This window comes from Serratia sp. Z4, from assembly GCF_009900725.1.
GTDB classification, from domain to species: domain Bacteria; phylum Pseudomonadota; class Gammaproteobacteria; order Enterobacterales; family Enterobacteriaceae; genus Serratia; species Serratia nematodiphila.
The window spans coordinates 114,179-171,849 of record NZ_JAAABD010000005.1; the positions used below are offsets into that span (position 1 = coordinate 114,179).

The 57,671-nt window shown below is 61.0% G+C and carries 46 protein-coding genes, 1 tRNA gene and 2 other RNA genes (2 of these 49 running past the window's edge); 11 read left to right on the plus strand and 38 right to left on the minus strand.

The window, feature by feature from the left end:
• On the minus strand, positions 1-418 hold the 5' end (the start) of the coding sequence (gene rho, locus GT753_RS18255) for a transcription termination factor Rho (RefSeq protein ID WP_004934188.1). Its footprint begins 842 nt before the window's first position; only the first 418 of its 1,260 coding nucleotides appear in the window; its start codon is at positions 416-418; its stop codon lies off the left edge, out of view.
• Positions 419-818: 400 nt separating this feature from the next.
• On the minus strand, positions 819-1,145 hold the full coding sequence (gene trxA, locus GT753_RS18260) for a thioredoxin TrxA (RefSeq protein WP_004934187.1): 327 nt from the start codon (positions 1,143-1,145) through the stop codon (positions 819-821).
• A 131-nt stretch (positions 1,146-1,276) separates the two neighbouring features.
• On the opposite strand from trxA, the gene rhlB reads away from it, so the two are divergent.
• Both rhlB and ppx read left to right on the plus strand, forming a co-directional pair.
• Positions 1,277-2,563, plus strand: a complete 1,287-nt coding sequence (gene rhlB / locus GT753_RS18265; protein ID WP_015376249.1) for an ATP-dependent RNA helicase RhlB — start codon at positions 1,277-1,279, stop codon at positions 2,561-2,563.
• Positions 2,564-2,568: 5 nt separating this feature from the next.
• Positions 2,569-4,065: an exopolyphosphatase gene (gene ppx / locus GT753_RS18270; RefSeq protein ID WP_004934179.1), complete on the plus strand. Its 1,497-nt coding sequence runs from the start codon at positions 2,569-2,571 to the stop codon at positions 4,063-4,065.
• A gap of 32 nt (positions 4,066-4,097) precedes the next feature.
• On the opposite strand, the gene rep is transcribed toward ppx, so the two are convergent.
• Entirely contained in the window at positions 4,098-6,122 is a 2,025-nt protein-coding gene (gene rep, locus GT753_RS18275; protein WP_004934177.1) for a DNA helicase Rep, read from the minus strand.
• Positions 6,123-6,231: 109 nt separating this feature from the next.
• Between rep and ppiC the strand changes: the two genes are divergently transcribed.
• Positions 6,232-6,513, plus strand: coding sequence for a peptidylprolyl isomerase PpiC (gene ppiC / locus GT753_RS18280; RefSeq protein ID WP_004934175.1), 282 nt, complete (start codon positions 6,232-6,234; stop codon positions 6,511-6,513).
• 24 nt (positions 6,514-6,537) lie between these two features.
• On the opposite strand, the gene GT753_RS18285 is transcribed toward ppiC, so the two are convergent.
• The 9 genes from GT753_RS18285 to bcsR form a co-directional block, all read right to left on the minus strand.
• Positions 6,538-8,040: a pitrilysin family protein gene (locus tag GT753_RS18285; protein WP_015376247.1), complete on the minus strand. Its 1,503-nt coding sequence runs from the start codon at positions 8,038-8,040 to the stop codon at positions 6,538-6,540.
• A gap of 260 nt (positions 8,041-8,300) precedes the next feature.
• Positions 8,301-9,587, minus strand: a complete 1,287-nt coding sequence (locus tag GT753_RS18290; RefSeq protein ID WP_015376246.1) for a dicarboxylate/amino acid:cation symporter — start codon at positions 9,585-9,587, stop codon at positions 8,301-8,303.
• 273 nt (positions 9,588-9,860) lie between these two features.
• Complete coding sequence (gene hmsP / locus GT753_RS18295) at positions 9,861-11,867, minus strand: biofilm formation regulator HmsP (protein ID WP_015376245.1); 2,007 nt, start codon at positions 11,865-11,867, stop codon at positions 9,861-9,863.
• A 227-nt stretch (positions 11,868-12,094) separates the two neighbouring features.
• Complete coding sequence (bcsC, locus tag GT753_RS18300) at positions 12,095-15,568, minus strand: cellulose synthase complex outer membrane protein BcsC (RefSeq protein WP_160125824.1); 3,474 nt, start codon at positions 15,566-15,568, stop codon at positions 12,095-12,097.
• Entirely contained in the window at positions 15,550-16,662 is a 1,113-nt protein-coding gene (bcsZ, locus tag GT753_RS18305) for a cellulose synthase complex periplasmic endoglucanase BcsZ (protein ID WP_080062489.1), read from the minus strand. Before bcsZ ends, bcsC begins: the two co-directional genes overlap by 19 nt.
• Positions 16,663-16,667: 5 nt before the next feature.
• Complete coding sequence (gene bcsB, locus GT753_RS18310) at positions 16,668-18,956, minus strand: cellulose biosynthesis cyclic di-GMP-binding regulatory protein BcsB (RefSeq protein WP_160125825.1); 2,289 nt, start codon at positions 18,954-18,956, stop codon at positions 16,668-16,670.
• Between the two features lie 62 nt (positions 18,957-19,018).
• Positions 19,019-21,622, minus strand: a complete 2,604-nt coding sequence (gene bcsA / locus GT753_RS18315) for a UDP-forming cellulose synthase catalytic subunit (protein WP_044030241.1) — start codon at positions 21,620-21,622, stop codon at positions 19,019-19,021.
• Complete coding sequence (gene bcsQ / locus GT753_RS18320) at positions 21,619-22,359, minus strand: cellulose biosynthesis protein BcsQ (RefSeq protein WP_015376240.1); 741 nt, start codon at positions 22,357-22,359, stop codon at positions 21,619-21,621. Before bcsQ ends, bcsA begins: the two co-directional genes overlap by 4 nt.
• Positions 22,360-22,362: 3 nt before the next feature.
• Positions 22,363-22,554 carry a cellulose biosynthesis protein BcsR gene (bcsR, locus tag GT753_RS18325; protein WP_004934148.1) on the minus strand — a complete coding sequence of 64 codons (192 nt, stop codon included), beginning with the start codon at positions 22,552-22,554 and terminating at the stop codon, positions 22,363-22,365.
• A 189-nt stretch (positions 22,555-22,743) separates the two neighbouring features.
• On the opposite strand from bcsR, the gene bcsE reads away from it, so the two are divergent.
• Genes bcsE through bcsG form a run of 3 tightly spaced genes read left to right on the plus strand, consistent with a single transcriptional unit; the run spans position 22,744 to position 26,154 of the window.
• On the plus strand, positions 22,744-24,312 hold the full coding sequence (bcsE, locus tag GT753_RS18330) for a cellulose biosynthesis protein BcsE (protein WP_015376239.1): 1,569 nt from the start codon (positions 22,744-22,746) through the stop codon (positions 24,310-24,312).
• Positions 24,299-24,502, plus strand: a complete 204-nt coding sequence (bcsF, locus tag GT753_RS18335) for a cellulose biosynthesis protein BcsF (protein WP_004934139.1) — start codon at positions 24,299-24,301, stop codon at positions 24,500-24,502. The genes bcsE and bcsF overlap by 14 nt, the downstream gene beginning before the upstream one ends.
• The gene (gene bcsG, locus GT753_RS18340; protein ID WP_015376238.1) at positions 24,499-26,154 is read left to right on the plus strand and encodes a cellulose biosynthesis protein BcsG; all 1,656 of its coding nucleotides are present in this window, start codon (positions 24,499-24,501) and stop codon (positions 26,152-26,154) included. The genes bcsF and bcsG overlap by 4 nt, the downstream gene beginning before the upstream one ends.
• Before the next feature lie 295 nt (positions 26,155-26,449).
• On the opposite strand, the gene dppF is transcribed toward bcsG, so the two are convergent.
• The 6 genes from dppF to GT753_RS18370 form a co-directional block, all read right to left on the minus strand.
• Positions 26,450-27,439: a dipeptide ABC transporter ATP-binding subunit DppF gene (gene dppF, locus GT753_RS18345; RefSeq protein WP_015376237.1), complete on the minus strand. Its 990-nt coding sequence runs from the start codon at positions 27,437-27,439 to the stop codon at positions 26,450-26,452.
• On the minus strand, positions 27,436-28,416 hold the full coding sequence (gene dppD / locus GT753_RS18350) for a dipeptide ABC transporter ATP-binding protein (RefSeq protein WP_004934132.1): 981 nt from the start codon (positions 28,414-28,416) through the stop codon (positions 27,436-27,438). Before dppD ends, dppF begins: the two co-directional genes overlap by 4 nt.
• Positions 28,417-28,431: 15 nt before the next feature.
• A complete protein-coding gene (gene dppC, locus GT753_RS18355) occupies positions 28,432-29,334 on the minus strand; it encodes a dipeptide ABC transporter permease DppC (protein WP_004934130.1) in 903 nt (300 codons plus the stop codon).
• An 11-nt stretch (positions 29,335-29,345) separates the two neighbouring features.
• The gene (dppB, locus tag GT753_RS18360) at positions 29,346-30,365 is read right to left on the minus strand and encodes a dipeptide ABC transporter permease DppB (RefSeq protein ID WP_015376236.1); all 1,020 of its coding nucleotides are present in this window, start codon (positions 30,363-30,365) and stop codon (positions 29,346-29,348) included.
• A 170-nt stretch (positions 30,366-30,535) separates the two neighbouring features.
• A complete protein-coding gene (gene dppA, locus GT753_RS18365) occupies positions 30,536-32,143 on the minus strand; it encodes a dipeptide ABC transporter periplasmic-binding protein DppA (RefSeq protein WP_004934126.1) in 1,608 nt (535 codons plus the stop codon).
• Between the two features lie 601 nt (positions 32,144-32,744).
• Positions 32,745-34,436 (minus strand): glycosyl hydrolase family 18 protein, encoded by a 1,692-nt coding sequence (locus tag GT753_RS18370; RefSeq protein ID WP_021504113.1) that lies wholly within the window; start codon positions 34,434-34,436, stop codon positions 32,745-32,747.
• Positions 34,437-34,833: 397 nt separating this feature from the next.
• Here GT753_RS18370 and GT753_RS18375 point away from each other — a divergent pair, with 397 nt between their 5' ends.
• Entirely contained in the window at positions 34,834-35,121 is a 288-nt protein-coding gene (locus GT753_RS18375) for a DUF6516 family protein (RefSeq protein WP_015376234.1), read from the plus strand.
• On the plus strand, positions 35,121-35,468 hold the full coding sequence (locus GT753_RS18380; protein WP_015376233.1) for a hypothetical protein: 348 nt from the start codon (positions 35,121-35,123) through the stop codon (positions 35,466-35,468). The genes GT753_RS18375 and GT753_RS18380 overlap by 1 nt, the downstream gene beginning before the upstream one ends.
• A 48-nt stretch (positions 35,469-35,516) precedes the next feature.
• On the opposite strand, the gene GT753_RS18385 is transcribed toward GT753_RS18380, so the two are convergent.
• From GT753_RS18385 to GT753_RS18425, 9 genes are all read right to left on the minus strand, one after another.
• A non-coding RNA gene (locus tag GT753_RS18385) (RtT sRNA) lies at positions 35,517-35,645 on the minus strand.
• Between the two features lie 35 nt (positions 35,646-35,680).
• A non-coding RNA gene (locus tag GT753_RS18390) (RtT sRNA) lies at positions 35,681-35,809 on the minus strand.
• Between the two features lie 35 nt (positions 35,810-35,844).
• Positions 35,845-35,921: transfer RNA gene (locus tag GT753_RS18395), tRNA-Pro, on the minus strand.
• A gap of 120 nt (positions 35,922-36,041) precedes the next feature.
• Positions 36,042-37,373, minus strand: coding sequence for an MFS transporter (locus GT753_RS18400; protein WP_015376232.1), 1,332 nt, complete (start codon positions 37,371-37,373; stop codon positions 36,042-36,044).
• Positions 37,374-37,469: 96 nt separating this feature from the next.
• On the minus strand, positions 37,470-39,014 hold the full coding sequence (gene uhpB, locus GT753_RS18405) for a signal transduction histidine-protein kinase/phosphatase UhpB (RefSeq protein ID WP_004934119.1): 1,545 nt from the start codon (positions 39,012-39,014) through the stop codon (positions 37,470-37,472).
• Positions 39,011-39,601 carry a transcriptional regulator UhpA gene (gene uhpA, locus GT753_RS18410; protein ID WP_004934117.1) on the minus strand — a complete coding sequence of 197 codons (591 nt, stop codon included), beginning with the start codon at positions 39,599-39,601 and terminating at the stop codon, positions 39,011-39,013. Before uhpA ends, uhpB begins: the two co-directional genes overlap by 4 nt.
• Before the next feature lie 123 nt (positions 39,602-39,724).
• Positions 39,725-41,419, minus strand: coding sequence for a kdo(2)-lipid A phosphoethanolamine 7''-transferase (eptB, locus tag GT753_RS18415; protein WP_015376231.1), 1,695 nt, complete (start codon positions 41,417-41,419; stop codon positions 39,725-39,727).
• A 225-nt stretch (positions 41,420-41,644) separates the two neighbouring features.
• Positions 41,645-42,070 carry an organic hydroperoxide resistance protein gene (locus tag GT753_RS18420; protein WP_004934114.1) on the minus strand — a complete coding sequence of 142 codons (426 nt, stop codon included), beginning with the start codon at positions 42,068-42,070 and terminating at the stop codon, positions 41,645-41,647.
• Positions 42,071-42,230: 160 nt separating this feature from the next.
• Complete coding sequence (locus GT753_RS18425) at positions 42,231-42,695, minus strand: MarR family winged helix-turn-helix transcriptional regulator (RefSeq protein ID WP_004934111.1); 465 nt, start codon at positions 42,693-42,695, stop codon at positions 42,231-42,233.
• A 97-nt stretch (positions 42,696-42,792) separates the two neighbouring features.
• On the opposite strand from GT753_RS18425, the gene GT753_RS18430 reads away from it, so the two are divergent.
• Positions 42,793-43,392, plus strand: a complete 600-nt coding sequence (locus GT753_RS18430; protein ID WP_015376230.1) for an HD domain-containing protein — start codon at positions 42,793-42,795, stop codon at positions 43,390-43,392.
• On the opposite strand, the gene GT753_RS18435 is transcribed toward GT753_RS18430, so the two are convergent.
• The 3 genes from GT753_RS18435 to bglF form a co-directional block, all read right to left on the minus strand.
• Positions 43,393-44,763, minus strand: a complete 1,371-nt coding sequence (locus GT753_RS18435) for a carbohydrate porin (protein ID WP_369803993.1) — start codon at positions 44,761-44,763, stop codon at positions 43,393-43,395.
• 151 nt (positions 44,764-44,914) lie between these two features.
• Positions 44,915-46,318 carry a glycoside hydrolase family 1 protein gene (locus tag GT753_RS18440; protein WP_160125826.1) on the minus strand — a complete coding sequence of 468 codons (1,404 nt, stop codon included), beginning with the start codon at positions 46,316-46,318 and terminating at the stop codon, positions 44,915-44,917.
• Between the two features lie 14 nt (positions 46,319-46,332).
• Entirely contained in the window at positions 46,333-48,195 is a 1,863-nt protein-coding gene (gene bglF, locus GT753_RS18445; protein WP_131165288.1) for a PTS beta-glucoside transporter subunit IIABC, read from the minus strand.
• A gap of 660 nt (positions 48,196-48,855) precedes the next feature.
• Here bglF and GT753_RS18450 point away from each other — a divergent pair.
• On the plus strand, positions 48,856-49,605 hold the full coding sequence (locus tag GT753_RS18450) for an NAD(P)-dependent oxidoreductase (protein ID WP_015376227.1): 750 nt from the start codon (positions 48,856-48,858) through the stop codon (positions 49,603-49,605).
• A 33-nt stretch (positions 49,606-49,638) separates the two neighbouring features.
• Here the strand turns inward: GT753_RS18450 and GT753_RS18455 are convergent, their stop codons facing one another.
• Complete coding sequence (locus GT753_RS18455; protein WP_004934092.1) at positions 49,639-50,805, minus strand: MFS transporter; 1,167 nt, start codon at positions 50,803-50,805, stop codon at positions 49,639-49,641.
• Between the two features lie 364 nt (positions 50,806-51,169).
• Between GT753_RS18455 and GT753_RS18460 the strand changes: the two genes are divergently transcribed.
• A complete protein-coding gene (locus tag GT753_RS18460; protein WP_004934091.1) occupies positions 51,170-52,270 on the plus strand; it encodes an alkene reductase in 1,101 nt (366 codons plus the stop codon).
• 20 nt (positions 52,271-52,290) lie between these two features.
• On the opposite strand, the gene GT753_RS18465 is transcribed toward GT753_RS18460, so the two are convergent.
• The 7 genes from GT753_RS18465 to GT753_RS18495 all read right to left on the minus strand — a co-directional run.
• On the minus strand, positions 52,291-53,046 hold the full coding sequence (locus GT753_RS18465; RefSeq protein WP_166444727.1) for a nucleotidyltransferase domain-containing protein: 756 nt from the start codon (positions 53,044-53,046) through the stop codon (positions 52,291-52,293).
• A 1-nt stretch (position 53,047) separates the two neighbouring features.
• Positions 53,048-53,560, minus strand: a complete 513-nt coding sequence (locus GT753_RS18470) for a DUF962 domain-containing protein (protein WP_015376225.1) — start codon at positions 53,558-53,560, stop codon at positions 53,048-53,050.
• A 71-nt stretch (positions 53,561-53,631) separates the two neighbouring features.
• On the minus strand, positions 53,632-54,075 hold the full coding sequence (locus GT753_RS18475) for a universal stress protein (protein ID WP_015376224.1): 444 nt from the start codon (positions 54,073-54,075) through the stop codon (positions 53,632-53,634).
• 21 nt (positions 54,076-54,096) lie between these two features.
• Positions 54,097-54,870 (minus strand): siderophore-interacting protein, encoded by a 774-nt coding sequence (locus GT753_RS18480; RefSeq protein ID WP_015376223.1) that lies wholly within the window; start codon positions 54,868-54,870, stop codon positions 54,097-54,099.
• Positions 54,851-56,296 (minus strand): efflux transporter outer membrane subunit, encoded by a 1,446-nt coding sequence (locus GT753_RS18485; protein WP_160125827.1) that lies wholly within the window; start codon positions 56,294-56,296, stop codon positions 54,851-54,853. The genes GT753_RS18480 and GT753_RS18485 overlap by 20 nt, the downstream gene beginning before the upstream one ends.
• A complete protein-coding gene (locus GT753_RS18490) occupies positions 56,293-57,336 on the minus strand; it encodes an HlyD family secretion protein (protein ID WP_004934076.1) in 1,044 nt (347 codons plus the stop codon). The genes GT753_RS18485 and GT753_RS18490 overlap by 4 nt, the downstream gene beginning before the upstream one ends.
• Before the next feature lie 41 nt (positions 57,337-57,377).
• Positions 57,378-57,671: the 3' end of an MFS transporter gene (locus tag GT753_RS18495; protein WP_004934074.1), read on the minus strand. It continues 1,242 nt past the right edge of the window; the window shows 294 of its 1,536 coding nt (coding positions 1,243-1,536); its start codon lies beyond the right edge, outside the window — the gene reads right to left on this strand; its stop codon occupies positions 57,378-57,380.

Here is a 57,671-nt window from a genome sequence, read left to right on the forward strand (position 1 = left end):
GCAGCGGCGTCAAGTTCTCGAACAGGATCTTGCTGCGGGCGTTTTCCGGCTTGTCGTAGTTGACTTCGTTGACTTTCAACAGGGCAAAATAGCGCTCGCCTTCTTTTGGCGGACGAATCTTACCGGAAATGGTGTCACCAGTGCGGAGGTTGAAGCGGCGGATTTGGCTAGGGGATACGTAGATGTCGTCGGGACCGGCGAGGTAGGAACTGTCTCCAGAGCGGAGGAAACCGAATCCATCCTGCAATATCTCGAGCACGCCGTCGCCGAAGATATCTTCTCCGCTTTTCGCATGTTGCTTCAGAATGGAGAAGATAATGTCCTGCTTGCGCATACGGGCAAGGTTTTCCAGCCCCATATTTTCGCCGAGAGTAATCAGCTCAGAAACCGGCGTATTCTTTAATTCGGTAAGATTCATAGTGGTGGGTTCTTAAACTCGGGGTATGTCTCGAACTTGTATCGTGAATGGTATGGCAGCGAAATGCGTGCCTGTTTACTGGACGTTCGATCACCGGGCGCAGAGCCGTCGCGGTAAGAAATGGCTTACATCGGGCGCACGCATTGACGGTTGAAGATCGAAGGTACCTTAAAAATGATTTTTGCAAAACCGTTTGATTGCCAAAACACGGGCTGAGTTCAGTTTACTTTCAACGCCAGTGATTCGACACAGAGTATAGCTTTAGATTCAAACTCTTTAGATTTAAAACTTCGGGCAAGTTCTATATGCAGTGTGGTTAAACTTAACACGCTTCTTGGCAGGCGTCTAGCGGTGAATTGAACATCACCGCCAGGCGCCTGATACTGGGCTTCCCGCCCGATTACAGATTCGCGTTCAGGAAATCTTTGAGCTGACCTTTGGACAACGCGCCAACCTTGGTCGCGGCCACTTCACCGTTCTTGAACAGCAACAGCGTAGGGATGCCACGGATACCGTACTTAGGCGCGGTAGCCGGGTTCTGATCGATATTCAGCTTGGTGATGGTCAGTTTGCCTTCGAACTCTTCGGCAATCTCATCCAGAATCGGAGCAATCATCTTGCACGGCCCACACCATTCAGCCCAGAAATCGACCAGGATCGGCCCTTCCGCTTTCAGCACGTCAGCTTCGAAGCTGCTGTCAGTCAGGTGAATAATTTTATCGCTCATGTTCTACTCCACAGGATTATGTCTACCTTGTTGGTGTAGCATTAACCAACTCAAGGTGATTTTATTGCACCGCGTTTATTTCAACGGATGTGCTTTCGTAAAGCAATAGTTAGCTGATATTCTACCACACTATGAGCAAAACACACTTGACCGAACAGAAGTTTTCCGACTTCGCCCTGCACCCGTTAGTCCTTGAAGCCCTTGAGAAAAAAGGGTTTCACAATTGCACGCCCATCCAGGCGTTAGCATTGCCGCTCACGCTCTCCGGGCGTGACGTTGCAGGTCAGGCGCAAACCGGTACCGGAAAGACGCTGGCGTTTTTGGCGTCTACTTTTCACTATTTGCTGACTCACCCGGCGAAACAGGATCGCCAGACCAATCAGCCGCGCGCCTTGATCATGGCGCCTACGCGTGAACTGGCGGTGCAAATCCACTCCGATGCGGAAGCGCTCTCCCAGAGCACCGGCCTGAAACTGGGCCTGGCCTACGGCGGCGACGGCTACGACAAACAGCTGAAAGTGCTGGAAAGCGGCGTGGACATTCTGATTGGCACCACCGGCCGTTTAATCGATTACACCAAACAGAACTATGTCGATCTCGGCGCGATGCAGGTCGTCGTGCTGGATGAAGCCGATCGCATGTACGATCTTGGCTTTATCAAAGACATCCGTTGGCTGTTCCGCCGCATGCCTGCGGCCGATCAACGCCTGAACATGCTGTTCTCCGCTACCCTGTCCTATCGCGTACGCGAACTGGCCTTCGAGCAGATGAACAACGCCGAATATGTTGAAGTGGAACCGGAACAGAAAACCGGCCACCGCATTAAAGAAGAGCTGTTCTACCCGTCCAACGAAGAAAAAATGCGTCTGCTGCAGACACTGATCGAAGAAGAGTGGCCGGATCGCGCCATCATCTTCGCCAACACCAAGCACCGCTGCGAAGACATCTGGGGCCACCTGGCCGCCGACGGTCACCGCGTCGGCCTGCTGACCGGTGACGTGGCGCAGAAAAAACGCCTGCGCATCCTCGACGACTTCACCAAAGGCAATCTCGATATTCTGGTCGCCACCGACGTCGCCGCGCGCGGTCTGCACATCCCTTCCGTCACGCACGTCTTCAACTACGATCTGCCTGACGACTGCGAAGACTACGTGCACCGCATCGGCCGTACCGGCCGAGCAGGCGCCAGCGGCCACTCCATCAGCCTGGCGTGTGAAGAGTACGCGCTCAACCTGCCGGCGATCGAGACCTATATCGACCACAGCATTCCGGTGAGCAAGTACAACAGCGATGCGCTGCTGACCGATTTGCCGGCGCCGAAGCGCCTGTCGCGTCCGCGCGGCGGCAACGGCCCACGTCGCAACTCCGCGCCACGTCGCGGCGGCGCGCCGCGCAACAACCGTAAACGTTCGAGCTGATCGCCATGCTCAGCTCCAGCACGCTTTATGCTGCCATCGATCTCGGCTCCAACAGCTTCCACATGTTGGTAGTGCGCGAGGTGGCCGGCAGCATTCAGACTCTGGCGCGGATCAAGCGCAAAGTGCGCCTGGCGGCCGGGCTGGATCAGAACAATCACCTGTCGCATGAGGCCATGCAACGCGGCTGGCAGTGCCTGCGGCTGTTCTCCGAACGCCTGCAGGACATACCACGCGAGCAGATCCGCGTCGTCGCCACCGCCACGCTGCGTCTGGCGTCCAACGCCGATGAGTTCCTGCAGGCCGCCGAGCAAATCCTCGGCTGCCCGGTACAGGTGATCAGCGGCGAAGAAGAGGCACGGCTGATCTATCACGGCGTCGCGCACACCACCGGCGGGCCGGATCGTCGGCTGGTCGTCGACATCGGCGGCGGCAGCACCGAACTGGTCACCGGCACCGGCGCACAGGCAACGCAGCTGTATAGCCTGTCGATGGGCTGCGTCACCTGGCTGGAGCGCTACTTCAGCGATCGCAACCTTGGGCAAGAAAACTTCGAGCGCGCCGAACAGGCCGCGCGCGAAATGGTGCGGCCGATCGCACCGCAATTGCGCCAACAAGGTTGGCAGATCTGCGTCGGCGCTTCCGGCACCGTGCAAGCGCTGCAGGAGATCATGGTGGCGCAGGGCATGGATGAGCGCATCACCCTGCCCAAACTGCGCCAGCTGAAACAGCGCGCCATTCAGTGCGGCAAGCTGGAAGAGCTGGAGATCGAAGGGTTGACGCTGGAGCGCGCGCTGGTGTTCCCGAGCGGCCTGTCCATCCTGTTGGCCATCTTCCAGGAGCTGGGCATCGAGAGCATGATGCTGGCCGGCGGGGCGCTGCGTGAAGGTCTGGTTTACGGCATGCTGCATCTGCCGGTGGAGCAGGATATTCGCATCCGCACCATCCGCAACCTGCAGCGCCGCTACCTGATCGACACCGAGCAGGCCGAACGCGTCAGCCAGCTCGCCGCCAACTTCTCCCAGCAGGTCGCCAACGAGTGGCAGCTGGATGCGCGATGTCGCGAGCTGTTGCACAGCGCCAGCCTGATCCACGAACTCGGCCTCAGCGTCGATTTCAAGCAGGCGCCGCAACACGCCGCCTACCTGATCCGCCACCTGGACTTACCCGGCTTTACCCCGGCGCAGAAAAAACTGCTGGCCACCCTGCTGCAAAATCAGAGCAACACCCTCGACCTGTCGCTGTTGAACCAGCAAAACGCCCTGCCGCCGCGCACTGCGCAGCGCCTGTGCCGCATTTTGCGCCTGGCGATCATCTTCGCCAGCCGCCGCCGCGACGACACGCTGCCGGCGGTGCGGTTACGCGCCAATCAGGACGATGAACTGACGGTGATCTTGCCGCCGGGCTGGCTGGAACAGCATCCGCTGCGCGCCGAGGCGCTGGAGCAGGAAAGCCACTGGCAGAGCTACGTCCACTGGACGCTGCGGTTGGAAGAACAACGTTGACATGACCAGGGCGCGAATCGCGCCCTTTCTTTTTAATTCCCGCCTTTGGCCTTGGCCAGCTGGGCGCGGATATTGGCCAGATGGCTCTGCCCCTTCTGCATCCGCTCCTGCGGGCTCACCACTTTGCGTTCGGTTTCCCACGCCAAATCGTCCTGCGGCAGCTCCAGCAGGAACCGGCTCGGCTCCGGCCGCACCAGCTCGCCGTACTGACGGCGCTCGCGGCACAGGGTGAAAATCAGCTCTTTTTGCGCGCGGGTGATCCCTACATAGGCCAGACGCCGCTCTTCATCGACATTGTCTTCGTCGATGCTGCTCTGGTGCGGCAGCAGCCCCTCTTCCATGCCCACCAGGAACACGTAAGGGAACTCCAGCCCCTTTGAGGCGTGCAGCGTCATTAGCTGCACCTGATCCAGCTCCTCTTCACTTTCGCCGCGTTCCATCATGTCACGCAGGGTGAAGCGCGTCACGACCTGGGTCAGCGTCATCGGCTCGTCCAGATCGTTGCCTTCCAGCATTTCCGTCATCCAACCGAACAGCGTGTTGACGTTTTTCATCCGCATTTCGGCGGCCTTCGGGCTGGTCGAGGTTTCAAACAGCCAGCTCTCATAATCCACGCCGCGGATCAGATCGCGCACCGCCGCCACTGGCTCACGTTCCGCCTGCTGGGCGATGCCGCCCAGCCAATGGGTGAAGCGCTGCAGCGATTCCAGCCCGCGTCCGGTCAAGTGCTGGCTCAGCCCCAGATCGAAGCTGGCATGGAACAAACTTTTGTTGCGCTGGTTGGCCCACTCGCCAAGCTTCTGCAGCGTTGCCGGGCCGATCTCACGCTTGGGGGTATTGACGATGCGCAGAAAGGCGCTGTCGTCTTCCGGGTTGGTCAGCACGCGCAGGTAAGCCAGCAGATCCTTGATCTCGGGGCGCGAGAAGAACGAGGTGCCGCCGGAAATCTTGTACGGGATACGGTTCTGCATCAGCATCTTTTCAAACACCCGCGACTGGTGATTGCCGCGGTACAGGATCGCATAGTCGCCGTAATTGGTCTTTTTCACGAAGTGGTGGGCGATAAGCTCCCCTACCACCCGCTCGGCTTCGTGATCCTCATTGTTGGCGGTCACTACCTTCAGCTCTTCGCCATACCCCAGCTCAGAAAACAGCCGCTTTTCAAACACGTGTGGGTTATTGGCGATCAGAATGTTGGCCGCCTTCAAAATGCGCTCGCTGGAACGGTAGTTTTGCTCCAGCTTGATCACCTGCAGCGCCGGGAAATCTTCCTTCAGCAACACCAGGTTCTGCGGCCGCGCGCCGCGCCAGGAGTAGATCGACTGGTCGTCGTCGCCCACCACGGTAAAGCGCGCGCGGTTGCCCACCAGCAGCTTCACCAGCTCGTATTGGCTGGTGTTGGTATCCTGATACTCATCCACCAGCAGATAGCGGATGCGCTGCTGCCAGCGTTCGCGCACCTCTTCGTTGCGTTGCAACAGCAGCGTCGGCAGCAGGATCAGGTCATCGAAGTCCAGCACATTGCACGCCCGCATATGGGCGTGGTAAAGACCGTAGCAGTGGGCGAACAGCTTGTCGCGTTCCGAGCGCGCCAACTCTGCCGCCCGCTGGGGATCGATCAGGTCGTTTTTCCAGTTGGAGATGGTCGAAATCAGCTGCGCCACCAGCGTTTTGTCGCTTTCCAGCCACTTTTCGGTCAGCTCTTTCAATAGCGCCAGCTGATCCTGATCGTCGAACAGCGAGAAGTTGGACTTCATCCCCAACGCCACGTATTCCCGCTTGATGATCTCCAGCCCCAGGGTATGGAAGGTGGAAATCATCAGTCCGCGCGCCTCTTTGCGCCCCAGGGTTTGCGACACGCGCTCTTTCATCTCGCGTGCGGCCTTGTTGGTAAAGGTCACGGCGGCGATGTGCCGCGCCTGATAGCCGCAGTGGTGGATCAGGTGGGCTATCTTGTTGGTGATAACGCGCGTCTTGCCGGAACCGGCGCCGGCCAACACCAGGCAGGGCCCGGTAACGAATTCGACGGCTTGTTGTTGGCTGGGGTTTAATCGCATGGTGCTGGCTTGCTCAACTGTAAAACGTGGAAGGGAATTGTAGCAGAAAGCGCCGATGAGATTTAGCGGGTATAATCAGCGCAATTTTCGCATCGACAAAGGCAATACCATGGCAAAAACGGCGTGCGCCCTGCACATTCTGGTAGACAATGAAAAGCTGGCCAACGAGCTGCTGGCCAAGCTGAAGCGCGGTGTCAGCTTCGACACGCTGGCACGCAAATATTCGAGCTGCCCGTCAAAACGCAACGGCGGCTCGCTGGGCGAATTCAACAAGGGCGCGATGGTGCCGGCGTTCGATAAAGCGGTGTTCAGCATCCCGCTGCTCAAACCTTACGGCCCGGTCAAAACCCAGTTCGGTTACCACATCATCAAGGTGCTGTACCGTAACTAGGGGGCCTGCGCCCCCTGCTGCGAATTACTGCGCGCCGGCGTCCGTCACCGGCGCAGCCACCGCGGTGTCGGCCGGTTTGGCTTCTTCCGTCACCACCGCCGGCGCCGGCATCATGATGCCGTCATAGGTTTCCTGCAGCTGCTTCATGCTCATTTCCGGCTCACCTTTCGGCTGCATCAGCACCAGGGTCGCCTCCTGAGACAGCTGCAGCTTCAGCGCCTGATTCAGCGTCTCCAGCGTCAGGCTGGACAGGAATTCCTGGCGCAGTTTCTGATACAGCTCCGGCGCGATATCCACCACCCCGCTCTGCTGCGAACGCAGGCGCTGGCTCATCAGCACATCGGTGTCGGTGCGGGCGTAGGTGGCGAACAGCTTGCTCAGCTGATCGTTTTTCTGCGCCAGCAGCGCATCGAATTCCTCTTTCGACAGACCGTTATCACGCACGTTGGCCAGCTCGCGGGCGATAAAGCCCAGGCTGCCGTTCAGATTGTTGTTCGGCGTATCCAGATGGATGGCGCACTGCCCACGCTGGTACTGCACGCGGCAGTCAAAGCCCAGATGCAGGCTCTTCTGGTCGCTTTTTTCCAGCGTCTGCTGAAGATGCCAGAACAGCGCCTCGCGGGCGAGATCGCCACGCCAGTAACGGAGCAGGCTCTGCGAATCGCGAATCGGGTGCCACGGCGAATCCCACATGATCGACAGCGTATCCTGTTTCACCTGCTCGCTGATCAGGCTCACCGGCTGCTGCGGCAGCGGCGTCAGGGTCGGCATCGGGGCCGGGGTTTCACGTTTGCCCTGCAGCGGCGAGAACGCCTTGTTGATCTGCTCGCCCAGGCTGCGGCTGTCGACCTTGCCGACCACGAACAGCGTCATGGCGTCCGGGGTATACCACTGCTGATAGAATTTCTTCAGCTGCTCGAGGTTGACCGGCCGTTTCGCCGGCTGCGCCGGATCGTGCGCCAGCAGCGTCGAGCCTTTCAGGCGGTAACGCCACCAGGCATCTTGGGTATTGGGCGGGAAAGTGCCGACCGGATTGATGCTGGAATTCATCACCGCGTGCACCGTATGCTCGTCGATCGCCAGTTTGCCGGTGGTGTCCGCCAGCCAGGCCAGCGCTTCTTTCAGCAGGTCGGGCCGGTTGTTCGGCAGGCTGAGGTTATACATGGTGAAATCATACGAGATGATCGCCGGCGGCAGCGGCCGCTCGTTATCCACGCTCTGTTGCCACAGGGCTCGCAGCTGCGGCGCGGTAAAGCTTTCGCTGCGCGCCAACGCCAGCCGCGGCAGCAGATGGGCGAAACCGGTCTGCTGCGAAGACTCCACCAGAGAGCCGGTATTGACGATCAGCCGCAGTTCCACGCGGTCGCTTGGCCGCTGCGGCGTATCGAGAATCTGCCATGAAAACCCGTTGGCCAGCGCCCCCTGCTGCCAGGCAGGATCGGGTTGTAGTGCTTCAGCCTGCACGCTGCTACTGGCTGCCGCCAGTAGCAGCCCACCAACTATAAGATGAATTCTGGTGCCCTGCATGTGAACCCCTACTTAATGACTATCCAATTTCTTATGCAAATGCGTGTATTCCATTCAATGGAATCATAAAAATACGCCCTGAGTTTCACAGTGGGGCGGAAAGCAGAAAGTGTACCATCGTGTTAGACCGCGCGCCTTTGCGGATGTCACTCATTAGAGTGAAAAATAATAGATTGCGGGGTTTTTAATGCAAAAAATCGTTACGAGGCAGGGGAAGAAGCTCACCGGCCGCGGCTGCGGCCGGTGATTTACCGCCGAAATCAGGCGGAAGGCAGCGTTTTGTCCGCGCCGGTATTTTTGTTGTTCAGGGTGTCTTTCAGCTGTTTCTCATCCAGCTGATTACACCATTTGGCCACGACCACGGTCGCCACGCCATTGCCCACCAGGTTGGTCAGCGCGCGGGCTTCCGACATAAAGCGGTCGATGCCGAGGATCAGCGCCAGGCCGGCCAGCGGCAGGTGGCCTACGGCGGAGATGGTGGCGGCCAAAACGATAAAGCCGCTGCCGGTCACGCCCGCCGCCCCTTTGGAGGAGAGCAGCAACACCACCAGCAGGGTAATCTGATGCATGATATCCATGTGGGTGTTGGTCGCCTGAGCGATAAACACCGCAGCCATGGTCAGGTAGATAGAGGTGCCATCCAGGTTGAAGGAGTATCCGGTCGGGATCACCAGACCCACCACCGATTTCTTGCAGCCCAACTTCTCCATTTTATCCAGCATGCGCGGCAGCGCGGATTCGGACGACGAGGTTCCCAGCACGATCAGCAGCTCTTCTTTGATGTAGTTGACGAATTTGAAGATGCTGAAGCCGTTGGCGCGGGCGATGCTGCCCAACACCACCACCACGAACAGGATGCAGGTGATATAGAAGCACACGATCAGCTGGCCGAGTTGCACCAGCGTGCCGACGCCGTATTTACCGATGGTAAACGCCATGGCGCCGAAGGCCCCCAGCGGCGCCAGGCGCATGATCATGTTGATGATGCCGAAAATCACCCGCGAGAAGCTGTCGATCACGTTGTAGATCAGCTGCCCTTTGTCGCCCAGACGATGCAGGGCGAAGCCGAACAGTACCGCGAACAGCAGCACCTGAAGAATGTTGCCGCTGGCGAACGCGCCGATCACGCTGCCGGGGATGATATCCAGCAGGAACGGAATGATGCCCTGCTGCTGCGCCTGCTCGGCGTAGATCGCCACCGCTTTGGCGTCCAGCGTGCCGGGATCGACGTTCATGCCGGCGCCCGGTTGCACCAGGTTGACGATCACCAGGCCGATAATCAGCGCAATGGTGCTGACGATTTCAAAATACAGCAGCGCGATGGCGCCGGTGCGCCCCACCGCCTTCATGCTTTCCATGCCGGCGATGCCGGTCACCACGGTGCAGAAGATCACCGGCGCGATGATCATCTTGATCAGTTTGACGAAGCCATCGCCCAGAGGTTTCATCTCGGCGCCAAGGTCAGGGTAGAAATGGCCAAGCAGGATACCCAGCGTGATCGCCGTCAGCACCTGAAAATAGAGGCTCTTAAAGATCGTTGTTTTCATATGAACATCCTATGGGGGGAAGACACGCACCAGGCAGCAGTCTAAAAATCCAGCCTGTTCATCGCTTGCGCGGAAAATAACACCCACTTAACAACATGGAAATAATTTGTTGCACCCACCGTGTGGGGTTGATGTGAATTTAAGAGCTGAAACGCGTCAGTCGGGGTGCAAAGCTGAAAATTGCGTAAGCCTTTGTTTGCACTAACGCAAAAGAGGTAGATAAAGAATGGCGATTTTCGGACGAGGAAAAGTACCGGAAAGGTATCGCGACGCTCACGGCGCCGCGCGGCAAAACTCGGCTTCGAACGCTTCGCGCGGCAGCGGCCGAGCGAACAGGAATCCTTGCCCACTGCGAATGCCGTGCTGCAGCAGCCAGTCACGCTGTTCGGCGTTTTCCACGCCTTCGGCCATCACCGGCAACGCCAGCACTTCGGAGATCGAACTGACGATGCGCACCATCGCATCGTCGCCCGGCAGCCCCTGAATGAAACTGCGGTCGATCTTAATCAAATCGATCGGCAGGGATTTCAAGCGGTTGAGGTACTCCAGGCTGGAGTAGCCCATGCCGAAGTCGTCCAGCGCGATCGACAGCCCCAGGTCGTGCAACTCGCGCAGCAGCGCCAGGGCGCGATCGAGATCGTCGATGCGTACCGTCTCGGTGATCTCCAGCAGCAGCTTGCGCGGATCGATCCGATACTGCGCCAGCAGGTTTTTCAGATGCGGGACGAACGCTTCATCCTGCATCTGAATACCGGAAACGTTAACCGCCAGCGGCAGCGCAATGCCGCGTTGCTGCCAGTCCGCCAGGATACGGCAAGACTCTTCCAGCACCCAGTTGCCGAGAGGCACGATCACGCCCAGCTCTTCCGCGAGCGGGATAACGTCGGCCGGCAGGGTATAGCTGCCGTCATACTGTTGCCAACGCAGCAGCGCTTCGGCGCCGATCACCTCGTTGGACTGCATGTCGATCTGCGGCTGCAGGAACAGCGTGAAATGCCGCTGCTCGATGCCGTGCAGGATCTCACTCTCCTGCGTCAGCCGCTTCTGCGTGCGTTCCGTCAGGCTGGGTTCGAAGAACAGGATCTGATTTTTTCCTTCGCGGTGCGCGGACATCATTGCCGAGGTGGCGCTGCGCAGCAGCTGTTCCGCGCTCTCCCCCTGATTGAGGTAGTGCGCGATGCCGATGCTGGCGTTGGGCCGCAGCGCCAGACCTTCCAGCGTCAACGGCGCATTGATCTCCGCCATGATGCGCCGCGCCAGCTGCATGGCGTGGAACGGCCGCTCAATGCCCTTGGCCAGAATGGCGAATTCGGTATTGCTCAGCTGTGCCAGCACGCCGTTTTCGTCGATGCAGCCGCGCAGCTTCTTCGCCAGCGCCAGCAGCAGCGCTTCACGCATCGCCGGGCTCATCACGCCAGACGCTTCATGCAGCGTCTCGATGCCGATCACCAGCAGGTTAAAACGCTCAGGGCGCAGACTGGAGGCGATATGCTGTTCCAGCAACGCGTTCAGCAATGCAGGATTCGGCAGTTCGGTCACCGGGTGGCGGGTGCTCAGGCGGCTCATATCGGCATGCGCCTTGGCCAGCGTCTGTTGATTGCGGTTGTAATTGCGCACCAGCAGGCCGAGCTCGTCGTCCTGGTGCAGCGCCGGCAGCATCAGCTGGTGATAGGGCGCTTCGTCCTGCGAGATGTTCTCCAGCTCTTTGGCCATCGCGCGCAGCGGATGCACCATCAGCCGGTTCATGCACCAGGTGATGGCCACCGACAGGATCAGCGCCAGCAGCAGGTAGGTCGACAGCATGGTCGACAAAATGCTGAGGATAAACTGGTACATGCGGAACGAATCGGCCTGCAGCACCAGATAGGCCAGCGGCTGCTGGTTGGCGGGCACCCGCTCCAGCGAATAGAGCGGCACGGAAATTTGGATAGGCAGTTCAAACAGCCGGGCGATCAGCGTCGGCACCGGCCGCTCCGGCGGGAAATTGGCGTGCAGCGCCTGAAACTCGTTCGGCAACACGATATCCGCCCGGCTGAGAATGCCGACCGGCAACAGCGTGTTCAGCACCTTTTTGGCTTCCGGCACGTCCATGCGCAGCACCGCTTCCGCCAGCGGCTGGCGCACGGAATGAGCGATATTCTCCAGTTGCTGGGCGTAGTCATCCCTGCGCTGCTGCACAAAGTGGAATAACTGGATCACGATAAAAATGCAGATCGTGACCAGCGCCACGCCGGACACTGTCGCCATCTGCTTAATCGTTAACGAACGCCTGACCCGCAAACCTGCTCTCCGTGAAATCGGGCTGAAACAAAAAGGGGGCTGACTCTCACCCGCCCCCTCGAACCGGGCTGAGTATACTCGATCATCGGCTGTTTTTATCTGGCTATGCCGCAGGCAAAACCAAGAAAATCGCGGGTTTCAGTCTTTTCCTAAAGCGGACAAACGCGACCCGGACACAGGGTAACAAAACTCCCCGGTGTCCGACACTCCGAATCTTCCCCTCCCGGCTACTTGAAGTCGGCGTATGGCGTCAGCGGCTGCGGCGGCAAATCGAGATCCCCTTGCCAGCCGGCCAGGGAATAACGCAGATAAATCAACGCGTGGCTCGGCGTATAGTCCTTCGCCTGTTGGATATCGATGCCGGCGCCGAGCGTCCAGTGCGAACTGAGACGGCGTTCGACGATCGCCCGCAGGGTATAACCGACGCCGCTCGAAGAGCTGCCGTCCTCGACGGCGAACTTATCGGGCAACGAATCCGGGATCAGCCCCTGCAGCGGATAGCGGCGCTGGCTGTCGGTCTTCGAATGGGACAGCGAAACCGAACCGCCCAGCTCCCACGACCAGTTCTCGGTGCGCTGGCGGTAGTTGACCGGTAGCGACAGCGACAGATATTGCTGCGGGCTGTAATAGCCGCCCTGCCCCAGCGAATAGCCGCTCAAATCCTTCTGGTAGTGCCACAGCATGGTATTGAGCCCGACGCTCAGGCGGCGATTGTCTTCGTTGATCAGCTTGTAGTAGTAACCGGCCATCAACCGCTGCCGCTGGTTGTCCGCCACGTTCTTGCCGGTAATCTGGTGCGCGCTGAGATCGGCCCAGACGCCGTTCGCCTCGCCGCGATCGTAGCTGGCGCTCAGGCTGACGCCGGTAGCGCGCACGCCGCCCCAGGTGATGCCGGTATTCGGGTCTTTGGCGCCGCCGAACGCCAGCAGCGAGCTGGAGATCGGCCGTCGCGAGGCCGCCAGCGTCCAACCAATGTGGTTCCAGTCGCCGCTGTAGGCCAGGCCGCCGGTCCAGTCGACCACCTCAAAGCCCATCGGCGTCGTGCCGATGTCGGCGGCCCAGCGATCGTTTTTCCAGCCGGCCGCCACGCTGGTGCCGGTGGTTTTCTGATGTTCATCGCCGCGGCACCCTTGCGTGTGGCAGGTGCCGAAGGTTTCGTAGTATTTGCCGCTGCCGTCGGTCGAGAAGCGGCCGGCATCCAGCTGCACGGTGTCGGTGCGCAAGAAGGCACGCCCGTCATGCAGCGGCATGTCCACCTGCAGCATGGTGTCGTGCGCGTTGAAGTCGGAGATGCCGCCGGTGCCGCTCGAGCGCCAGTAATCGTGATCGAGCGTGACGTTCACGTCTTGCTGTCGATACAGATCCGCGGCGTCGGAGCTGATGCCGCGTTTCAGCCAGTCGTCGCTCGGATTATTGCGCGTCAAATAGGTGTAGCTGTCATTATCCTGCGGCAGCGTCGGCGTAATGCCGCTGGCCACCATCGCCTGGCGGTAATCCTGCTGCGCCCGCTCAGGCTGTTGCTGAGCCCGCTCCAGCCGGGCGGCGTCACGGTAAACCAGCGCCTTGGTCTGTCCGACGGGCTCCGAAGCCGCCGCCGTTTTCAGTCGGCCGAAGATAGCTTCGGCCTGCTGCGGATCGCCGACCGCCCCCCAGGCGTTGGCGACTCGCCGCTGGCTGTTGAGCGAAGCGTCTTGTGGCTGCGGTTCGGTTTTAAGCCGTTGACGCGCCGCGTCCAGATCCCCCTGCGCCACATAGGCTTCGATCTCGCCCAGCTGCGCATCCGGGTTGTTCGGCTCACGCCGTTTCACCCGCTGATAGTCGTCCAGCGCCGCCGCATACTCCCCGCGCGCCAGTGCCCAGTCGGCCAGCAGCAAATCGATGCGCGTGTCCGCCGGCTGCCGGCGCAGATAGGCTTCCGCCGCCGGTTCGTCACCGGCCGCCCGCAGCCGTTCGGCATGCTCGATTACCGCCTGCATTTTCAGCCGCTGCGCCAGCTCGCGCATGTTGTCGTTCCACTGTGCCGCAGGCAGCGTATTGAGTTGTGCCAGCGCCTGCCTGTCGCGATCGCTGCCGGAAAGATAGAGCGCATAGGCGTAGGTCAGCTGCGGATTGGCATGTTGGCGCTGCGCCAGCTGCCGGAACAGAGCGTCTGCCTGCTGCGGCTGCCCGGCCTGACGCAGCGCCTGCGCATAGCGATAGGTCAGCCAGACGTCGTCGGGATCCATCGGCTGAGCGCGGCGATAGATTTCTGCCGCCTGCCGCCACTGCTGCTGTGCCGCCAGCGTCTCCGCCTGCTGCTTCAACATATCGAGCCGCAGTCCGTCGAGGGTGCTGCGCAGCTTGGCCTGTTGGCTGCGCGGCAGGCCGTTGAGGTAGGCCAGCGCTTTTTCCGGCGACTGGCGCTGATAGATATTCACCAGGCCGCGCAGCGCGCTGCCGTTGCCGGGATCGCGTCGCAACGCCTGCTGATAAAACCCTTCCGCCGCGGCGTCATCCTTGCTCGCCACCGCCACATCGCCCAGGCCGATGAACGCATCGCCGTCGCTGTCGTCGAGCTGGCGCGCCTGCTGATATTTCTGCCGGGCCAGCGCGAGATTGCCGGCCTTCAGCGCCTTGTCGCCCTCGTCGATCGCCAGCCAGTAGCTGGTGCTTTTGATCAGGCTCTGCCACTTGCCGCTGTCGTAGCCGTTCTTGTCGGCCGCCAGCGCCTGGCGAAACAGCTTCAGCGCCTGCGGGCGGTTGCCGGCGCGCGAGTAGGCCTGGCCGAGCGCCCCCAGCACCTCGGCGTCGTTCGGCGCCGCCGCCAGCGCCTTTTGCAACTCAGGAATGGCTGCCCGGCTGCCGCCTTTATCCACCTGCGCCAGGCCGCGCACCCGCGCCTGATAGGCCGGATCGGCCAACAATTTCTGCTGTCTGGCCAGCTCTTCGCGGGCGCTGGTCGCCTGATCGCCAGTGTCGAACACGCCGAGGAAGCGGTTGAGCGCCGCCACGCTCTGCGCGCTGACCGGCATCGCTTTGACCTTGTCCAGCCACAGATCGGCGGCATCGCCGCGCCCGGCCGGATCGGCGGCGATCTTCTGCAGCAGTTCATAGGCCTGCGCGTCCTGGTTCTGACTGAACAGCATACGCGCCAGCGACATACGCAGCGCCACATTGCCTGAATATTGCTGATCCAGCGCCTGCAGCTGCTTTAACGCCTTCGCCTCCTGCCCCGGCAAACGCGCCACCAGCCGCCAGTATTCCACCGCCAGATCGAGCGTCGGCGGCTCGCCGTGAAACAGCGCATCGTACTGCGCCTTGGCTTCCGGCAACCGGCCGGCGGTCGCCATCAGACGCGCCTGCTGCAGCTTTTGCCGGGTTTCCGGCTGGGTCAGCAGCATGTTCATTTGCGCCTGGCGATAGGCGCTGGACTGTGGCGCGAGGGTTTTCAGCTTGTCCAGCTGCTGCTGCGCCAGCGCCAGGTTGCCCTGCCGCAGCGCCAAACGCATGCGCGCGGCGATCACGTCCGGGTTGTTCGGATCCATCAGCTCGAGCCGGTACAGCGACTGGCGCACCAGATCGTCCTTGTTGCCGGCCTCGCCAATGCGCACCTGTTCCAGCAGCCACTGTTCCGGGGCCACGGCCTCCGCAGCGCGCGCCTGCGGCAGCATCGCCAGGCTCAGCGGAATCAAATTCAGCCAGTTTATTTTGAAGTTGTGCATTGGCCGTCCCACGAGGGTTGCAATTCACCCTGACGATTAAAGCGATAACGTTGTTGATCCCACCCCTGACCGAACAGCGTCAGCGAAGCGCTGAAATAGGCGTCGTCACCCGGCGGGTGCTCGCTGATGCGCTGCCGCTGCACCGCCAGCGCTTCAGCCTGCGTCGCCAGCATCGGCAGCACAGAAGCGGAGAAACCGACCGGGCCGTCTCCGGTGGTTTTGCCGCTGGCGGTATCGGTTTTCTCCGGCGGAACGCCCTGTTTGGCAGTGAACTGCGCCATCGGCTGGAAGCGTTCAAGCAGTGCCGCCTTGTGTTCATCGTCGTCCGCCAGCATGCCGGCCCACAGATAAACCCGAATGGCGTCGTAGCTGCCGACGTTCGGCTTGACGGTGTCCGGCTGCCAACCGGCACCGACCCGCCACACCACCCAATCCGGTGAGAAACCGTGCGGCGCGGTGTCCAGCCACAGCCGTTGATTGACCTCGCGCATCGCGCGCCATGGGCCGTTCAGCGCCGCAAAACGCGCCAACAGCTGCGGCGGCAGGTAGCTGGGATTCAGCCGCCAGCGATCTTCCGCCACGAACCCGACTTTGCCCGGTAGCAGCATCAGGCCCAGGCCGGGAATGTCGGCCACTTCCTCGCGGCCGATGCGTTGCAGCAGCAGCGTCCCCAGGGTTTGATAACGCCGGCTTTTCCACAGGCGGCCGGCTTCGAGCAGGTTGTAGGCGATCCACAGATCGGCGTCCGACGCCGAGTTGGCGTCCAGCACCTTCCACTGCTTATCGTCGCTCTCGCCCCACAGCCAGGCGGGCAAACGGGCGCTGAGATCGCCCGCCGCCAGATTGTTCTCCGTCCAGGTCAACAGCTGGTCGAAGGTCGGCCGGTCATTGGCCACCAGGGCGAAGAACAGGCCGTAACTCTGGCCCTCAGAGGTGGTGATTTTGTTCGGGCTGCTCGGGTCGATCACCCGTCCCTGTGGGCTGATGTAGAACTGCTTGTACTGTTGCCAGCCCGGCCACTCGCAGGCCGCCGCCGCGCTGAAAGCGCACAGCAGCAGCATGCCGAGCGACAGGCGTTGCAGCATCGCGTTCACCGCCGTCAATCCCGATCTTCAGGCGCCAGACGCCGCCGGCTGAAGGCCTTCAGGCCGCGCCACAGCATCAGCCCCAGGATCACCACCAGCACCACCGCGAGCACCGCCAGCAGGACCGGATGGGTGGAGAGGGCATACCACAGCCGCTCCCACCAAGGCAGGTGGCCGACATAGTAAACATCGCCGACGCGCAGGCTGTTGACCCCCGATTCGCGGATCACCGCCACCGAGCCGAACACCGCGGCGCGCTTGCCGCTGTCCAGCAGGGCATTGTTCAGCAACTCATAGCCGCGCGGGCTGTCCGCCAGCAGCGCCACGATGCTGCGCTGATCGTTGAACGGCGATTGCACACCGATGATCGCCGACATTGCGCCCTCGGAGCTGACGGTGGTTTTGCTGTCCGGCTTGGCGTCCTCCGCCAGCAATTCCGCGCTCGGCAACGGCGGTTGGCGCGTCGGCTGCTTCACCCAGCTTTGAGTGGCGTCCACCAGCAGGCTGATTTTCTTGTCGTCGCGCAGCGCCGGCGGAATGGTGCCGATCATCAGGATATCGTCGTCACGATCCTTGGCCTGCGACCAGTCGTCGCTCAGCGTAAAGGCCAGCGCCGGGTAGCCGGTTTGCGCGCCGATCACGCCGAGCGCGTTCAGCAGCGCGCTGACCTGCGCCGGCTGCGGTTTCTGGTTCACCAACACCAGCGTTTGCGACAGATCCGCCAGGCGGCTGAACGGGAAGCCGGCGTTGGCGAAGGCGCGCAAATCCGGCATCGCCATAAAGTGGCGATAGCCGGAGAAATCGATGGTGGACGCGCCGTCGATCACCGCGTGGTTTTGCGTGAAGGAGTAGGTTTCGCAGCGCCCTTCCGCGCCGCTGGCCAGCAGCGTGGTGTAGTCAAAGTCAAAGCGCAGCTGGTTGGTGGCGCCCAGCCGCAACGCCGGGATGCTGACGTTCCTGTCAGAGTCGAGCAGCCCCTGCGTCAGCGGCAGTCGCAGCAGCTGCGCGCCCTGCTCGTGTTCCGGCACCAGCGAGTAAGCCTGCACGAACTGGTTGTTCAGGCTGACGCTCAGCCGCGAACCGTCCTGAATGCGCGGCGCGGTATAACGGTATTTCAGGTGCATGTCGATGCCGGTGCTGCGGATCAGGAACAGATCCGGCGGCAGGTTCATGGTCAGCGAAATCGGGCCGGGTTCGATGCCGCTGGTTTGCAGCTGTTCGGCATATTGCTGCAGCTCGGCGAAGGTCATCGGCCGATCGGTGCGCACCCAGTTCGGCGCGTCGTAAGGCTGGCGCGCCGCGAGCTGTTCCACCTTGTCCACCGTCACGTTCTGGCCGCGGAACAGGATGTTACCCTGCGCGATACCCTTCACCGCGGTGATCAAATCGTTGTCGTCACGCCCCTGAATCAACAGCAGTTTGACGTACGGATTGTCGGGGTGGCTGATCATCTCCACCGTCGGGCCGTTGACCGCCGGATAATCGCGCAGGAAATCCGGGCGCTGTGAGTTGGTGGCGAACACCACCGCGTGCTGCGCCGGCAGCGCATTGTACAGCGTCGGGAAGGATTGCCCGCGCCACTGCGCCTTGCTGCCGAACCAGGAGGCCAGAATGCCCGCCGCGCGCTGCTGGGCGAGATCAGGCTGGCCGGCGAATACCATCGGCAGCGTCAGCGGCCGATTGTCGCGGCTGTCGAAGAACGGCTCAGGGAAGTGCGACAGCTCGTTTTTCACCGGCAGCGTCTGGAAACGCAGCTTCAGCGCGCTGGATTGGCTGACGTCGAGCCACAACGAAGTGCTGGCCGGGTTTTCGCAGATGTTCTGATAATGGCCGACGAACACCAGCCGGACGCGGTTAAAATCGGTGATATAGCGCGGATCGATCGCCATCTGGATGCGATTGGGCTTGCCCAGCTGCTCTTTGGAGATCGTGGTCACGCCCATCAGTTCGTCGTTCAGATAGACCTTGACGTGCGACTCGACCGGGATCAGCGCCGGCGACGGCGTAAATTCCAGGTCGAGCATCGCCTGCGAGACCACCTCATCGCTGCGCACGCCGAACTCGATCTGCCCGTCCGGCCGGGTGCCGCGCAGAACAAAGGTGCCCGGCGGCGGCGCTATCTGCGCGAACGGCAGCGACACGTCGCGCACCGGCGCATTCGGATCCTGCTGCGCGGTCGCCGTATCGGCCGCCGCGGCGATCGGCGGCTGGGCCGCCACGGTCGGCGCGGTGGCGGTTTCGGCCTGCGACAGGGTGCTGATGCCTAAGGCCAGAGCAGTTAACCAGGTTATTTTTCTCGTCATCGTATCATCATCAATGTTGGAGCCTGTTCACCGGGCGAGTGAGCGGGCGGTTGAACTCGCAGCTAACCCACGGTTTCTTGTTGACCCAAGGTCGGATCCCTGCCGACGCCGCGCGGAATAAACGACACTACCCAGGCGGTCAGCGAAGTGACCCCGACCAGCAGGCCGCGCACCAGCGGCGGCGCGTAGTCCGCCATGCGCACATAGCCGCGGAAGCCCAACGCCAGCACGTCGCGCAGGCTTTCGATCGGCCGGTCTTCAGGGAACCCGTCCTGCCACAGCGCCCAGGTATCGGCGCGGGCGAAGGTGCACTGAATGAAATCGATGTGTTCACGGGTGGAGAGACTGACCAGACGCACCCCCACCTTGTTGCCGAAGGCGCGCGTCACCACACAGGGGAAGCTGTATTCCTGCTGGCCACGTTTGAGCAACAGCGAAACCTTGTCGCCGTCTTTCAACGCATTCTCCACCCGCATCTCAATGCCCACGCCGCCATCGGAGTAATCGCGCAGCGTGCAGGGGTAGAGGTGGCCATCAGCACGCGCGATCGCCGCCGGCATGGCGATCTCCACGCGGTGCGCCTGGCGCACCTGCTTGGCCTCCACCGCCACCGCCACCGCGCCGCCGAGAATGGTCATGTTGTACAGCACCCACACCAGGCTGATGATCACCGTCATCACCTCGTCCGTCGGGCCATAGGCCAACCGCCAGGCGCCGAACGCCAGCCCAGCCAGGTTAAGCACCACCAGGAACATGTAAGGCCGGGTGATCACCCAGTCGACGTGCTCCTCCTCCACCAGCCCGCCCTTGGCGGTCACGTTGAATTTGCCCTTGTGCGGATTGAACAGCGCCACCGTCGTCGGCCGCGCGATATACCAGGCCAGCACCGTTTCATAGATTTCGCTCCAGAACGAATGGCGGTATTTCCCCTGGATGCGCGAGTTGGTCAGGCTGGCGTGGATCATGTGAGGCAGCACATACAGCGCGATCGCCAGCGCCGGCGCGAAGATGATGTAGGCATGCAGCAGTAAAAACGCCAACGGCGCGGTGAGGAAGATCAGCCGCGGAATGCCCGACAGGAAGTGCAGCATGGCGTTGGCGTAGCACAGGCGCTGCGCCAGTTTCAGCCCCTTGCCCAGCAGCGGGTTGTCGAGCCGGAAGATCTGCACCATGCCGCGCGCCCAGCGAATGCGCTGGCCGATGTGCGCCGACAGGCTTTCGGTCGCCAGCCCGGCGGCCTGCGGAATGCGGATATAGGCCGAGGTGTGCCCGCGCCGGTGCAAACGCAGCGAGGTATGGGCGTCTTCGGTGACGGTTTCCACCGCGATGCCGCCGATCTCGTCCAGCGCGCTGCGGCGCAGAATGGCGCAAGAGCCGCAGAAGAAGGTGGCGTCCCACATGTCGTTGCCGTCCTGCACCAGCCCGTAGAACAAAGTGCCTTCGTTGGGCGTCTGGCGGAAGCGGCCGAGGTTGCGCTCGAACGGATCCGGCGAGAAGAAGTGGTGCGGGGTCTGCAGCATCGCCAGCTTTTTGTCTTTGAAGAACCAGCCCATGGTCAGCTGCAGGAAGGAGCGCGTCGGCACGTGGTCGCAGTCGAAAATCGCCACGAACTCGCCGGTGGCCTGCTTCAGCGCATTGTTGATGTTGCCGGCCTTGGCGTGTTCGTGGGTCGGCCTGGCGATGTATTTCACCCCCACTTCGGCGGCGAACGCCCGGAATTCGGGGCGATTGCCGTCGTCGAGGATATAGATGTTCACTTTCTCTTTCGGCCAGTCGATGCCCAACGCCGCATAGAGGGTGGGCTTCACCACCCCGAGGTCTTCGTTGTAGGTCGGCACCATCAGATCGATGGTCGGCCAGGTGGCGCTGTCTTCGGGCAACGGCACCGGCTGGCGGTTAAGCGGCCAGATGGTCTGGAAATAGCCCAGCACCAGCACCACCCAGGCGTAGGTTTCCGCCACCAGCAGCAACAGGCCGCACACCAGGCTGAGCGGATCGTCCCAGTTCAGCGTGGCGGTATAACGCCACCACAGGTAACGACAGGACACGGTCAGCGACAGCACGATCAGCATCAGCGCAGGCAAACGCCCCGGCACCCGGCGCACCACCATCGCGATCCCCCACAGCAGCACGACGAACACGAACTGCGCCGACAGATCGAACGGCTGCGAAATGCACAGTATGGCGAGGATCGCCGCCAGCACGCCGACCAGAATAAACAGCGCGCGTCGCATGCCGCGGTTCATGCGGCCGAGGCGCTCTACCGAACGCTGTTCCACGCCGGCGTTTTTCAGCCGTTGCGGCAGGCTCTGCAGCCAATCGGCGTAGCGCTGCTGCAGCCGCCGCCACCCGGCGAAATAGTCGCGCGGCACCGGCGCGCGACCGCTGCGAAACAGCAGCAGCCACAGGCCCTGCAGCAGATAGCGCAGCGCATCCGCCGGGCGCGGGCGTTCGGCGGACAGATGCGGGAACCAGTAAGCGCGGCCGACGCGCACGCGCTGCCAGGCCGGTGACTCGAAGCGCAGCAGCATCCACCCCAGCGCCACCAACAGCGTGGCGAAAAAGGCGGTCAGCGCCGACGCGCCGTTGCGGCGATAGCCGCGGTAGCGCGCCTGCACCGCCTGACGCACCGGCGGTACCAGCAGCAGGCTCAGCACCCGGCTCATGGGGCAACGCCCCGTTTGAGGTTGATCAGGCACCAGTTGGCCAGCGTCAGCACTTCATCCGCCGCCAGGCTCTCGGGGCGATACTCGCCCAACGGCTGTTTGACCGCCAGCGCTTCCGCCAACGCTTCGTCGCGGTGGATCACCACCGGCAGCAGGCCGCTCAGGGTTTGCAGCCACAGCTGATGCAGATCCTGCTGCAGCTGGCTGGCGGAGGAGTAGTGATTGACCAGGAAACGGCAGTCATTCGGCAGCGTCTGTTGATGGAGCCGCACCTGACAGTTGGCATCGGGGTTCAACAGCACGAACACGCTGTCGGCAAGCTGCAGCGCCTGCTGCGCCAGCACGCCGTCCCCGACCGGGACATCCAGCAGGATCCAGCGCTGCGGATCGCCGGCGATCAGTTGGCGCAGGTTGTCGCGCCAGCGTTCCGGCTGTTGCCGACACTGGTGCTGCACTTCCAGCCGTTCCGCCCCATTCAGGCGGCCAAAAGGCAGAAAGTCGAGGTTTTCACAATAACGCAGCGCGCCTTCCTGCCAAACGCCGCCATCCCGCTCCGCGCGGGCCCAGCCGCGCGCCAGCTCGAACGGGGTGTTGAAATGCAAGCGCAGCAGATTATCCGGCGTGAAGTCGATCGCCAGCACCGACTCGCCCAGCTGCTGCAACGCCCAGGCGAGCGCCGCCGTGACCGAGGTCGTCCCCATTCCACCCCGCAACCCTTGCAGCGCGAGCACCGGCATAGATCAGTGGCTCCCCGTGGTCTGCGCCAATTCGGCCAACAGTGGCCAGCGCGTCATCATTTGCGTTAACCGCTCCTGCCGCGAAATATCGACATAGCGTAATTTCGGCAATGAAAAAGCCTGGCTGAGCGCCTGCAGGTCATCCTGGCTCTCCCCAGGCGCCGCTGCACGAAAATGGGTGGGTGCGTTATTCATTCTTCCGCCTTGGCGAAAATAGGCTATGTTAATTAACTATAGCAACGATACAAAAAGAGAGAGGCAATAAGATGATTCTCAACAAATATTGTTGAAGAGCGTCGGAGATTTGTTATTGCCAGCGTAAAAATGGCTATCTTTAAATATAAACGCCTTTAGTCGGCTTTCAACGAAAGTAGAATACATCCTATGGCGCACTCTTTTTCTCTAGGCATTCGGCAGATTTGGGAAGAGCTGTCGGTGATGCAGGCCCCCGGGCTTTATTGGATCAATATCGACAGGCAAAGCGACGCCGCGCTGCTGTGTCGCCAGGTCATCGCCGCTCAACCGGCCACTCACAAAGTCGCCCTGATCTGCAGCGGCGACAAACCCGAGCGCCTGCTGGCCGAACTGGCTGCGCCCGCGTTGCAGAAGCTGCCGCTGTATCAATTACCGGAGAAAAAAGCCGCGCTGACACAGTTGAACGACGATCTGATGCGCGCCCTGCGGCCGCAAAATCGCTTACTTATCCTGCTGGCCCACGCCAGCCTGTGGCAAACCTTCACCACCGAAGAGCTGCGCGAGTGGACGCGCACCCTCGCCGCCTGGCTGCGGCGGCAGGGCTGTACGCTGTTGATCCTCAGCCACGGCGGCGGCATCAATAAGCTCAAAGGGCAGCTCAGCGCACAGCACCGCATCCTGAACGGCCTGTCCAGCCTGCAATGGCAGCAGGACAGCGCGCAATACCTGGTGAACTGGTGGAGCACCGAAAACGGCATCAACGCCAACCAGCTGCTGACCTTGTATGCGGCGGAAGGCGGCTGGCAGGGCGAGGATGAAAATAGCCAACCCTCCCCCACCGCCTTACGCAGCGACGAAAGCCAGTATCTGGCCGAGCGCAGCATCCTGGAAGGCGCGCCGCCGCTGTCCGCCAACTGGCAACTGCTGGAGAGCAACGACGAACTGGCGCAGCACGGCATGCTGAGACTCTCGGCGACGTTGATTTTCGCGTTGTATCAAAGCGACCAAATCGATCATCTGGCGCACCAGATCCACACCCTGCGCCGCAGCCGCGGCAACGGCCTGAAAATCGCGGTGCGCGAGATGAGCGCCAGCCTGCGCTACAGCGACGAACGGCTGCTGCTGGCCTGCGGCGCCAACCTGATCGTGCCGCACGTCGCGCCGCTGTCGCGTTTTCTGACCATGCTCGAGGGCATCCAGGGGCAGCGCTTCTCACGGCATGTGCCCGCCGACATCGATGCGCTGCTGGCCGGGCTGCGTCCGCTGCAGCTCAAAGGCTACATGCGGCCGGAAGCGTTCAGCCAAGCGGTGCTTTCACTGATGGGCAACACGCTGCTGCCTGAGGACGGCAAAGGCGTGATGGTGGCGCTGCGCCCGGCCACCGGCCTGCGCGCCGAACAGGCGATGACCCTGTGCCACCTGCGGCGGTTCGGCGACGTGATGACCGTGGTGCAGGGGCGGCTGGTGCTGTTCCTTTCCACCTGCCGCATCAACGATCTGGATACCGCGCTGAAGTTCATCTTCCGCCTGCCGGTGGATGAAGCCTTCAGCAACCGGGTGGTGTGGCACCAGGATGTCGATATCATTTCGGAAATAAAACGCATGGCCCAGGGGCGCTGGCAGATTTCGGCCACCGGCGCCGCCGGTGCCGCGCCGCGCCCCCGCGTGGCGGCAGCCGAGGTGCCCGCGGAACGGCGGCAGCCGGTCGCCTTCACGCTGCCGCTTGGCCCGCAGGAGGAACCGCATGCTGAACCTTAACGACATCGTGCAACTGATCCTGCTGTGCGCGCTGATCTTCATTCCGCTGGGCTACGCCTTTCACCGGCGTTTTCCGCATTTGCGTCAATACTGGCAAAACCTGTTGTTATCGCCGCGCTATTTGAAATCCGCCGGTTTATGGGTGCGCACAGGCTCCTCATCTCAGATTAAACGTAAGAAGCAGCCATGAATCCAAACTCGAAGACGCAATCCGATAACGCTCTGTGGCGCTACTGGCGCGGGCTGGGCGGCTGGAACCTCTACTTTCTGGCCAAATTCGCCCTGCTGTGGTTCGGCTACCTGAATTTCCACGCGCTACCGAACCTGGTGTTCATGGCGTTTCTGCTGATGCCGATCCCTTCGCAACGCCTGCATCGCTGGCGCCATTACCTCGCTATCCCGATCGGCATCGCGCTGTTCTACCACGACACCTGGCTGCCGGGCATCAACAGCATCCTCAGCCAGGGCTCGCAGCTGGCCGGTTTCAGCGCCCAGTATCTGCTGGAGCTGATCAACCGCTTTATCAACTGGCAGATGATCGGCGCGGCCTTCGTGCTGTTTATCGCCTACCTGTTCGTCGCACAGTGGGTGCGCGTCACGGTGTTCACCGTGGCGGCGCTGGTGTGGCTCAATATCGTCAACATCGCCGGGCCGGCGGTTTCACTGCTGCCCGCCACTTCCACGGCTGCCGCCGGCGGCGCCAATACCCCGGCCACATCAGCGCCGGCGGCGGGGGACGCTGCGCCGGCAGACAGCCTGCCGCCGACCAGCGCCAACCTGACGGCCTACCTGAACCAGTTCTACGAGCGGGAAAAAGGCCGCGCCACCGCGTTCCCGGCCACCTTGCCCGCCGACGCCCAACCGTTCGATCTGCTGGTGATCAACATCTGTTCGCTGGCCTGGGCCGATATGGAGGCGGTCAACCTGCAGAATCATCCGCTGTGGTCGAAGATGGACATCATGTTCGACAGCTTCAACTCGGCCACCGCCTACAGCGGCCCGGCCTCGATACGGTTGCTGCGCGCCAGCTGCGGCCAGCTTTCGCATCATGATTTGTACCAGCCGGTGAACCAGCAGTGTTACCTGTTCGACAACCTGGCGAAGCTCGGCTTCAGGCAACAGCTGATGCTCGATCACTCCGGTGTGTTCGGCAACTACCTGAAAGAGCTGCGTGAACAGGGCGACATGCAGGCGCCGTTAATGTCGCAGGCCGGCATCGGCAACGAGCTGACGTCGTTCGACGGTGAGCCGATTTATAACGATCTGGAATTGCTGACCCGCTGGCTGGATCAGCAGCAAAAAGCCGGAGACGCCCGCACCGCCACCTTCTTCAACGTCATCCCGCTGCACGACGGCAACCGCTTCGTCGGCTCCAACAAGAGCGCCGACTATCAGCCGCGCGCGCAGAAGCTGTTCGATCAGCTGAACACCTTCCTCGATCAGCTGGAAAAATCCGGCCGCAAAGTGGTGGTGGTGATCGTGCCGGAGCACGGCGCGGCGTTGGTGGGCGACAAGATGCAAATGTCCGGCCTGCGCGATATTCCCAGCCCGAACATCACCCATACGCCGGTCGGCATCAAACTGGTGGGCATGAAGGCGCCGCATCAGGGCAGCCCGCTGCAGATCAAAACGCCGAGCAGCTATCTGGCGCTGTCGGAGCTGGTATCACGTCTGGTGGACGGCAAGGTCTTCAGCGAATCCAGCGTCGACTGGCAGGCGCTGACCCAGGGGCTGCCGCAGACCCCGGTCATCTCCGAAAACGACAACGCCATCGTGATGCAATATCAGGGGAAACCTTACATTCGCCTGAACGGCGGCGACTGGGTGCCTTATCCGCAATAAGCGCGGCCTCATCAACCTAAAGCGCGCCGACGGCGCGTTTTTTTTGGGCTTTTATAATAAAAATGGTGAAGCCGATAGGCCGATATAATGTTATTAACAACAACCCGTTGAATTCCATAATTAGATTATTATTCTCATGCGAAGATTCTTAGAAAAATAACTCTTATCAGAATTTAATTAGGGAGGTAATTAAAATGGCGGACTGTGGTAGTTTTCTACTTATTAACCCTTTGATTGAGTAATAAAAAACGCCGGCGTGATGCCGGCGTGAATTTAAGCGATGACGTTCGACGCTTTACGCCCCCGGATGTTCGTCCTGATCGACCGCAAAGCAGGCCACCATCTGCTCACCGTACTGTTTTAGCTGCGGCTGCAGCTGCACACAGGTGCCGAAAGCGCGGCGGCAGCGGGCATTGAACGCACAGCCCGGCGGCGGATTCATCGGGCTGGGCAGTTCGCCGGTCAGCTTGATGCGCTCGCGGCGCATATCCGGGTTCAACCGTGGCGTCGCCGACAGCAGCGCCTGGGTGTACGGATGGCGCGGGTTGTTGAAGATCGCCTCTTTGCTGCCCTTTTCCACGCAGCGGCCGAGGTACATCACCATCACCTCGTCGGCGATGTGTTCCACCACCGACAGATCGTGCGAGATGAACACATAGGACAGCCCCAGCTCCTGCTGCAGATCCATCATCAGATTCAGCACCTGCGCGCGCACCGACACGTCCAATGCCGACACCGGTTCATCGGCGATCACCACGTCCGGATTCAACATCAACCCGCGGGCGATAGCGATACGCTGGCGCTGGCCGCCGGAGAACATGTGCGGGTAGCGGTCATAATGCTCGGTCTTCAGGCCGACCTTCGCCATCATCTCCAGCGCTTTTTCCCGCCGTTCGGCGGCGCTGAGCGACGTGTTGATCAACAACGGCTCCTCGAGGATCTGCCCGACCTTCTTGCGCGGGTTGAGCGATCCGTAAGGATTCTGGAACACGATTTGGATCTTCTGGCGCCGCAGTTTCTCGGCCGAGACGTCCGGCTTCAGCAGATCCTGCCCCTGGTAATACAGCTCGCCGCCGGTCGGCACTTCAATCATCGTCAGCAGGCGGCCGAGCGTTGATTTGCCGCAGCCCGACTCACCGACCACCGCCAGCGTTTTGCCGCGCTCCAGGGTGAAGGACACGCCGTCGAGCGCCTTGACCAGCCGCTCCGGCGCGAACAGGCCCTTTTTTACCGGGTAATGCTTCTTCAGGTCAATCGCCTGCAGTAAAGGTTGATTCTGGCTCATACGGTCGGCCTCCCCGCATCATCCAGCGGTGTGTGACATTTAACCTGACGGCCGGGAATGCTGCGCAGTTCCGGCTCCTCGTTACGGCAGCGTTCGTTGGCGTACGGACAACGCGGGTTGAGCAGGCAACCGGTCGGGCGATCGTATTTGCCCGGCACCACGCCCGGCAGCGAAGCCAGCCGCGCCTTGTCGGCGGCGAACTCCGGCAACGCGCGCAGCAGCGCCTGGGTGTACGGGTGGCGCGGCGCGCGGAAAATCTCCGCCGCCTTGCCGGATTCCACCACCTGGCCGGCGTACATCACGATGATGTGATGCGCCGCTTCCGCCACCAGCGCCAGATCGTGAGTGATCAGCAACAGCGCCATGTTTTCGCGCTGTTGCAGATCCAGCAGCAGTTCGATGATCTGCGCCTGGATAGTCACATCGAGCGCGGTCGTCGGCTCGTCGGCGATCAGCAGCTTCGGCCGACAGGCGATGGCCATGGCGATCATCACGCGCTGGCTCATGCCGCCGGAAAGCTGGTGCGGGTATACGTCCAGCCGCGAAGCCGGATCGGGAATGCCCACCTGCGTCAGCAGGTCGATAGCGCGCTGACGGCGGGTGCGGCGGTTGCCGCCCTGATGCACCTTCAGCGCCTCCATGATCTGGTAACCGACGGTATAGCACGGGTTCAGGCTGGTCATCGGATCCTGGAAGATCATCGCCACTTCGGAGCCCACCAGCTGGCGGCGCTCTTTTTCGGAGATCTTGCGCAGATCCTGGCCGTTGAACTCCAGCTTGTCGGCCATCACCTTGCCGGGGAAATCGATCAGGCCCATGATCGCCAGCGAGCTGACGGATTTTCCGGAGCCGGATTCACCGACGATGCCGACCACCTGACCTTGCTCCACGCTGTAACTGATGCGGTCTACCGCGCGGAACGGGGTGCCTTCGTCACCGAAGTGCACCGAAAGCTTGTCTACATTCAATAACGCCATCTCTCTCGTCCTCTGTTACTGCTTGAGTTTGGGGTCGAGAGCGTCACGCAAACCGTCCCCCATCAGGTTAAATGCCAGCACCGTCAGCAGGATCGCCAGGCCGGGGAAGGTCACCACCCACCAGGCGCTTTGCGCGAACTGCAGCACGTCGGAGAGCATGGTGCCCCACTCCGGCGTCGGAGGCTGCGCGCCCATGCCCAGAAAGCCGAGAGCGGCCATGTCCAGAATGGCGTTCGAGAAACCGAGAGAAGCCTGCACGATCAAAGGCGCCAGGCAGTTAGGCAGAATATTGACGAACATCTGGCGCAGCGCGCCGGCGCCCGCCACCCGCGAAGCGGTGACGTAGTCGCGGTTGACCTCCACCAGCACCGCCGCGCGCGTCAGACGCACATAGTGCGGCAGGGCGACGAAGGTCAGCGCCAGCGAGGCGTTGACGATCGACGGCCCGAATACCGCCACCAGCACCAGCGCCAGCAACAGGCTCGGCAGAGCCAGCATGATGTCGACGATGCGCATGATAATCGCGTCCACCACGCCGCCGAAGTAACCGGCCAGCAGGCCGAATATCACGCCCATGATCAGCGACAGCACCACCACCAGACAGCCGACCAACAGCGACAGCCGTGCGCCGTACATCAGGCGCGACAGCACGTCGCGGCCCACGTCGTCGGTGCCGAGGATATATTGCCAGCTGCCGCCTTCTTGCCACACCGGCGGCTTGAGCAGCGCGTCGCGGAACTGGTCCGCCGGCGCATGCGGCGCCAGCACGCCGGCGCCGAGCGCGATCACCAGCATCAGAACGATGTACACCAGGCCGACCACGGCCCCTTTATTGCGCTTGAAATAGTGCCAAAACTCCTGAAACGGGGTCATCGGCTTCGGCGCACCTTTAACTGCAGACTCAGTGATTTGAGACATGAGAGCGCCCCTTATTTCTTGTGGCGAATACGCGGGTTGACCACGCCGTAGAGCACGTCTACCAGCAGGTTAACCAGAATGATCATACAGGCGACCAGCAATACCCCGCCCTGCACCACCGGGTAATCGCGGCGCTGCAGCGCGTCGATCAGCCAGCGGCCCAGCCCCGGCCAAGAGAAGATGGTTTCCGTCAGAATAGCGCCGGCCAGCATGGTGCCAACCTGCAGCCCGATCACCGTCACCACCGGCAGCAGCGCGTTGCGCAGCGCGTGGACGACGATCACTCGCATGCGGCTCACGCCCTTGGCGCGCGCGGTGCGGATATAGTCTTCGCCCAACACTTCCAGCATCGAGGAACGGGTCATGCGCACGATCACCGCCAGCGGGATGGTGCCCAGTACGATGGCCGGCAGGATCATGTGCATCACCGCGTCGACGAAGTCGCCAGGCTCGCCCCAGATCAGGGTGTCTATCAGCATGAAGCCGGTCAGCGGGTGGCTGTCGTCGAGGAATACCGTGTCGCTGATGCGCCCCGACACCGGCGTCAGGTTAAGCTGCACCGACACCAGCATGATCAGCATCATGCCCCACCAGAAAATCGGCATCGAATAGCCGGTCAGCGAGATGCCCACCGCGGTGTGATCGAAGACCGAACCGCGTTTGACCGCCGCCAGCACCCCGACCGGGATGCCCACCAGCACCGCGAACAGCATCGCGCAGAAACCCAGCTCCAGCGTGGCCTGGAAGCGCGGAACGAACTCGCTCCAGACGGAGATGCGGCTTTTGAGTGAGGTGCCCAGATCGCCGTGCAGCACGTTGGACACGTAGGAGAAATATTGTTGATAGAGCGGCTTGTCCAGCCCCATTTCCGCCATCAGCTGCGCGTGGCGCTCGGCGGAGATACCGCGTTCCCCGGCCATGATGGTCACCGGGTCGCCGGGGATCATATGGACGAATGCAAAAGTCAGCAACGTAATGCCGATAAACGTTGGGATAACTAACCCCAAACGTCGGAGTATGAACTGCAACATATCCCGAACTCTCTGTATCAATGCCCGGCAGCTCATCGTCCGCCAGGCTTATTAACGCTCACATGCCTTTGAACGATTCGACGGCCATACGCCGGAGACTGGTCAGCAGAGGCGCAAACCTGTTGCGCCCCTGCAAGTCCATTCGTGCGTCTCCGGTAAAGCGGTCGAAATCAGTCTACAGAGACATTCTCGAAGTGATGCTTACCGAGCGGATCCACGACGTAGCCTTTCACTTCCTTACGCACAGGCTCATACACGGTGGAGTGTGCGACAATCAGCGCCGGAGCCTGATCGTGCATCACCACCTGCGCCTGTTTGTACAGTTCGATACGCTTGTCGTGGTTGGATTCGGCGCGCGCCGGTTGAATCAGATCTTCAAACGGCTTGTAGCACCAGCGGGAGTAGTTGGAGCCGTCTTTCGCCGCCGCGCAGCTGAACAGCGTGGCGAAGAAGTTGTCCGGATCCCCGTTGTCGCCGGTCCAGCCCATCATCACCGTCTGGTGCTCGCCCGCTTTGGCGCGCTTGAGGTATTCACCCCACTCGTAGGTCACGATTTTGGCTTTCACGCCGATCTTGGCCCAGTCGGCCTGGATCATTTCCGCCATGCGGCGCGCGTTCGGGTTGTAAGGACGCTGTACCGGCATCGCCCACAGATCGATGCTGAAACCGTCGGCCATGCCCGCTTCTTTCAGCAGCTCTTTCGCCTTGGCCGGATCGTAAGCGTAATCCTGCACCGCGTCGTTATAGCCCCACATGGTCGGCGGGATCAGGTTCTTGGCCGCCTGGCCCGCGCCCTGATAAACCGCGTCGATGATCGCCTGCTTGTTGACCGCCATGGTCAACGCCTGACGCACCTTCAGGTTATCCAGCGGCTTTTTCTCGACGTTGAACGACAGATAGCCCACGTTCAGGCCCGGCTGTTCCATCAGGTTGATGGACTTGTCCTGCTTCATGCGGGCGATATCGGCCGGGTTCGGATACGGCATCACCTGGCATTCGTTTTTCTGCAGTTTGGCGTAGCGCACGGAGGCGTCAGGCGTGATGGAAAACACCAGGCGATCGATCTTCGGCTTGGTGCCCCAGAAACCGTCGAACGCCTTGTACAGGATCTTGGAGTCTTTCTGGTATTGCAGCAGCTGGAATGGGCCGGTGCCGATCGGGTTCAGATCGACTTTCTCCGGCGTGCCGGCTTTCATCATCACGTCAGCGTATTCGGCGGACAGAATGGATGCGAAGTCCATGCCCAGGTCAGCCAGGAACGGCGCCTCCGGGCGGTTCAGCACGAAGCGCACGGTGTTGTCGTCCACTTTTTCGATCTTGGCGATCAGCTTCGGCATGTCCATGCCTTCAAAGTATTCGTAACTGCCGCCGGACACTTTGTGATAGGCGTTGTTCGCATCCAACTGGCGTTCAAAGGAGAACACCACGTCGTCGGCGTTGAAATCGCGCGTCGGTTTGAAGTCTTTGCTGCTCTGCCACTTCACGCCTTTGCGCAGGTGGAAGGTGTAGGTTTTGCCGTCTTCGCTGACGTCCCACTTCTCAGCCAGGCCCGGCTGCAGCTCGGTGGTGCCGGTCTTGAATTCGACCAGCCGGTTGTAGATTGGTACCGAGCTGGCGTCATAGGTGGTGCCGGAGGTAAACAGCTGCGGGTTGAACCCTTCCGGGGAACCTTCAGAACAGTAAACCAACGTCTTGGCCTGTACGCTGGCCGCCACGGTCAGCGCGATCAGCCCAATACCGAATTTCAGAATCCCCGATTTACCCAAGGAACGTGTCATCGTTAGTGCTCCATTGTGTGATGTGATGTGTGTAATTGCCGCCAGACCTGTATTTTTTATTGCGTGGCCTGTGCGATCGGCGCCCGAAGGCAGAAGGCGTACGAGGAGAGAATGCCGGATGGAACGCATCGCGGCGGGGACGTCTGAGCGCGTGGAATTCACTCAAACAACTCTCGCTCTTACCCCTGAGGCTATCAAGTTGCCAACTGTTTGGGGTGTCGTCAATATAACCAGTGGGGATTTACGCAGACTGTGAGAAACAGCAAACAAACATAAAAAAAACTTTTTGTTAACAGTTCCAGCATGAAAATTTATGCTAAGCGGCCATTTTTAGCGCATTGGTCTGACCCTCACAAACTTACTGGTTTTTAACTCCGTTAAAAAACGCCAAAACTTTGTTGCTGAATGATGAATATCTGAACGGTTATTTTTGTGATCGCCGTTAAAGACAGGAGGAAATGCTGAAGGATTACCCAAAAGGGTGAGTCCGATGAGCGCGTTTTGCTCGGGGCAGAGCCACAATCTGTGCGGCGTAAAAAAACTTTCGGCGGCGAAAAAGCCGGGGGCGAAAGGATATCCCCCGGCAACGCACTGCAACCGATTATTGAACGCCGGCGCTGTTGCCCAGGCTGGCGTTCATGCTGTTGAGAATATCGCCGTTATCCGCATCGATCTCCCAGGAGAACAGGCCGCCCAGCTGCTTATCCAGCACGTACTTGCCTTTGGCCTGCACCGAGCGGGCATCGTCGAAGGTGATCAGATCGCCGGTGGAAGGCTTGAACACGTATGGCGCTTCCGCCGTGGCGTCGTAGGTGTACTGCCACTCGCCGCTCATGAACTGGCCGGCGATTTGGCGGTAGTCCACGATGCCGTTCTCCCAGGTGCCTTTGACCGGCCCGGTGGCGGTACCAGTGAACGGAATGTTGTTCTGGTAGCCGTTCACCCCGGTCCAGCCGCGGCCATACATGGCGGTGCCGACCACGATCTTGCCCGGCTTGACGCCCTGCGCCAGCAGCGCATTGACGCCGTTCACCGTGGTGTAAGCGGTGTCCGGCTTCCAGGCCGGCGCATTCAGCGCGGTCTGATGCCCCAGGTTCTTCAGATCGAAGGCGCCATAGAAGTCGTAGCTCATCAGGAAGATGTGATCCATCGAGTTCTGCGCAACGTTGTAAGCCACCTTGTCGATCTTGTCCTTGCCGGCGCTGATGGCAGAGGTCAGTTCATATTTGCGGCCGGTTTCCGCCGACAGCTGATCCAGCATCGCCCGCAGCTCCTTCATCAGCAGCACATAGGTTTCCCCGTCCTGCGGGCTGCCCAGGTTCGGGTTGGCGCCTTTGCCGCCCGGGAACTCCCAGTCGATATCCACGCCATCGAAGAACTTCCAGGTCTGCAGGAACTCTTTCACCGAACCGACGAAGCGATCGCGCTTCACCTTATCGCCCATGAAGAAGAACGGGTCGGACAGCGTCCAACCGCCGATCGACGGCAGAATTTTCAGGTCAGGATGCGCCTGTTTCAGCGCCATCAGCTGGCCGAAGTTGCCCTTGTAGGGGTCATCCCAGGCGGTAACGCCCTTCTGCGCTTTTTGCAACGCGGCGAACGGATCGTGGATCGAGACTTTGAAGTCCTCGCGGCCCTGGCAGGAGCGCTGCAGCGCCTGGAAGCTGCCTTCGATCTCTTTCAGGCTGTCGTTGATGCCGTTGCCGCCGCAGATCGGGATAAAGCCGTACAGCAGGTGGGTCAGGTTCTGCGCCGGGATCTTGTCGACGGTGAAATTGCGCCCGTAAACGCCCCACTCGACGAAATAAGAACCGACGACTTTGCCGGAGTTCTGTTTATACGGTTTATTCTTTTCCAGCAGCGGCTCTTTCAACGGCGCCAAATGGCTGCCGTCGGTGTCGGCCACCACAATTTCGGTGGCGTCGCTGGCGCTGCAGCCGTCGGCATTGCACAATGCCACCTGCATTTGATAACGGCCGCCTTTATTGACTTTAAAATTCGCCGTACCGGAAGAACCGGTTGACGGGCCGCTCCACGCCTCTTTGCCATTTAATAAAACTTTTGCCGTCGTACCGGTGTCGCCATTCCATAAATTCCAGGAGACCGAAACATCGGCGGCATTTTTTACCTTCACCAAACTATTATAAGCGGTAGCCGCCTGGTCAACTTCAACGATGGCGAACTTGGTGTTGCCCCAGGCGATGGTCGGCTTGCCCGGCGCGGCGGCCTGCGCCGCGGAACACAGCGTGCTGCCGATCAACAGCGCCAACAGCGGTTTATTAAATTTGCGCATAACTGATTCCTTTATTCCGAGAGGATAAACATAAAAGAGTTAATCGTCGCGATGCATTGCCGAAGCGAAAAAATTCCGCAATAATCCTCGAAGATTAAAATCAATAAATAGCAACAGCGTCTTTCCACGTGGCGAAATAATCATTCCCACCGCGTACATTAAGACTATAAATAAAAAAGGCGTGAAAACAAGAGCGCTATCAACTGGGTTTTATTCAGCAAGCGTGAATTTATTTTAATATAAATAAAAGAAAGCACGACAAATATGGATAGTGAATTTTTTATTAAGGAAAGATAAATATTTATCAGGATTGCACCACACTCTGCAGTCAGGGTGTTGTCATTATTGACAACACCCTGACTGTGTTGGTACTGTGAACAACACTTAAGGAAAGAGCATGCCTTCGCAGCTAATCTACCAAGACAGGATACCCTTGACGCCTGCCGCATTTGCGCAGCTCGTCATTTGGCGGGTGGTGCCGCCCGTCAAGGCCAGCGGCCACAGTTATAAATACCGATTTGCTTATGTAAAAGACGGCATTTGTCGACTGCGCTATGACAATGAAGCAGGTAAAGGCGATCACAAACATATCGATGGAAAAGAAGAGCCGCTTAATTTCACGACCATTGATGCCTTGCTCGACAGTTTCTGGCGCGAGGTTATGCTGCTCACAGAGGAGTCATGATGAATACAGTCACCATTCGAGTCGCTTCCGTCGAAGAAATGAAACTCGCACTGAAGGAAGCCGCAACAGGCCAGCAAAGCGCTCAAGGGCATTACATCACATTCCTGGATTGGGAGAGTCTGTGGAAAGCCTTATCACCCAAGAAAATGCATATCTTGCATACCATGACCGGCGCCGGCGAACTTTCCATTCGGGAAGTCGCGCGCCGAGTGAAACGCGATGTGAAAGCGGTGCATACCGATCTGCAGGCGCTGTTAGGCTGCGGCATCGTCGATAAAGGTCAACAAGGCGTGATTTTCCCCTATGACGAAATCCATTTTGACTTCGTAGTAGGCAAAGCCGCCTAAACGACAGGCGAAAAAAAACCTGCTTTAAAAAGCAGGTTTTTCGAATGGTGGTCGGCGAGAGAGGATTACGCGCATCGTTGATGCGCGCCCTGCGGGCCGTTGCTAAAGCAACGTTGTCTCGCTTCGCGAGGCTCGAACCTCCTGCGGAGGTACTCATCCTCATAAACCGCAGACGAAAAAAAACCTGCTTTAAAAGCAGGTTTTTCGAATGGTGGTCGGCGAGAGAGGATTACGCGCATCGTTGATGCGCGCCCTGCGGGCCGTTGCTAAAGCAACGTTGTCTCGCTTCGCGAGGCTCGAACCTCCTGCGGAGGTACTCATCCTCATAAACCGCAGACGAAAAAAAACCTGCTTTAAAAGCAGGTTTTTCGAATGGTGGTCGGCGAGAGAGGATTCGAACCTCCGACCCACTGGTCCCAAACCAGTTGCGCTACCAAGCTGCGCTACTCGCCGATGCGGGGCGCATCTTACTGCTGGCGGTTATAGGCGTCAATCACTTTTTTGCCCCTGCATTTCAAGTGGTGATAAAAGCGCCATAATACGCTGCGCCGGGGGTTGCGCAGCGTATTTTACTCAGGCGTTGGCCGGTTTCAGCGCCGGCGTCTGCGCGCGCAGGAATGGCAGCAGGAACAGCGCCGACAGGCAGGCGGCGATGGAAATCACCACGAAGAAGCCGTTCCAGTGCCAGATCTCCATCACTCGCGCGATCGGGTAGCCGGACAGCGCCGCGCCCAGGTAGGCGAACAGGCCGACGAAACCGGTCGCGGCGCCCGCCGCATCCTTGTGCGAGCACTCCGCCGCCGCCATGCCGATCAGCATCTGCGGACCGAAGATAAAGAAGCCGATGGCGAAGAAACAGCAGGCCTGCAGCAGGTAAGTCACGCCCGGCATCAGCCACAGCGCGGCTACCGACAGGAAGATACCGATAGCGAAGATCAGGTTCATCGGGCCACGGTTGCCGCGGAACAGCTTGTCGGAACCCCAACCGGCCACCAGCGAACCGATAAAGCCGCCCACTTCAAACAGCGAGATGGCCGAGTTGGCGGTCATCAGCGAATAGCCCTTTTCCTGCGTCAGGTAGAGGTTGCCCCAGTCGTTGATCGCGGTGCGCACGATATACACCAGCACGTAAGAGACCGCCAGCAGCCAGATGTACTTGTTGGTCAGCACGTAGCGCTTGATGATCTCGCGGTTGCTCAGCCCCTGGCCTTCCGATTCCTGCACCAGCTCCATGGCGTCGTTGCGCCATTTGCCGACGCTCGGCAGCCCCAGGGTGGATGGCTTGTCGCGCAGGCGCCAGCACATCAGCAGGCCGAGCACCACGCCGATGATGCCGGGAATGATCATGCCGTAACGCCAGCTGAAGTGCAGCGAGATAAAGCCGACCAGCAGCGGGATCAGCGCGCCGCCGACGTTGTGCGAAGTGTTCCAAATCGCCCACCAGCTGCCGCGCTCGGAGCGCGAATACCAGCTGGTGAGGATTTTAGAGCACGGCGGCCAACCCCAGCCCTGGAAGAAGGCGTTGAGGATCCACAGCGTGCCCAGCATCATCAACGACGAGCTGAGGCCGAAGAAGATATTCAGCACCCCGGTCATGATCAGGCCCAGCCCCATAAAGTAACGCGGGTTGGAGCGATCGCTGATCATGCCGGAAATGAATTTCGAACAGCCGTAGGTGATGTAGAACAGCGTGCCGAGGATGCCGACGTCGGACATCGTCAGACCCAGATCGCTCAGCATCGCCGGCATGATGAAGTTGAAGCTTTTGCGCGTGAAGTAAAACGCGGCATAACCGATGTACATGGTGCACATCAGCTGAATGCGCCAGTATTTGTAGCTGGCGTCGATCTGCCGTTGATCGGTGACCTGCGGCGCATCCGGGCGGCTTTTAAGGAAAGACCACATGTGGAACCTCAGAGGATTGAATTAAAGTGCCGCTATGATGCTCCTCGCGCGCGCAGGGGGCTTACGCCGGATTCTCGAGGCGGTTAGGAGTTTTTCCTAGTTTTGCGTTTGCGCCGGTGAAACTGTGGGCAAGATCACACTCAAACAGGCGCCCCGCTCAGCGGTGAACCGCAGGCTGCCGCCGAGGGCGCTGATGCGCTCCTGCATGCCGCGCAGGCCGTACCCCGGCTGATGGTTTTCCGCATCGAAGCCCACGCCGTTGTCGCGGATGGTCAAGGCGATCTGCGGCGCGGCGCCTTTGCGCGGCTGCAGGCGCGCATCCAGCTCCAGGCGGCTGGCGCCGGCGTGGCGGCACACATTGGTCACCCCTTCCTGACACACCCGATACAGCGTGATTTTCAGCGTTTCATCCAGCAGCTCGTCGGGCACCTGCCACTGCATGCTGCTCACCAGCGACGCGTCCTGCGGCAGCGACTCCCGCAGCATCGCCGCCACCGCCGCCGACAGCGGCAGGTTGTTCAGCGCCGCCGGCCACAGCTGGGTCAGCACATCGTGCACCCCGTCGTAGACCCGCAGCGCCAGCGCATCGATGGTGTCGGCGCAGCCGATCACCGCCGGTTCCGGCGCCAGACGTTTGACGATGCTGGCCTGAGTGCGGATCACGGTGATGGTCTGCCCCACTTCATCGTGCAGCTCGCGCGCCACCTCGCGCCGGGTTTGCTCCTCCGCCGTCACCAGCGCCCGCGCCAGCTGCCGATTCTCCGCCAGCCGCAGCCGCAGTTGCTGATTCAGTTCGCGCTGGCGCTGAATGCCGGCGCCCAGCAGCAGCCCGGTCAGGCTTTGGGCCAGCAGCGACAGCAGCAGATCGCGGTGCGACTCCGGCTGCGGCGGCTCGTTGACCATCAGCGCCACGCCGTTGAGCAGCGTCGCCAACAGCGCGCCCTGCCAGCCATAGCGATAAGACATGAACACGATGGGGATCGCCAGGCAGAACGGCGCGAAACGGCGCAGCTCGGCGGCGTTAACCTGCTGCTGCAGCCAGATGCTGAACGCAAACAGCAACAGATAGCTGGCCAGGTGGCCCAGACGCAGCTCCACCGGCTTGTGGATCAGCCCCGGCTCCAGCGGCACCCAGATTTGGCGCGCCAGATAGTGCCACAACAGCAGGCAGGTTGGCGCGATGGTGAAACCACCGGTCAGGCCGAGCAGCAGCGCGCGGGCGCCTTCGCCGCTCACCAGCTGCCATACCAACGCCTGCAGCAAGGCGGCGATGGCGACCACCGCACCCTGCAACAGCGGCCAGCGCCATTCGCTGTCGCTCTGCTGATGGCGCAACAGCCACGGCGAGGCCAGCAGGCTGAGCAGCACCGTCAACACCAGCACCGCCACCGACGCCCACAGCGCCGGGCCGTAGCCGAACTGATCCGCCAGCAACGCCATCAGCAGCAGGTCAGCCAGCAGGATCCCCGGCCAGAAACGGTACGGGCTCTGCAGCAAAATGCCCATGCGCAGGCCGAACGGAAACAGCAGCAGCGCCTGCCAGGGGGGGTCGATCAGCGCGGTGCCGATGCCCCACAGGCAAAACGCGCTGGCGGCGTAGATGAAAAACAGCGCCAGCTGGGTGATCAGGCGCTGCGTCACAGGTTCAGCATCCGTCTGGCCAGTTCGACGTTGTTGTTGATGCCCAGCTTGGCGAACAGGTTGGCGCGGTGCACATGCACCGTTTTCGGCGACAGCCCCAAGGCGGCGGCGATCTCACGCACCTCCTGGCCCTGCGCCAGTAATAGCGCGATCTCGCGCTCGCGGCGGGTCAACGGATCGACCCTCACCCGCGCCAGCTGCTGCGCGATTTCCGGCATCAGGTAGACGCCGCCGCCGGCGACGGTGCGCACCGCGGTGATCAGATCTTCCGGCTTGCAGCGCTTGGAGAGAAAGCCGCTGGCGCCGCGTTCCAGAGCCATTTCCACCAGCGCCGGGTTATCGTGCATCGACAGCATCACCACACGGATGCCGGAAGGAATGTCCGCCAGCAGATCCAGCCCGCTGCCGTCCGGCATCGAAATGTCGCAAATGCAGATTTCCGCCTCCAGCCCCGGCAGGCCGGCGCGCGCCTGTGCCGCGCTGCTGAACTCGCCCACCACCTGAATATCGGCCTCCAGTGACAGCAGTTGCACAAAGCCCGAACGCACAATGTCATGATCGTCGATAAACGCCACGCGCAGGGTCATGGAAATCTCCGGTTAGCAGGGGAAGTGCGCAAGTATACCGTATGCGCACACCGGAATAATTGATGAAGAGAATGTATTGGGTGAAATTACCGGGTGCGCAAGGCAGGCACCCGGCGGGAGGGATCACAGGCGGGCAGGCGCCGTTTTATCCTGCGGCAGATGGCACCAGTTGTTTTTATCCACGATGCCGCCATCAGGAGAGGTGTAGCCGAGGCAGCCGAGGATAGTGTCAAACAGCTCGACGTGGCGATGCGTTTTGCCGATGCGCTGCTGCGCCTGCAGCTGCTCAAAAGCGCTGAGGTGCTGCGGGTTTTCGAGGAACTTGTCCGACGCCCACACGATCATCGGCACGCGGAACTGCTCCGGCGGCGCCATTTCGCGCGGCGTGCCGTGCAGGTGCGTATTCTCACCGATCGATTCGCCGTGATCGGCGGCATAGAACACGATGGCCTTCTTGTCCCGCACCTGGTCGATCACATTACTGATAAAGCTGTCGGTATACAGCACCGTATTGTCGAACGCATTGATCAGCTGCGCCTTGGTGCAGGAATCGTCCACCCCCATGCACTCCGGCTGATAACGCGCATAGCTGCGCGGATAACGCTGCGAGTACAGGTAGTGCGAGCCTTTGGTATGCAGGATCACCAGGTGCTTGCCCTTCGGATAGCGCGCCAGCGACTCCTTCATTTCGTCCACCAGCAGCATATCGTCGACCGCCTTGCCGTCGTTGCGCTTCTCGGACGCGATCATCTCGCGGAACGAATAGTTGTTCACCTCGGTGTTGTTGTAGAACCACACCTCGCTCTGCATGGCGAACAGCTCGGAAGAGAAGCCCAGATCCTTCAGCACCGCGAACACGTTCTGCTCTTTCAGCGTGCGCTGCGGATTGTCTTCGGTGCCGCCTTCACGCACGAACATGCAGCGCAGCGACAGCTTGGTGGCGGTATCGCACGACTCGCCGCGGAACGCCACCAGATTCTTCTCTTTAGACAGCCGCGGCGTGGTATCGCGCTCGTAGCCCAGCATGCCCATGTGATCCCAGCGCGTGGTCTCGCCGATGATGAACACCACGTAGGTGTCGTCGATGTCCGCCGGCGGTACGTAGGTGAAGTGTTTGCCCGGATCGAACATCGTGCTCTGATCCTGGCTTTCGTCATAGCGGGTGTAGGCAAACAGCCCCAGCGCCGACAGCCAGTTGGACGGCAGATACGAGTGCGCCACCACGCCGCCGTAGCTCGGCAAATCGACGTTGGAAAGCTTCTCTTGCACGCTCTGCTCGTCGTCCAGCATGCGCAGCGGCAGCCAGACCAGCGCCACCACCGCCAGCAATACCAGCAGCGGCTTGATGCGATGACCAGGGGTTTTCAGCTGTTCTATCAGGGTATAGCGCAGGTTGTTTTTCCAGATCAACAGCAGCGGCAAGGCGCTGAGCGCCACCATCCACAGCACGAAGTGCAGGCCAACCACCTCTTTCGACAGATCGATATCGGTGGTCATCACCGACACCACGATGCCGTAGCCGATCACCACATTGAAAAACGTCATGTAGTAGCTGGCGGCAACCGAAATCAACACCAGCAGCGAGGCGACGATGCGATAAAACAGCCGGCCGCCGAGCGATACCAGCCGCATAATGAAGAACGTAAACAGGACGATAGCGATGACTTCCGTCACCGCCGAAATAAGCTTAATTCCCTGAATGCCGTGCGCCAGCGAATCAAAACGGCGATAGAAAACGGATAGGTTTAGAAAGATGCCGATATAGATCGCTAACAATAACGATAAATTCTGCTGTGATAGCGATTTAACTTTGTTCATGTAACGCGGTGGCTCCGGGGACGGTGTAGCGGTTCTGACTCAGTCAGACACTGATTGCGGCTTCTGGTTCAGCCAACCGGCAATAAGCGTTATTTTGCGGGTAATAATCAAGAGAATTCTCACAAAACGGACAAAATTTACCGTTTTTTTGAGCGGTTTTCAGACAGGGCACGCAAGAAAATGGAGGGATAAACCCTCCATTTTTTCCAGATATCGGCAAAAATCTTACTTAACGTTCAGAGTTACATCGATATTTCCACGGGTGGCGTTGGAGTATGGGCACACCACATGCGCCTTTTTCACCAGATCTTCCGCCACGCTGCGCTCGATGCCCGGCAGCGAGATATCCAGCTGCACTTCGATGCCGAAGCCATTCGGGATTTCACCGATGCCGACGGTGCCGTCGATCTTGGCTTCGGCCGGAATTTTGACCTTTTCTTTCGCCGCGACAAACTTCAACGCGCCGAGGAAGCAGGCCGAGTAACCGGCGGCGAACAGCTGTTCGGGGTTGGTGACTTCGCCGCCGGCGCCGCCCATCTCTTTCGGCACGCCCAGTTTCACGTCCAACACGCCGTCGGAGGAGGTCGCACGGCCGTCGCGGCCGCCGGTTGCGGTGGCGTGAGCGCGGTAAACCACTTTCTCAATAGACATCGTTCATTCCTTCTTGCTGGTTGGCGAGATGACTACGGCTTCCACGAGGTAAAGCCGGTCACATATTTATCTCTTGCGATTAAATCGCGCACTACTTATTTTTGACACTTATTAACCAGTGTAGACCACCCCTGCCGTTCTTGCGTCCGGCGCTGGAGGATCAAATCTGATCGATCAGGCTGCCGCGCAGCTTTTCCAACTGCTGTTTGAGCGAGACGATCTCGTCCAGGCTGCAGTCGGTGGCGCACATCACCGCCTCGGGCACCGATTGCGCCCGCTCACGCAGCGCGCGGCCGGCTTCGGTGAGGGCAATGATCACCTGCCGCTCGTCGGTGGTGGCGCGATAGCGCACCAGCAAACCGGCGGTTTCCAGCCGCTTCAGCAGCGGCGTCAGCGTGGCGGAATCGAGGAACAGCCGCTCGCCGATATCCGATACCGTCACCCGATCGCGCTCCCACAGCACCATCATCACCAGGTATTGCGGGTAGGTGAGTTCGAGCTGATTCAACAGCTTGCGGTAGACTTTGTGCAGCGCCAGGTTGGCGGAGTACAGCGCGAAACAGAGCTGCTGATCGAGCTGCAGCAGGTTCTTCGCGTTGGGTTGTGCGGTATCGGTGCTTTTCATGTTTGTGAATATAGATAGTGCACGATGTAATCGCAAGCTATTTCTTGTGAGGTATGCTACCTTTTTTTCATGCAGAGGATGCTCGGAGGGAAAGGAAATGACGAATACGCTTGCAGAACGCGCGCGCCGCTACGCCACCAAGGCGCATGCGGCCATCGATCAGCGCCGCAAATACACCGACGATCCGTACATCGTCCACCCACAGGCGGTGATGGAGCTGGTGCGCAGCGTGCCGCACACCGAAGAGATGCTGGCGGCCGCCTGGCTGCATGACACGGTGGAAGATACGCCCACCACCCTCGGCGATATCGAAAGCCACTTTGGGCCAAAAGTGGCGGAACTGGTGCGGATGTTGACCAACGTCAGCCGCGCCGAGGACGGCAACCGCTTCGAGCGTAAAAACCGCGATCGGCGCCACAGCGCCGGCGCGTCGCCGCAGGCCAAAACCATCAAGCTGGCGGATCTGATCGACAACACCCGCTCGCTGCTGGACTACGACAGCCACTTCGCCCAAACCTATCTGATTGAGAAACAACGCCTGCTGGAAGTGCTGACCGAAGGCGACCCGACGCTGTGGCGCCAGGCCAGCCATATCGTCGAACAGGGGCTGCTCAGATTACAGCAGCCGCCGCACAACGTGCCGGCCAGCTGGTTTGAGCACGCCCGCCGGCGCTACCGCGAGAGCGACGCGGCCTGATCAGAAGGTCACCACCGTTTTCAACGCCGTCACCCAGGCGTCCTGCGTCTCGCTGACGCCCGCCGGGTGATGCCAGTATTGCAGGCCCGGCTGCAGCTGCAGCCACGGCGTGACGTTAACGCGATAATAGAGCTCCGCCGTCACCGAGTGGCCCGGCACCGGCCGATAGTTCGGATCGTGATAATCGCTGATGCCGCTCATCTGGTTGAGATAACGCTGATTGTCTTTGTAGCGGTCGCTCAGCTTCACCACCGAGACGCCGAGCCCCAGCCAGTCGTCCGGCCGCGCATCGAACAGCCCGCGATAGCGGATGCCGGTCGAGGTGGACCAGTGCAGGTAGTTGCTGCGCTGATCTCCCAGCCCCAGGCTGTAGAACACGCTCAGACCGCGGTTGACGTCGTCCGCATGGCGCGTCACCTGCTGGTTGAAACCGGTATACAGGAACCAGGTGCGATCGTGGCTGCGATAGCCCTGCGGATCGCTGGCGCCCGGCCCGCCGGACACCCCTTCATAAAGATCGCTCTGGCGCGCGTTGGTGAACAGCACGCCCAGGTTATACACCCCCGGCAGCTGGTTGACGGCGTGGGTTTTCAGCTCCAGTTCCATCGGCAGCAGGAAGCCTTTGCTGCCCTTGGTGGACCAGCTCCAGGCGTGGCTGCGGCTGGGGGCGCTCGGGTTCTGTTCCATCACGCCGCCCTTGAGCGTCAGGCCATCGGTCAGTTTGTATTGCAGCGTCGTGCCCCAGTAATGCACGTTCCAGTTGTACCAGGTCAACGAGTTGGCGGACTTGCCGCCGCACAGCGTCAGCGTCTGAAAATCGCAGGGGATGATCTGATCGAAATCCTGCACCTTGTTCATCATGCCGATGCGCCACTGCAGCCGGCGATCGAGGAAGGAGCGGCTAAAGGTCAACCAACCCAGCCGGGTAATCGACTGCCCGCCAAAGCTCTCCTGCGACAGATCGGTCAGGCCGACGCGCGGATCCTGCAGGCGATCGCGGGTCAGGTTGTTGTCATGGTTGCGGTTGACGATATTGCCTTCGATCGCCGCGTCCGGAATGCCGGTCAGCGCCTGCAAATCCTGGCTGAAGGTCAGCGAAAACTGGTCGATATACGACGCCTGTTTATCGTGGTTGTAACCGCCACCGGCGTTATACGACAGCTGGCTGAGGTAGCCGAGATTATAGTGGAAGCCGTGATCCTCCAGGATCGGCCTGATCCCCAGCATATCCCCCAACAGCCCGGGCTGCGGCGGCTCAAAGCCGAGCGCCACTCCTTCCCATTTGGCGGTGGGGGCTTCGACGTCCTTGCCGGTTTGCAGCGTTTCCGCCTGCGCCTGGCTACAAAGCAGCGCCAGCGCCGCCAGGGTCATGGAACGAGGTAATAAGCTTTTCATCATTATTATATTTCTCCGCATAACGGCTGACTGCGGGCAACAGCATTCCCTGGGAGAGAATTTCCCATCATGAACAGCAGCGAATAACGTTAGGTTAACGCCCGGCGCTTGCCGCCGGGCTGAAGGGTTAGCGTCGGTCTTTCAGGCTGGCGCCGTTGCTGTGGATCACATCGCGGTACCAGTAGAAACTCTTCTTGCGGCGGCGCTCGAGGCTACCGTTGCCGGCATCGTCCCTGTCGACGTGAATGAAGCCGTAGCGCTTCGACATTTCGGCCTTCGAAGCGCTGACCAGATCGATCGGTCCCCAGCTGGTGTAGCCCATCACCTCGACGCCGTCGTCGATCGCTTCCGCCACCTGCACCAGATGATCATTGAGGTAGTTGATGCGGTAGTCGTCGTTGATGCTGCCGTCGGCCTCGACGCGGTCTTTGGCGCCCAGCCCATTTTCGACGATGAACAGCGGTTTCTGATAGCGGTCGTACAGCACGTTGAGCAGGTAGCGCAGCCCGATCGGGTCGATTTGCCATCCCCACTCCGAGCTGGCCAGATGCGGGTTCGGCACCATATCGAGAATGTTGCCGCGCGCCGTCTCATACTGCTCCGGGTCGGCGGTGACGCAGCCGCTCATGTAGTAGCTGAACGAGATGAAATCGATGGTTTCACGCAGCGTTCGCCGATCTTCCTCGGTGATCGCCACCTGAATGCCGTTTTCACGGAAGAAGCGCTGCATATAGGCCGGGTAATAGCCGCGTGCCTGCACGTCGCCGAAGAACAGCCAGTCGCGGTTTTGCCGCTGGGTTTCCAGCAGATCTTCCGGCTTGCAGCTCAGCGGATACAGAATGCCGCCCAACAGCATGTTGCCGATTTTGCCCTCCGGCACGATCTCGTGACAGGCCTTCACCGCTTTGGCGCTGGCCACCAGCTGATGGTGGATCGCCTGATAGATGGCGCTCTTGTCGCTCTCCGGCGGCAGACCGACGCCGGTGAAAGGCGCGTGCAGCGACATGTTGATCTCGTTGAAGGTCAGCCAGTGTTTGACCTTGTGCTTGTAACGTTCGAACACCGTGCGCGCGTAGCGCTCGAAGAAGTCGATGGTGCGCCGATCGCCCCAGCCGCCGTAGCGTTTCACCAGGCCGTAAGGCATCTCATAGTGCGACAGCGTGATCAGCGGCTGAATGCTGTATTTCGCCATCTCATCGAACAGCCGATCGTAAAACGCCAGCCCGGCTTCGTTCGGGGTCTCTTCATCGCCCTGCGGGAAAATGCGCGTCCAGGCGATCGAGGTGCGCAGGCACTTGAAACCCATTTCGGCGAACAGCGCGATATCCTCTGGGTAACGATGATAGAAATCGATCGCCACGTCCTTGATGCCGCTGTCGCCCGCCGTGCGCGGCGTGATGGCGCCGAAGATGCCCTGCGGCTGCAGATCGGAGGTCGACAGCCCCTTGCCGTCGGCCTGATACGCGCCTTCTACCTGGTTCGCCGCTACCGCGCCGCCCCACAGAAAATGTTGCGGAAACTTGCCGTTCATCGCTTGCTCCTCAATTAACGTAATAAAGTCAGCAGCGGCGCCTGTTCCTGCACCGGAGACAGGCCGCTGGTCAACACGTCCACGTAGTCATCGCTGTTGCTGATGATGATCGGCGTGGTGGTGTCATAGCCGGCGGCATGGATCGCCGCCTGGTCGAACTCGATCAGCAGATCGCCCGGGGCGACCCGCTCGCCTTCCCGCACGTGGGCGGTGAAATGCGCCCCGTCCAGCTTCACGGTATCGATGCCGACGTGAATAAGAATCTCCGCACCGTCGTCCGATTCGATGCCGATGGCGTGTTTGGTTTTGAACAGCGACGCCACGCTGCCGCTCACCGGCGCCACCACGCGCCCCTGCTGCGGCGCGATCGCCACGCCTTTCCCCAGCAGGCCGCTGGCGAAGGTCGCGTCGTTCACCTGATCCAGCGGCACGATGTCGCCGGCGATCGGGCTGAGGATGGCCTGTTTGCGGTTGAGCGGCGCGGCGGCTTCAGGCTGCGCCGCGTCTTCCGCCGGCGCAACGCCAAACAGATAGCTGGCCAGCGCGGCGAACACGAACGACAGCAGGGTGCCGCCGATCGCGCCCCATACCGTGGCGTCGATGCCGCCGCCGGGGATAATCTGCGCGAAGGTGAACACGCTCACCAGGCCGAACGAGTAAACCGAAGTATGGAAGTAGCCGATCACCGCGCCGCCCAGCGCGCCGCCGATGCAGCCGAAGATGAATGGGCGTTTGTTCGGCAGCGTGACGCCATACACCGCCGGCTCGGTGATGCCGAAAATCCCGGCGCCGATAGCCGAAGCGGACAGCGCCCGCAGTTTGGCGTCGCGAGTGCGCAGCATCACGCCCAGCGTGGCGCCGACCTGCCCCATCACCGCCGGCAACAGCAGCGGCACCATGGTGTCGCGCCCCAGCACGCTCAGGTTGTTGATCATCAACGGCACCAATCCCCAATGCAGGCCGAAGATCACGCACACCTGCCACATCGCTCCCATAAAGGCGCCGGCGATGATCGGGTTAAAGGCGTAAATGCTCTGATAGCCGTTGGCCAGCAGGTGGCTGAGCCAGGTCGCCGCCGGGCCGATCAGCAGGAAGGTCAACGGCACGGTGATCGCCAGGCACAGCAGCGGCGTGATGAAATTGCGCAGCGCGCTGTGGATCACCCGGTTAAACAGCGGCTCCAAGCGGCAGGACACCCAGGCCGCAAAGATGATCGGGATCACCGACGAGCTGTAGTTGATGAAGGTCAGCGGAATGCCGAAGAAATACTCGCGCACCGCGCCCGGCTGCTGCGCCGCTTCGAAGGCCGCCATCATCAGCGGATGCGTCAACGCGCCGCCGATCGCCATGGTGACGAAGGGGTTGCCGCCGAATTTTTTCCCGGCGGTGTAGCCGAGCATGATCGGGAAGAAGTAGAACAGTGCGTCGCTGGCGGCGAACAGCATTTTGAAGGTGCCGCCGCTCTCCAGCAGCCAGCCGCAGGCCAGGCTCAGCGCCAGGAAGCCTTTCAGGATCCCCGAAGCGGCCATCACCCCGAGCAGCGGGGTGAAAATACCGGACACCAGATCGATAAAGCGGCTGAGCAGATTGTCTTTTTTGCCGCCCGCGTCGTCGCTCGGCGCGCCTTCGGCCAACCCGCCGACCCGATTGACCGCGTCGAACACCTCCGCCACGTGGTTGCCCACCACCACCTGGAACTGGCCGCCGCTTTCCACCACCATGATAACGCCCGGATTTTTCTTCAGCGCTGCCGCGTTGGCGCGATTGTCGTCGCGCAGCTTGAAACGCAGGCGGGTAGCGCAATGCACCAGGCTTTTCACATTGTCGCGGCCACCGACGCCGGCCAAAATCTCACTGGCTAATGTGTCATATTTCATACTGTTATCCTTAGACTTCGCGTTCTGCCGCTCCCCGCCCCGCGCTGGCCTGGCGCTGAGGCGAAATTCGGCGCAAAAAAAAACCTAAACCTCGCGGCCTCTGCCCCATCGGGGAACAGAAACGCGAGGTTTAGGTTTTGCCTGCCGTAGCAGTAACAACCCTAAATCGGTTGAGTTATGACGTTAACACTGCGGATTTTGCCGGGGCAAGCCTTTGCGTCGGCAAATTGCCGAACTGTGATCGGGCGGGCAAAACCGACCTGAGGTATCAAATAAGGCCTGTCGCCCTCTATCGGCTTCAGCACAGCAGTGATATATCGCGCAGGCGGAATAGAGAGGGGGCGGAATATCGCCCGCCTCAGGCAAAAATATAAGATTAACTAACCTAATAATTCACGGTCAGGCGAAAGCAAAGCGCTCGTCCATCCACTGTCAATCCCCGCTTTTTTGGTCGAAATCGGCAATCCATAAGGCAAATAGATCGCCAAACTTGATTGCGCATCGTTAACATTCCACGATATTCACCTGTGCAAAAATCACCATACGCAATTGATAATGGTGAAAGAAACATCAGAATGACTAATTAAAACGACTGGACAAAAGTCACGCGGGCGATTATTACTGGTCAACGCGTAATCGATTGTAAGGATGACAGCGACCATGACGTTGCGGACTGAGTTGGGACGGATTCTGATCACCGGCGCCGGCGGCCGGGTAGCCACGGCGTTTCGCCAGGCGATGGGCGATCGCTACGCGCTGCGGCTGGCGGAAAGGGATGTCAGCCTGCTGCACGATCTGCAGCCCGGCGACGAAGTCATCAGCTTCAACATCGCCGATCTCGACGCCTGCCGCGCGGCCTGCGCCAATATCGACACCGTGTTGCACCTGGCCGCCGATCCCTCCCCCGATGCCGACTTTTGCGGTTCGTTGATGGACAACAACATTCTCGGCACCTTCAATATTTTCCGCGCGGCGAAAGACGCCGGCTGCCGCCGGGTGGTGTTCGCCAGCAGCGCACAGGCGGTGGAAGGCTATCCGCTCGATTACCAAATCCGCCCGGATGACGCGCCGAAACCGAAAAACCTGTACGGCGCCAGCAAGGCGTTCGGCGAAGGCATCGCCGCCTACTTCGCCCATCAGGAAGGGCTTTCCGCCCTGTCGGTGCGCATCGCCAACTTCACCACCCTCAGCCCGGGCGATCGGCTCAGCGCCCGCGACATGAGCGCGTTTCTCAGCCATCGCGATGCCGCCGATCTGCTGGAGCGCTGCATTCGTGTCGACGGGGTGCAATATGCGGTGGTGCACGGGGTTTCCAATAACCGCTACACGCGTTTATCGCTGGAAGAGACCCGTCGCCTGCTCGGCTACGCCCCGCAGGACGATGCGTTCAGCCTGCTCGGCTTTGAGTGAGCGCGGCGGGGAATCCCGCCGCACGCTGTCGTTTTAACCGTTGGCGTAGGCCACTTTTTCGGCCTGACGGTGGGTGAACAGCACCAGCAGCAGCGCCAATCCGGCAATAATCGCCCCCATCACCGGCACGAAGCTGTATCCCAGCCCGGCGGAGACTACCGCGCCACCGGCGGCGGCGCCCAGCGCATTGCCCAGGTTAAAGGCACCGATATTGACCGAAGACGACAGCCCCGGCGCTTCACTGGCGACACGCATCACGCGCATCTGCAGCGGCGGCACCACGGCAAAGGTCGCCGCGCCCCAAATCACCATGCTGACTGCGGCGCCGATTTCACTGCGCGCCAGGAACGGGATCACCAGCATAATGACCACCAGCAGCAACAGGAAGCCTTTCAGCGTCGCGCTTTCGGAGCGGTCGGCGAACTTGCCGCCGAGGTAGTTGCCGATGGAGAAACCGACGCCGATCAACACCAGCATGGACGTCACGAACAGCGGTGTCGCATCGGTGATGTGCTGCAACACCGGCGAGATATAGGTATAGAGCGTGAACATCGCGCCCGCGCCCAGCACGGTCGTCAGCAAGGCGGACAGCACCTGAGGGCGCACCAATACCGACAACTCGCGTTTTACATCCGGACGCGCGCCGGCGCTGCCTTGCGGCAACGAGAACCACAGCCCCAGCATGGCGATCACGCCCAGCCCGGCCGTCGCCAGGAACGACATGCGCCAGCCGATGGTTTCACCCAGCCAGGTCGCGGCGGGCACCCCGCCGATATTGGCGATGGTCAGGCCCATAAACATGGTCGCCACTGCGCTGGCCTGTTTCTCCTTCGGCACCACGCTGGCGGCCACCACCGATCCGAGGCCAAAGAACGCGCCGTGGTTCAGGCTGGTGATGATGCGCGACAGCATCAGGGTGGTGTAGTCAGGCGCAACGGCCGACAGCACGTTACCCAGAGTAAAGATCGCCATCAGGAAGATCAGCGCGCTTCTGCGTGCCCGGTGAGAAAGCAGCAACGTCATCAGCGGTGCGCCGACCATCACGCCGACGGCGTAGGCGCTGATCAACATGCCGGCCATCGGGATGGAGACGTCCACCCCTTTGGCGATGGTCGGCAGCAACCCCATCGGGGAAAACTCGGTCGTGCCGATGCCGAACGCCCCCACCGCCAGGGCTAATAAGGGAAAGTTAATTTTCATTCAACAACTCCGGTTAACCGCTGCCGAAGCGCGGGAAAGTTAAGATGCCAAAAGTATGACATTGATCACACCAAAGATAAGCAGGCGGGAGGCTAAAAGACTTTTGCGATTTTGTTAAAAATCGTGGGGAAAAACAGCAGCCGACTCTATCCCAACCACGCGCCGACAGGCAATAGCCGCCGTCGCCCGAGCGCACATCGGGTTCATTCCCGCCACCTGCGGCAAGCCGGCGGCCACCGCAACTATTGAACACAGAGCAAAAGTGTTTTGTTATTGTGCGCGTTTTTAGAATTAAACGACGAAATATAATGGCCTCAGTAAAACATCAATGCCCTACGGCCCCATTCACACAGAGGGAAGCGCCATGCTTTTTGACTCGTATTCTTTAAACGGTTTATCGCTGAACAATCGCATCGTCATGCCGCCCATGACCCGCTCTCGGGCCGGCGCCGGCGACGTCGCCACCGACATGATGGCTGAATATTATGCCCAGCGCGCCAGCGCCGGGCTGATCGTCAGCGAAGGCACGCAGATTAGCCAGCAAGGCCAGGGTTATGCCTGGACGCCCGGCATTTACACCCCGGAACACATCGCCGGTTGGAAAAAAGTCACCGACGCCGTACATCAGGCCGGCGGCAAGATCTTCGCGCAGCTTTGGCACGTCGGCCGCGTGTCGCATACCATTCTACAGCCTGGCCACGCCGCGCCGGTCTCCTCCTCCGCTATCCAGGCCGATGGGGTCAAGGTATTTGTGGATGTCGAAGGCCGCGGGCCGGAACATGGCGTGGGTGAAATGGTGCAACACTCCGCACCGCGCGCCTTAACGCGGGAAGAAATTCCGGCGATCGTCAATGACTACGCTCAGGCGGCCCGCAACGCCATCGCCGCCGGTTTCGATGGCGTAGAGCTGCACGGCGCGAATGGCTATCTGATCAATCAGTTTATCGACTCGCGGGAAAACCAGCGCGACGACGAATACGGCGGTTCACTGCAAAATCGCCTGCGTTTCCTGCGGGAAGTGGCGCAGGCGGTAGCGGACGCCATCGGCAAAGAGAAACTGGGCGTGCGCCTGGCGCCGCTGACCACCCTGATGGGCTCGCAGGACGATACCCCGGAAGCCACCTATCTGGCGGCGGCCAGCGTGCTGAACGATATCGGCGCCGCTTACATTCACATCGCCGAAGCGGACTGGGATGACGCCCCGGTGATGCCGGCGGCGTTCAAAGAATCACTGCGCCTGATTTTCCGCGGCACGCTGATTTACTCGGGCAAATACACGCGTGAACGCGCTGAAGAAGCGCTGGCCAAAGGCTGGGCGGATCTGATCGGCTTCGGCCGCCCGTTCATCGCCAACCCGGATCTGCCTCACCGCCTGCAACACGGGCTGGCGCTGAATGCGCCCATTAAAGAGAAATTTTTCGGCGGCAGCCGTGAAGGCTACACCGATTACCCGGCGATCGGGTAACGCTCGCCGACAACGCCGGCTCAAGCCGGCGTTATTTTTTTCTGTGCTTCGATCCAGTCAAGAAATTGCATCATTCTGTCGCTAAAATCCGCGTCATTCGCCTCCCCTGCCGCGTGCGCTAACCAATAGTCCATTTCATCGCGCTGCTCTGCATAAAGCGCCAACAGCTGATCGGCATAGTCGGTTAGCGTTATCGGCCAGAACGGGCTCCCCTCGGCGCGCAACATATTGGTGGCGCGGATCAGCTTTCTGGCCGCTTCGCGCTTTAAGCGCCTCTCATCCGATACCGTCCTTGCCTGCAGCAGTTGCTCCCGATAACGCGCCAACGCGGGCCGTAAATCAGCATTGACCGCCAGCGCGATGCGCCGATCGGGACGAAACAGCGAAAAAGCGGCGGACACGTCTTCGCCCCACAGGCATCGGCAGTGATGCTTCAGCCAAAATCCCCAGGAATCGTGATGCTCCGGCGCCAACGCTTCATCAACGCTGCCGATGTCAAAGTCGACCTTGCTCACGATCCGCTGCTCCAGCTGAAAGGCTTGCCGCCACGCTTCAAGGCGCTGCAACGCCCCGCTATCGGCCGGCTTGATGAGCAACAGCGTGATGTCCAGATCGGACACGCCGGGAAGGGCTTCGCCGCGCGCGACGCTGCCGTAGAGGTAAATGCTGTGGATGAGCGCCGGGAATTGGCGCGGCAGCCCCGCCGTCAGCGCCTCCAGCAGCGGGATAAAAGCCTGCTGCAGCGGAAATGCCGTCACCGTGGGAATCAACGCCACCTCATCCCCTCCCATTGCGCACTTTGCCCGCGCGCAGTTCGATGTTCCGCTGCAGTTCGCGCAGCCCGCCGGCCAGGAAGCAGGCTTCCGCCAGCACGAACAGCGGGCCGATGATAAGGCCCGTCACGTCGTCCATAAACGCCGGTTTTCGCCCCTCCCAAAAGTGCCCGACAAACTGAAACAGCCAGCCGACGACGAAGCCGCCGATGCCGACGCTCAACCACGCCGCCGTCGACAGCGACGCCACCCAGGCGCCGAACCCGAGGCACAGCAGCAGCAACGCCAGCATCATGATGCCAAGGCGCAGGTTCAGCCGCAGGTAATAGAGCGCCGAGACGATAACCGCCGCGCAGGCCGGCGAAAACGGCAGCCCTCCCGCGCCCCACGCCGGCCGGGAGAGCAGCGCCAGCAGGCTGATGACGATCAGGGGGATACCGATAAAATGCGTGGCGATATTGCGCGCATCGCGGTGATAGGCGGCATAAGCGGCAAGGTGATCTTCCAGACTTCGCATGTTGACCTCCGGTATGTGCGGCCTTCGTCGCCGAACGCGCGCAGCCGCATGCGGCTGCCCTTACCCATAGCTTAGCGCGGGATCACCAATACCGGTTGACCGATCTCATCCAGCAGGCCACGCGTGACGGAAGCGTTCAGCCAGCGCCCCAACGAAGACAGGTGGCGGTGCGAGATGATCAACAGATCGCAGTTGAACAGCGCCATCTGTTCCGGGATCACCTCGATGGGCGACCCCGCGGCCAGCAAGCCCTGGGCATTGAAGCCCTGCTGTTTCAGCGCCCGCGTCACCTGCCCGACCTGCTTTTCCGCCAGCGCTTCTTCCCGTTGGGCGGCGGGATACTCCTCGCGCTCATCGCTGTCGAAACGCAGGCCGCTGCGGCTGAGCGTGAAGGCATTGTCCACCACCGTCAGCACAATCACGCCGCCGATGCTGCCTTGCAGACGCGCCATAAACTCCAGGGCGTTGCCGCTGTGTTCAAAGCAGTCCACCGCCAATAACACTCTCTCAATCATAACCATCCTCACTCGCCCGAGTTAAATCGCGCCCTTGAAATTGGCTTCGCCCTTTTTCCAATAACCTTTGGCAAACAAGGCGGCGCGGGAAATGCCCATTTCGTTAATAAAACGCGCCTTCAGATAGGCGGCGACCTGGTGCTCGCAGGCCAACCACACCTGCCCTTCGCCGGCCGGCAGCTCGCAATGGCTGACGGCCTGCACCAGCGGACTGTTCATCACGCTGTCGAAATGTCGGGTGCGGATTTGCCAGCTGTTCACCTGCAAAAAGGAGCAATCGACGTCCTGGATCTCCTGCGCATCGCCCACCTCGGCGAACCACAGCACCGGCAACGGGGCGGAGAGCGAGGCGATAATGGTGCGCATGGCGGGCAGCGCGGTCTCATCACCCAGCAACAGCAGCCAGCGAGTTTGCGGCAACAGCCGAAAGCCGCCGGAGCAAGGGCCGGCGAACCCCAGCTTGTCGCCCGGCATCGCGTCGCGCGCCCAGTTCGACGCCGGGCCTTCGCCGTGCAGCACCATGTCGATATCGAAGGTGCGGGCGAGTTTGTCGATGCCGCTCAGGGTGTAGGCCCGCCCGGCCAGCGTGTCGCGCCACGGGAAGAACACCTTGACCCAGCTGGCCGGCTCCTGCGCGCGCGGATCGGCGATAAACTTATCCACATCGTCGCCGCTCAACGTGATGCGCCTGATCCGAGCGGTGACTTGCCGCACGGCGCTCACCCGGGCCTCCCGTTTGCGGCGGGTGTCCCTTTCCAGCATCTCGTCGACAATCTTATTCAGCGTGTTGTGCATCAGCCTTCTCCTGTGGCGCCGCAGACGGGTAGGTGAGTTCCCAGCCGCCGCCCAGCGCTCGATAGATATTCACCACGGCGATCGCCGTCTCCTCCTCTGAAACAATTTGCGCGGACTGCAGATCCAGCAGCGCGCGCTGCGTGCTCAGGACGTGGATAAAATCGCTGGCGCCGTTCAGATAGCTGTCGCGCGCCAGCGCAAACGCGTGTCGGTTGGCGGCCAGCGCTTCGGCCAGGTGCATCTGGCGGCGCTGTTGGGCGCGATAGCCGGAAAGCGCGTCGTCGATCTCGTGCCAGGCGCGCAGCACCGTTTGCTGGTAGGCGATGGCCATTTCCTGCTGGCGATATTCGCTCAGGCGTACCCGCTGGGTGATTTTTCCCCCGTCGAACAACGGCAGATACAAAACGGGGCCGATGGCGAAGGTATGCGTGGACCAGCTGCCCATATCCGACAAGGCCAATGCCTGGTAGCCCGCGTTGCCGGTCAGCGTGATGCGCGGGTAGTAGTCGGCGGTGGCGACGCCGATCTCGGCGGTCGCCTGATGCAAACGCTCCGCCGCTTCGCGAATATCCGGCCTGCGCAGCGCCAGATCCGACGGCACCCCCATCGGCACCGCGCGCGCCAGCGTCGGCAGCGGCCCCGGCGGCGACAGCATCGCGTTCAGCGCGCCCGGCCGCTCACCCAGCAACAGGCCGATGGCGTTAATCAGCCGTTCTTGCCGGTCGGCCAACGTCGGCAGCAGAGCATCCACCTGCGCCAATTGCACCTGCGCCTGATCGATATCCAGTTCGTTGCCCGCGCCGCTTTGATAGCGGCTTTGCGTCAACTGCAGCGTGCGCAGCGCCGTGGCGCGGTTTTCCTGCGCCACCGCCAGCTGCTGCTGCGTGGCGCGCAGGCGCAGATAGTTGCTCGCCACCTCCGCCGTCACCGACGTCAACAGCGCGCGTCGATTCTCCTGCGAAGCGGCAAAGCCGGCGCGCGCGCTTTCCGACGCGCGGCGCAGCTTGCCCCACATGTCCAGCTCCCAGGCGGCGCTGAAGCCGCCGCGCCAGAGGTTGTAATCCGCCTCTCCGCCGTTGCCGGACGGATCCATGCTGCCCACCGAGGTAGCTCGCTGGCGCTGATAGGCGCCGTCCAGGCTCAGATCCGGCATCAGCGCCGCCTCCGTCACCCCCAGCAGGGTGCGGCTCTGTTGCAGGCGCGCCGTGGCGAGCTGCAGATCCAGGTTACCGGCCGCCACGCGCTGCACCAGCTGCGACAGCGGCACATCGTTGAATATCGACCACCAGGCCACCGGCAATGCCCCGCCGCCGGCCTGCTCACCCCAGCTCTCGGGCAGCGCGCTCTGCGGCCGAGCGTAGTCCGACCCTACCGCCCGGCAGCCGCTCAGCGCCATCAACAGCAGCGGGATCACGGCTCTGTTCATTGCAGGCCTCCGTCCAGCGTATTGATGCTGACGTCCGCAGACATGCCGACGCGCAGGGCGCTCAACAAGGCGGCATGCTCTTTGTTGATATCAAATACAATTTTCACCGGGATGCGCTGCACGATCTTGGTGAAGTTGCCGGTGGCGTTCTCCGGCGCCACGGCCGCGAAGCTGACGCCGGAAGCCGGCGCGATGCTGTCCACCTGCCCTTTCAGCGTTTGGCCGGGAAAGGTATCGATATGGATGTCTACCGACTGCCCGTGCGCAATGTTTTCCAACTGGGTTTCCTGGTAGTTGGCGATGATGTACAGCTTGTCCTGCGGCACGATGGCCAGCAGCGCATCGCCCGGTTTGACGAACTCCCCGACCCGCAGACTTTTCTTGCCGATCACGCCGCCGATCGGCGCGGTGATGCGGGTGTAAGACAGGTTCAGTTCGGCCATCGCTTTCTTGGCCTGCGCCAGCATCAGCTCGGCATCGCTGTCCGCCAGCTTGGCCTGCAGCACCTGCTCCATGTTTCGCGCCGCTTTGAGCGTCGCCTCCGCCTGCGCCACATTGGCGGAAAGCGTGTGCACCCGCGTTGTCGCCTGCTGCGCCGCCTGCTGCGACCCCGCGCCGCTGCTGGCCATTCTCTGGTAGCGGTTCTGCTCCTGACGCGCAAACGCCAGCTCCGCCTGCGCCGCCTGCCGCTCCGCCAGCGCGGCGGCGATCAGCGCGCTCTGCCGGGTGAGGTTGGCCCTGGCGTCGTCCTGCCGGGCGCGGGCGGATTGCTCCTGCGCCGTCGCCTGCGCAAGGGCAACGTTGAATTCACGCGGATCGATCACCGCCAGCAACTCCCCCTGTTTAACCCACTGGTTGTCCCTGACCAACACCTGCGCAATTTCACCGGCAATCTGCGGAGAAATACGCGAGATATCGGCGCGAATATAGGCGTCGTTGGTATTCTGCTGTGTCTCTTTAATAAAAAACTTATTCATTAATAACCCCAGCGTAATGACGGTAACCGCCAATACGGCAACGGCGACTTTTTTGTTAGCCATAAAAGTGACTCCACTTAATATTTATTTCTGATGATAAAATGTCAGGCGGCGACCGAACGCGGCGGATAAATACGGGTCGGCATAACTAAAATCAGCGCGGTCAGTAATAACGCCAGGCCGGCAACCAACAGATAAAGATCGGCGCTGGCCAGCACGTGGCCCTGCCGGGCGGCAAGCTGCGCCAGCTGCTCCGCCGACCCCGATGCGCTGCTGTAGGCCGAGCCAAAACCGTCGGCGATCGTGCCGGCGTGATAGTCCCCGCGCTGTCGGCTGAGCAGCGCGATGGCGCCGCCGGCCGCGGTGGCGGCGAAGCCCTTCACCGCGTTAAACCAGGC

What these genes read in the sequence shown, in the direction of transcription:
- GT753_RS18420 (WP_004934114.1), bottom strand. Translation starts at nt 42,070, where the DNA reads ATGTCTATTGAGAAAGTGGTTTACCGCGCTCACGCCACCGCAACCGGC.
- bcsE (WP_015376239.1), top strand. Translation starts at nt 22,744, where the DNA reads ATGGCGCACTCTTTTTCTCTAGGCATTCGGCAGATTTGGGAAGAGCTG.
- GT753_RS18470 (WP_015376225.1), bottom strand. Translation starts at nt 53,560, where the DNA reads ATGCGAAGTCTGGAAGATCACCTTGCCGCTTATGCCGCCTATCACCGC.
- eptB (WP_015376231.1), bottom strand. Translation starts at nt 41,419, where the DNA reads ATGAACAAAGTTAAATCGCTATCACAGCAGAATTTATCGTTATTGTTA.
- dppA (WP_004934126.1), bottom strand. Translation starts at nt 32,143, where the DNA reads ATGACACGTTCCTTGGGTAAATCGGGGATTCTGAAATTCGGTATTGGG.
- GT753_RS18455 (WP_004934092.1), bottom strand. Translation starts at nt 50,805, where the DNA reads ATGAAAATTAACTTTCCCTTATTAGCCCTGGCGGTGGGGGCGTTCGGC.
- GT753_RS18480 (WP_015376223.1), bottom strand. Translation starts at nt 54,870, where the DNA reads ATGCACAACACGCTGAATAAGATTGTCGACGAGATGCTGGAAAGGGAC.
- GT753_RS18290 (WP_015376246.1), bottom strand. Translation starts at nt 9,587, where the DNA reads ATGAAAACAACGATCTTTAAGAGCCTCTATTTTCAGGTGCTGACGGCG.
- ppx (WP_004934179.1), top strand. Translation starts at nt 2,569, where the DNA reads ATGCTCAGCTCCAGCACGCTTTATGCTGCCATCGATCTCGGCTCCAAC.
- bcsF (WP_004934139.1), top strand. Translation starts at nt 24,299, where the DNA reads ATGCTGAACCTTAACGACATCGTGCAACTGATCCTGCTGTGCGCGCTG.
- GT753_RS18475 (WP_015376224.1), bottom strand. Translation starts at nt 54,075, where the DNA reads ATGATTGAGAGAGTGTTATTGGCGGTGGACTGCTTTGAACACAGCGGC.
- bcsG (WP_015376238.1), top strand. Translation starts at nt 24,499, where the DNA reads ATGAATCCAAACTCGAAGACGCAATCCGATAACGCTCTGTGGCGCTAC.
- GT753_RS18375 (WP_015376234.1), top strand. Translation starts at nt 34,834, where the DNA reads ATGCCTTCGCAGCTAATCTACCAAGACAGGATACCCTTGACGCCTGCC.
- bglF (WP_131165288.1), bottom strand. Translation starts at nt 48,195, where the DNA reads ATGAAATATGACACATTAGCCAGTGAGATTTTGGCCGGCGTCGGTGGC.
- rhlB (WP_015376249.1), top strand. Translation starts at nt 1,277, where the DNA reads ATGAGCAAAACACACTTGACCGAACAGAAGTTTTCCGACTTCGCCCTG.
- GT753_RS18370 (WP_021504113.1), bottom strand. Translation starts at nt 34,436, where the DNA reads ATGCGCAAATTTAATAAACCGCTGTTGGCGCTGTTGATCGGCAGCACG.
- GT753_RS18485 (WP_160125827.1), bottom strand. Translation starts at nt 56,296, where the DNA reads ATGAACAGAGCCGTGATCCCGCTGCTGTTGATGGCGCTGAGCGGCTGC.
- GT753_RS18400 (WP_015376232.1), bottom strand. Translation starts at nt 37,373, where the DNA reads ATGTGGTCTTTCCTTAAAAGCCGCCCGGATGCGCCGCAGGTCACCGAT.
- ppiC (WP_004934175.1), top strand. Translation starts at nt 6,232, where the DNA reads ATGGCAAAAACGGCGTGCGCCCTGCACATTCTGGTAGACAATGAAAAG.
- GT753_RS18490 (WP_004934076.1), bottom strand. Translation starts at nt 57,336, where the DNA reads ATGGCTAACAAAAAAGTCGCCGTTGCCGTATTGGCGGTTACCGTCATT.
- GT753_RS18380 (WP_015376233.1), top strand. Translation starts at nt 35,121, where the DNA reads ATGAATACAGTCACCATTCGAGTCGCTTCCGTCGAAGAAATGAAACTC.
- GT753_RS18440 (WP_160125826.1), bottom strand. Translation starts at nt 46,318, where the DNA reads ATGAACGGCAAGTTTCCGCAACATTTTCTGTGGGGCGGCGCGGTAGCG.
- uhpA (WP_004934117.1), bottom strand. Translation starts at nt 39,601, where the DNA reads ATGACCCTGCGCGTGGCGTTTATCGACGATCATGACATTGTGCGTTCG.
- GT753_RS18430 (WP_015376230.1), top strand. Translation starts at nt 42,793, where the DNA reads ATGACGAATACGCTTGCAGAACGCGCGCGCCGCTACGCCACCAAGGCG.
- bcsQ (WP_015376240.1), bottom strand. Translation starts at nt 22,359, where the DNA reads ATGCCGGTGCTCGCGCTGCAAGGGTTGCGGGGTGGAATGGGGACGACC.
- bcsR (WP_004934148.1), bottom strand. Translation starts at nt 22,554, where the DNA reads ATGAATAACGCACCCACCCATTTTCGTGCAGCGGCGCCTGGGGAGAGC.
- dppD (WP_004934132.1), bottom strand. Translation starts at nt 28,416, where the DNA reads ATGGCGTTATTGAATGTAGACAAGCTTTCGGTGCACTTCGGTGACGAA.
- rep (WP_004934177.1), bottom strand. Translation starts at nt 6,122, where the DNA reads ATGCGATTAAACCCCAGCCAACAACAAGCCGTCGAATTCGTTACCGGG.
- bcsC (WP_160125824.1), bottom strand. Translation starts at nt 15,568, where the DNA reads ATGCACAACTTCAAAATAAACTGGCTGAATTTGATTCCGCTGAGCCTG.
- bcsA (WP_044030241.1), bottom strand. Translation starts at nt 21,622, where the DNA reads ATGAGCCGGGTGCTGAGCCTGCTGCTGGTACCGCCGGTGCGTCAGGCG.
- trxA (WP_004934187.1), bottom strand. Translation starts at nt 1,145, where the DNA reads ATGAGCGATAAAATTATTCACCTGACTGACAGCAGCTTCGAAGCTGAC.
- dppB (WP_015376236.1), bottom strand. Translation starts at nt 30,365, where the DNA reads ATGTTGCAGTTCATACTCCGACGTTTGGGGTTAGTTATCCCAACGTTT.
- GT753_RS18460 (WP_004934091.1), top strand. Translation starts at nt 51,170, where the DNA reads ATGCTTTTTGACTCGTATTCTTTAAACGGTTTATCGCTGAACAATCGC.
- GT753_RS18435 (WP_369803993.1), bottom strand. Translation starts at nt 44,763, where the DNA reads ATGACCCTGGCGGCGCTGGCGCTGCTTTGTAGCCAGGCGCAGGCGGAA.
- GT753_RS18450 (WP_015376227.1), top strand. Translation starts at nt 48,856, where the DNA reads ATGACGTTGCGGACTGAGTTGGGACGGATTCTGATCACCGGCGCCGGC.
- bcsB (WP_160125825.1), bottom strand. Translation starts at nt 18,956, where the DNA reads ATGACGAGAAAAATAACCTGGTTAACTGCTCTGGCCTTAGGCATCAGC.
- GT753_RS18425 (WP_004934111.1), bottom strand. Translation starts at nt 42,695, where the DNA reads ATGAAAAGCACCGATACCGCACAACCCAACGCGAAGAACCTGCTGCAG.
- dppC (WP_004934130.1), bottom strand. Translation starts at nt 29,334, where the DNA reads ATGTCTCAAATCACTGAGTCTGCAGTTAAAGGTGCGCCGAAGCCGATG.
- dppF (WP_015376237.1), bottom strand. Translation starts at nt 27,439, where the DNA reads ATGAGCCAGAATCAACCTTTACTGCAGGCGATTGACCTGAAGAAGCAT.
- GT753_RS18285 (WP_015376247.1), bottom strand. Translation starts at nt 8,040, where the DNA reads ATGCAGGGCACCAGAATTCATCTTATAGTTGGTGGGCTGCTACTGGCG.